Source organism: Limnobacter humi, from assembly GCF_024518835.1.
In the GTDB taxonomy this organism is placed as follows: domain Bacteria; phylum Pseudomonadota; class Gammaproteobacteria; order Burkholderiales; family Burkholderiaceae_B; genus Limnobacter; species Limnobacter humi.
The window spans coordinates 915,297-972,967 of record NZ_JANIGO010000001.1; the positions used below are offsets into that span (position 1 = coordinate 915,297).

A 57,671-nucleotide genomic window follows, 5' to 3' on the forward strand; every position below is an offset into this window, starting at 1 on the left:
TTCTACCGCATGTTTCCACAGGGTGTCGAAACCTTGCGACAGGCGGGGCCCCCACTGGCCTTTGTCACCAAACTTGGGTGCACCGGCAGCACCGGCACCGTGACAGGCTGCGCAAGCGCCTGTGTACACTTCCTGGCCAGTCTTCAGCACCTTGGGTGCGTTGGCATCCAGAAACTCCACGGAGCCTACCGGCTTCAAGCGTTCGGCAATGGCCTCGTCAGTCATGGCGTTGCTGCCAGCGGCGGGCTTGTTGCCAGTGCTGACATAGTTGGCCAGCAGGATAATGATGAAAACCGGCACCACAAAGGAAGCCACAATGGCCACAATCAGCTGCTTGGGTGTTTTAAACGGCAGTTCGTGTTCGTTGGAGTCGCTCATACCACATCCTGTTTAATTGTTAGCGCGAGGGGTAAACCGGTGTGCACTGCCAGCATCCATGCCCTTGGGGACTCATCCACCAGCCCGGTAAACTGTACGCAGCGCCAAAACAACTGTAAATTGTATCTTGAAAAAACCCAAAGCCCCAAACAGAATTTGCGGGAAAAATGTTGTCAATCAAGCACAAGGACTTCACGGACATGCCGTCGACCCCCACTCCATCCCGCTATAACCCGCTCATGATGCTGCTGCACTGGGCCATGGCCTTGGGTTTGGCTGTTGCTTTTGGCATGGGTTTGTACATGGTGGACATTCCGGGCATCACGCCGTTTAAGCTGAAACTGTTCAATTGGCACAAGTGGCTGGGCGTTAGCCTGTTTGCCCTGTTGATGATTCGGATTTTGGTGCGAGCCGGGTCGACCTTGCCCAGTTACCCGGCCAGTTGGGCGGGGCGACTCATGGTTTTGGTCAAATCGGGCCACTGGGCACTGTATGCCATGATGTTGATCACGCCCGTGTTGGGTTATCTGTATAGCCTGGCAGCCGGTTACCCGGTGGTGTGGTTTGGTGTCATCGAGTTGCCGGTGATCATTCACAAAGACCCGGCCCTCAAGGAAGTATTTGAAGAACTGCATGAACTTTCAGCCTGGGGGCTGGTCATTCTGGTGGCGGGGCACGTGCTCATGGCGGTCAAGCATGAGTGGATGGACAATACCCGAATTCTGGGCAAGATGATTCCTGGCCTGAGGGTCGACAAGCAGTGAGGCAAGCGATGCGGTTGAAGTTTGGAAATGGAATGGCTGCGGTGTTGACCGTGGCGGGTATGTTGGTGTCCGGTGTTGCACAGGCCGACCCGGTCGACCCGGCACAAAGCCTGGTTCGGGCCACCTTCAAACAGTTCAATGTGCCGGTGAGTGGTGATTTCAAGAAGTTTTCTGGCCAGGTGGATTTCAATGCGGCCAAACCGGAAGCCACCAAAGCCACCGTCACGGTTCAAACCGCCAGCTTTGACCTGGGCGACCCGCTGTACAACAAAGAGGTGGCCAAACCCGACTGGTTTGATTCGGCCAAATTTCCAGATGCCACTTTTTCGGTGACCAGCGTGAAGCCCGCTGGCAAGGGCTATCAAGCCACTGGCGACCTGACCATTCGCGGCATCAAGAAGCCGCTGACATTTCCGGTGAGTATTCAATCCCAGGGTGGCAAATCCGTGTTCTCTGGTCAAACGAAAATCAAGCGGCTGGATTTCAAAGTGGGCGCCTCGGGCGAATGGGCTGATACCAGCTTGGTGGCTGACGAGGTGGTGATTGGTTTCAAGCTGGTGACCACCGGAAAATAAAAAACCGGGCTCATGGTGTGAGCTCGGACAGATTCCATGCAGGAGCAGAGACAATGACAACACGAAAGCGGCCGCTGGCCGCCTTGATCGTCGGCGCGGTGTGTGTGGCCGCTGCCAGTGTGGCCCACGCGGCGGTGGACAAATACCTGGTGGACCCCGGCCACACCTACCCGGCCTTTGAGGCCGACCACTTGGGGGGGTTGTCGATTTGGCGCGGCAAAATCAACAAGACCAAAGGCACCGTGACGCTGGACCGGGTCAACAAAACCGGAACCGTGAACATCGAGATGGACGCCAGCACCATTGACTTTGGCCACAGCAAAATGAATGAAGAGGCCAAGGGCGTGGACATGTTCGACGTGGAGGCCTACCCGACCATCGAGTACGTTGGAAAGTCCATGCGTTTTGAGGGCGACAAACCCGTGGAGGTGCTGGGCGAACTCACGTTGAAAGGCGTGACCAAACCGGTCAACCTCACCATCAAGCAGTTCAAGTGCATCAACCACCCGTTCAAGAAAGTGGAAGTGTGCGGTGCCGACGCCGAAGCCAACTTCAAGCGCACCGACTTCAACCTCGGTTATGCCGTGGACCGTGGCTTTTTACCCGAGGTGAAGGTGCGCATTTCCATCGAAGCGGTCAAGCAGCCTTAAGCAGACGCCACTGCAGCTTCAATTTCGGCAAAGGTATTGGCCTTGACCGGGTCGAACACGGGGATGCCCATTTGGCGGGCAATTTGCGTGGCCGAGAACAAACCCACCACACGCAGGTTGCCTTGGCGGTTGTCCACCACCAGGGCGTGTTGCCGGTTGTGGGCTTTCAGTGTGGCAATGATGTGGCCCACCTCCGCGCGGGACACTGCACCAAATTCCAGAAATTCCAGATCGGGCAGTTTCACCATGACGTCGTTCACGGTGAGCTCGGGCACACTGCGGCCACTGTTGGCGGCTTGAACAATCGCGAGTTCACCGGCCAGGTCATTGGCGGTGATCAGGCCCAGCAGGTTGCCCTGTGCGTTGCGCACAAACAGCAGCTTCACGCCGCACACAATCATGGTGGTGCGGGCCTGCTCGAGGTTTTCGGCGGGGTCGATGCTCACTGGCTGAATGCGGCGCAAGTCGGTCATGGCGTCAAAGGCGGGTGAGTCGGCAGTCAGCTTGATTGGCCGACTGGGGTCGCTGACGGTGATCACGTCAGTGGCGCCTGCGGTGATGTGTTCAAGTGGCTGATAGTGTTGTCGAATCATTGCCCTAACCCCCTTCTATTATTTGAAAGTCCAGTCTACGCCGCTGGCTTGAAGTTACAAGTGCGGGCAAACACGGAATACAGGAACAAAGGCCCCTCAATTGTTTGAGGCCTTGTTTCTGTGAGGTTGCTGGGCGGGTAAGGTTCGCTGCTTTACAAAGCTTTACTTGAGCGGCGTGCCCAGTGCGTAGGGCAGCAGGTCCATCACTTCGGTGCTGATGCCCATGGACAGGTGGGGTGTCTGGATTTCAATGTGCTCTACATTGGGCGAGAAGCGGTCGATACAGGCTTGCCAGCTGACGATGCTGTCTTTCTTGCAATACAGGGCCACGATGGGGCACACAATGGGCTGCTCAAAGCGCTTCAAGGTGCTGTTCTCGATGGACTCCACGTCGGTGCCCTTCAGGTCGTACAGGCCGCGCACGGCCGTGTACTTGGGGCCACCGACCACTGGGCTGCCGATGGTCACAATGCGGCTCACGTTTTGCTGAACCTCGCGTGCGGCTTCGCGCGCCAGGTAGCCGCCCAAGCTCCAGCCCAACAATTTGATGGGGCTTTGGGCTTCCTCAGACAGGCGCTTGATGTCGTCTATCACTTGCGGCAGCAGCTTGCCCACCTCGCCGTGGTTAAAACCTGCGCTCCAGTGCACGGCGTTGTAACCCAGCGACTCCATGTACCGCTTGATCAAGCTCATGGCTGCAGGGCCCGAGCCAAAACCGGGCAACAGCAGAATGGTTTGCCCCTGGCCCACATTTTTGCGGGGCAGAAAGCGCCATTGAACAGCCAGTTTGGCCGCTTCCAGCGGCGCCCGGGCTTCGCCCAGCAGCAGGCTCAGTTTGGGCTTCCGGATGGTGTTTCCGTAACGTTTCTGGAATTCGGCTTTGTTCATGACATGGGTGGTTTTTTGTATACACCCGTGAACATACGGCATGCTGGGCGCTTGGACAAAGAGTAAACCTTCTAGCCCGGCTGTGTGAGCGCAAGGCCCTGATTGGACAGACGAACCCGCAAAGTGAGCTCCTTGGCCAGGTTTCGCAGCAGGGGTGTGGCCAATTCCGGGTCGAGTAGGTGGTAGGTCTGCAGCGGCAGGTGCAGCACGGTGCAGGCTGTGTCGGCCACCAGCGTGGCTGAGCGGGGGCGTTGGTCCAGCAGCGCCATTTCGCCAATCAGGCTGCCGGGGCAAAAGCGCATCAGGCGATCGGAGTGGTTGCCACTGTGGTGCCAGGCGCTCATTTGGCCTGAGGCCAGCACAAACAGGCCCGAAGCGGCGTCGCCTTCGCGGAACAGGGTTTCTCCGGCAGTCAGTTGCAGGGGCAACCAGGCTTCGGTCAATTGGGTTTGCAGGTGCGGGGGCAGGCCATCGCACACATGGCTGTCCAGCAAGGCTTGGTGCACGGGGTTGGCGGGGCTTTCCCCAGAGGCCCTGTCAGACAGGCCGAGCAGGTGGTTTTCCAGCCAGTAAAAAGCATCGTCCAGGTGGCTGGTGCAGTGCAGGCCGCAGCCCTGGCACAGTTGCTCAAGAGCGCGCAGTGTTTCCGCAGGCACATGTTGGGCGGCCGGCAGCACGGCCACACTGTGGCCTTTCAGGTGGGGCAGGTTGCTGCCCAAAGCGCGCACCAAGGCTTGCACGGCGGTGTCGTCCACATAGCGCACCCGGGAAAAGTCGGCCACCCAATGGGCGCACGGTTTGAGCTCGTCGTGCAGGCGAATGGCCAGCGAGGCGGCGTTGCCGAAAAACAGACTGCCGTCCAAGGTCACCCGGCACACGCGGCGGAAGGCAAGGTCCAGCGCCTGCCGGTCACCGCGGGGACGCAAGGTGCGGGACCGGCCAACCGGTTGGTGCTCGAGGGCCAGTAGCCCGCCCACGGACTGCTGCCGCAAAAAGTAGGCGGCCACAAACAACACCCCAACCAAGGTGCCAACCAGCAGGTTGCTCAGTGCGGTGGCCCCCACCATGCCGAGCAGCACCCACACCGTGAACCGAGCGTTGCTGTCCATGCGGCCGTGTTTGCGTGGGCTGAAAAAATCCCGCACCCAGTGCAGGGTTTTGCCTTGAATCAGAAAGAGCGAGCTGATGGCCACCACAGTGGCCAGAATATGGATGGGCAGCCGGTCGAGCACCGGCCACAGCAGGGCGCTCAAGGCCAGCAACACGGCACAGTAGGCGGCTTCGCTTCGCCGGGTTTTGCCACCCACGGCCAGGCCGTTGTTGCTGCGGGACACATAGTTGGAACTGGGCAGCGCCAGCAGCAGGCCATTGACCACCGTGGCCAGCGCCAGGGTGTTCAGTTCGCGCGCGGTGTCGTGCCGGGTGTTCAGGGTTTGGTCCACCGTCAACAGGGACTGCATGCTTTCCAGCACCACCAGCAAGGCAATGACCCCTGCACCAATGCCCACCTGCAGCACAAGGCCCGGGTGTTGCCACAGGGCGGTGAGCCCCTGCTCGGCTGCAGAAGCCCAATTTACGGTGTGAGGCCAGTGGGCAGTGGTCAGGCCCAGCAGCGGGGTGGTGGCTGTCAGCCCATATTGGCAAGCCTGTTGCACGGTCAGCCCTGCCAGCAGTGCAATCACCATGCCCCAAGGGTTGGGCCGAACCACCCGGAAGTAAACCACCAGCAGGGTGGTGAGCCCCGAGATGGCGGCCACCAGCCAAGAGGCTTCGGGCAGGTGCGCGGCTGCATGGGGTACACCCACAAACACGGCAAAACCCACCATGGCGGGCAATAACTTGTAGGCGGAAAACAGGCCCAGCGTGGTGTTCATGCCGATGAGTACCGGTGCGGGCAGGCATTGCATGAGCCGACCAACCCCTTGCCGTTGGGCGATGAAAACCAGCAGCCCCGCCAGAAGGACTTCCATGGCGGAGAGGCCAACCAACGCTGTCAGGCTCAAGGTTTGAGCCTGCGACTGGAAACCGAAGATGGAGCCCGCCACGATAAGAGCGGTTGAGGAACGGGGCCCGCCGAACTGAACAGGGGCCCTGCCCAACAAGGCACCCAATGCGCTGCCCACCAGGGCACTCACCAGGCCGGCGTACAAACCGATGGCCAGCCCGTCTTGCCCCAGTGGGGCAAAGGCCAGCATGCCGTAGACCAGGGCTTGTGCAAAGCCCGCCAGTGCAACCAGGGCACCGGCCTTGATGTCAGCGTTCAAGCAATCCTCTCGCAGAGTCGATGTTGGGCGTACTTGTTGGACGTACTGCTGCTCAACACCGAGTCTACGCGAAAGGCTTACTTGGAGGTGGGCATGGCAAACTCAGCGCCTTTCTGGGTGCTGTCTGGCCAGCGTTGCATGATGGACTTCTGGCGGGTGTAAAAGCGCACGCCTTCTTCACCATAGGCATGCATGTCGCCAAACAGGCTGGACTTCCAACCCCCAAAGCCATGCCAGGCCATGGGCACAGGAATGGGCACATTGATGCCCACCATGCCCACTTGCACCTGGCGACCAAACTCGCGAGCGGTGTTGCCGTCGCGGGTGTAACAGGCCACGCCGTTGCCGTACTGGTGGCTGTTGATCAGCGCCAAGCCTTCTGCGAAATCTTTGACGCGAATACAGGCCAGCACCGGGCCAAAAATTTCTTCCTTGTAAATGCGCATGTGGGGTTTTACATGGTCAAACAAGGTACCGCCGGTGTAAAAGCCTTTCTCGAAACCGGCGGGCTTGTGCCCACGGCCATCCACCACCAGTGTTGCGCCTTCGTCCACACCAATCTGGATGTAATTCTCAATGCGTGCCAGTGCCTCCGCGGTCACGATGGGCCCCATTTCCGCCTTCAGGTCCATGCCGTCGGTGATGCGCAGGGTGCGCACGCGCTCGGCCAGCTTGGGCATGATGCGGTCGGCCACATCCCCCACCAGTACGGCCACGGAAATGGCCATGCAGCGTTCGCCTGCGCTGCCATAGGCTGCGCCCACCAGAGCGTCCACCACCTGGTCCAAGTCGGCATCGGGCATGGCCAGCAGGTGGTTTTTGGCGCCACCCAGTGCTTGAACCCGTTTGCCGTTGCGGGCACCGGTTTCGTAAATGTATTGGGCAATGGGTGTGGAGCCCACAAAGCTCAGGGCCGACACATCGGGGTGGTTCAGCAGGGTGTCCACCGCCGACTTGTCGCCGTGGACCACGTTGAACACGCCATCGGGCAGGCCAGCCTCTTTCAACAAACCCGCCATGTAATTGGCGGCAGAGGGGTCCCGCTCGCTGGGCTTGAGGATGAAGGTGTTGCCGCAGGCAATCGCCACCGGAAACATCCAGCACGGCACCATGCACGGGAAGTTGAACGGGGTGATGCCAGCCACCACACCCACCGGCTGGCGGGTGGTCCAGTTGTCGATGTTGGTGGACACCTGCTCGGTGTAATCGCCTTTCAATAGTTGCGGAATGCCGCAGGCAAATTCAACAATCTCGATGCCGCGCGTGACTTCGCCCTGCGCATCGGTAAACACCTTGCCGTGTTCGGCCGTGATGATGGCGGCCAGTTCATCCCGGTGCTGGTTCATCAGTGCCAGAAAGCGGTTCAGGATGCGCGCCCGCTGCAGTGGGGGTTTGTTGGCCCAGGCGGGCAGTGCCGCTTTTGCAGCGGCCACGGCCTCGTTCACGGTGGCGGGCTCGGCCAGCGCCACCTGTTTTTGAACAACGCCATGCGATGGGTTGAAAACCGGCGCGGTGCGGCTGCCGGCTGGCAACACCGATTGGCCGTTGATGACATGGGGAAGCGGGTTTTCACGTGCTGCGGCGTTCATGGCGGTGGGTTCTTATGGTGAAACAGGAAGCTGACATTTTTGCCTGCTGCCGAGTCAGCAGCCATCGGGACTAACACCATCGGGGCAAACCCGGGGGATTGTTGGCCGATTTCAGCTTGATGACAGCGCATCCACTTTCTGTTTTCCGGAGTAACAGTTCAGTACCGGCCCAAAGAATCCGCCGGGCAGCCGCAAGCGGCTGGCAACAACACTGAGGAGACAGTTGTGAACAAAGCGCGTCAAGGCCGTTACGGCCTGTTGACCGTCAGCGCCCTGGTACTGGGCTTGGCGGGTTGTTTGGGTGGCAACGGGGGCGGCGTGGCCGGCACCGACGGGCGGACCACGCCCAGTGAAGTGGACTACAAGTACAACGCCACCATCACCCGCACCACCTATGGTGTTCCCCACATTGACGCCAGAGACTACGGCAGCCTGGGTTATGGCGAAGGGTATGCCTTCGCGGAGGACAACCTCTGTGTATTCCTGGAAGACCTGCTGACCATTCGCGGTGAGCGGTCCAAGTACTTCGGCCCCACCGGCACCTACACGATTGAACCCAATGGGTCCAACGCCAACAATGTGGACAGCGACTTCTTCTGGAAAAGCCTGTTTGCCTACAAGGAAAAGGGTGCGGATGGCACCGAGCGCAATGCCTGGGAGCGCACCCGCGACAAAACCGTGCCCGACTTCCAAACGGTGGTGACCGGCTATGTGGCCGGTGTGAACCGTTACATTGCCGAACTGAAAGCCGGCAAGCACCAATACACCAAAGCCGACGGCAGCAAGGTGAGCGCCCATGCCAGTTGCGCCACGGCAGACTGGCTGCAGCCAATTGCCACCGATGACATGTACCGCCGCTTTGTGCGCCTGGCCGTGCTGGCCAGCAGTTCGGTGTTTGTGACCGAGATTGGCAGTGCCCAGCCACCCAGTGGCGGCGCGCCCGGTGTGCCCGTGGCCAAGGCAGGAAAGCAGTCGACGAACCAACAGGTCGCCTTGCTGAAAAAATCGCCCAACCCCCTGGTGGCGATGCAGGACCGCGACAAGTTCGGCAGCAATATGTATGCATTCGGCAAGGACGGCACCCAAAACGGCCAGTCCATTGTGTACGGCAACCCGCACTTCCCGTGGCGCGGCACCGAGCGTTTGTACCCCAGCCACAATACGCTGACCATCAATGGCCAGAAGAAAATGGACATCATGGGCGTGGGACTGTATGGCGTGCCAGCGGTGCTGATTGGCTTTAACGAGAAGCTGGCCTGGAGCCACACGGTGTCCACGGCGTATCGCTTCACCTTCTACCAATTGCAGGTCAATCCGCAAAAGCCCACGCAGTATATGTACGATGGCGAGTACCGCGACATGATTGCCCTGCCCACCGAAATTGAAGTCAAGCAAACCGATGGCACGCTGACCAAAATGCAACGCACCATGTACCGCTCGCATTTCGGCCCCATGCTGGTGTTGAAAGCCAGTGGGGTGCCGGTGCTGGGCTGGAACCAGTTCATGGCCTTCACCCTGCGGGACGCCAACCTGGAAAACGACCGCCTGATCAACCAGTTTGCCAAGTGGAACATGGCCAACTCGCTGGATGAGTTTATTGACCTGCACAAGAGCGAACTGGGCGTGCCCTGGGTGAACACAGTGGCCAGTGGCCCTGGCCAACCAGCCTACTATGGCGACGTGACCGTGGTGCCCAACGTGAGCGACGCCAAAACATCGGCGTGCAAGAGCGAACCGTTCCATACCGTGGTCAACCAGTTGTCGCCCGGCCTGCCGGTGCTGGATGGATCGAAGTCCGGCTGTGAATGGGACACCGATTCCGATGCGCCAGCCCCTGGCATTTTCGGCCCGGGCAACCTGCCCACCCTGAAGCGCGATGACTATGTGACCAACTGCAACGACAGCTACTGGCTGACCAACCCGGCTGAGCCTGTGACCGGGTTCAACCGCATCATTGGTGACGAAAACACCGAGCGCACCCTGCGCACCCGCTTGTGTATTCTCCAGGCGGAACGCCGGTTGGCGGGAGCTGACGGCCGCCCGGGCAACAAGATGACGCAAGACCTGTTGAAGGACATTGCCCTGTCGAGTGAAATTTACTCGGCCACACTGGCCAAGCAGGCTGTGACCGACCAACTGTGCCAGTTGCCCGGCTTGCCCACCTCCAGCGGACCCCCCGTGCAAACAGCCGCAGCTTGTGCTGCACTGAAGGCTTGGGATGGCAAGTCCAACCTGGACAGCAAGGGTGCCCACCTGTGGCGTGAATTCTGGACCCGCGCCATTGCCAACCCAGGTGGTTTGCCCGTCGGGTTGCCAGGCTTGTATCCACCCCCCTTGTTCCCCAACCCGCTGCCAGCCTCGCTGCCCACCAACTTGTGGGCCACCGGCTTCAATCCGGCCGACCCCGTGCGCACGCCCAACACATTGAACCTGCTCAACCCGTTTACCGCGGCTGCGCTGGGTGATGCCATTGCGGCTGTTCAAGCCTCGGGTTTTGCATTTGATGCGCCCATGGGCATGGTGCAACAGTCGGGCGTACACAAAAATACCCGAATCCCGATTTTTGGCGGCACCAGCCCGGAAGGGGCTTTCACCGTGGTGAGTGTGGACAGCCGGTTGAGCAAAGCGGGTTACAACGTGGTGTATGGCAACAGCTACATCCAGGCCGTGACCTGGCGGGATGATGGCACGCCCAAGGCCGATGCCATGTTGACCTACTCGATTTCCACCGACCCGGCCAACCCGCACTACGACGATTACACCAAAGCCTATTCACAAAAACAGTGGCTGACTCTGCCGTTTACGCCTGCGGAAATTCAGGCCCAAAAAATCGCCGAACCGCTGGTGCTGCAAGAGCCCAAATAAGCCCATCGGCTTTGGTGTCAATTTAAAAAGCCCTCCGTTTGGAGGGCTTTTTTTACAGGGCCATGTCTACTTTGGCCGCCGCGTACCGCTCGTCGAGTTCCTTGCGCAGTTGTTTGCGAAGCAGGGCGGCTGCATGGCGTTTTTTTTCCTCGGCAGTCCCGGGCACGAACTGTGGCACGGGTGCAGGTTTGCCGTCTTCACTCATGGCCACCATGGTAAAAAAGCAACTGTTGGTGTGCGTGGCAATGCCTTGGTGAAAGTCTTCGGCCACCACCTTGATGCCCACTTCCAGCGAGGTGTTGCCCGTGTAATTCACACTGGCCAAAAACGTGACCAGCTCGCCCACGCGTATGGGCTGCAGAAACTGAACCCGGTCCACCGAGAGTGTGACCACATACATGCCGGCATAGCGGCTGGCACAGGCGTAAGCCACCTGGTCCAGCAGTTTCAAAATATGCCCGCCATGCACCTTGCCGCTGAAGTTGGCCATGTCGGGGGTCATGAGCACGGTCATGCTCAACTGGTGGTTGGGAAAGGGCATGGAAAAGGGCAAGGTTGGTTGTTGAAGTTCCAGAGTGTACCCAAGGCTCACCCGAGCGCAAGCCCACTACAATGCAGGGGTTTGATCTGACGAGGACGCGGCATGCTGGCCGAACTGACGAAATATGCCATTTGGGGCGCAAGCCCACTCGGCCTGTGGGTGATCCTGACCCTGGTTGCCTTCACGTTGTGTGTTCGCCGCCCCAACACACGCATGGTGTTGTGTGTGTGGGCCCAACTCCAACTGCTGGCGTTTTCAACACCCCGGGTGGCCGACCACCTGTTTTCTCAATTGGAACAGGAAGCGGCGCAACTGCAGGCAGGCAAACCCCTGCACGGGCCTGTGAAAGCCATTGTGGTATTGGGTGGCGGCGTGGACGGCGCTTATGCCGGTTTGCGCGAGCAGGGCGACCTGAACAACAGTGGCGACCGTGTGCTGGAAGGCGCCAGGCTGTATCGGAATGGTGTGTCAGCCCGGGTGGTGGTGAGCGGTGGCAAGTTTGGCGGCGACCCCAACAAAGGCACGGAAGCCGCTGCCATGCAGTCGATTTTGCAGGACCTGGGTGTGCCACCACACAATGTGTTGATGGACGAACAATCCCGCACCACGCTGGAGAATGCCCGCTACACTCGGGATTTGTTGGGCCCTGGCCAACACAGCATTGCCTTGGTGACCTCTGCCTACCACTTGCCTCGCGCAGTCCGCCTGTTTGAACAGGCCGGTTTTGATGTGTACCCTGTGCGGTGCGACATCCGGGTGGTGCCTGAACAAACACAGTTCTGGGAAGAACTGCCCCGGTATGAGTCGCTGGAGCGCAGCACGCTGGCGATCAAAGAATGGCTGGGGCGTTTGCAATTGCATGTGTCAAGCTGGTACTAGAAACCGAATGGATTACCCATGAGCATCGTGAAACGCGCAACCTGGTTATGGATGATCGGCCTGGTGGTGTTGGTGCCCGCACTCGTCAACCCCGCTTGCGCTGGCGACACCCTGACCGCCGTGAAAGCGCGGGGTGTGGTTCGCTGTGGCGTGAGCAGTGGGGTGGCGGGCTTTTCAGCGATCGGTTCGGACGGGCAGTGGGTGGGCCTGGATGTGAGTGTGTGCCGAGCCATCGCCGCCGCGGTGTTGGGCGACGCCCGCAAGGTGGAGTTCACGCCGCTCAGTTCACAGCAGCGCTTTGCCGCACTGCAGGCCGGGCAAATTGATGTGTTGTCACGCAACACCACGTGGACGCTCAGCCGCGATGCGGGGCTGGGTGTGCAGTTCACCGGCATCAGTTATTTCGACGGGCAGGGCATTTTGGTTCACAAGCGCTTCAAGGTGAAGCATGCACGCGAATTGAACGGCGCCGAAATTTGCGTGCAGTCGGGCACCACCAATGAAAAGAACCTGGCCACTTACCTGGCCACCCAAGGTATTCGCGCCAAAATCATTGTCTATGACCAGTTTGAGCCTGCTTACAAAGCCTTCTTCTCGGGCCGCTGCCAGGCGTTTTCAACCGATGTGTCGGCATTGGTCAGTTTGAAGAGCAGCAAAAGCGCGCGCCCTGATGACTTTGAAGTGCTGCCCGAGGTGTTTTCCAAAGAGCCTTTGGGCCCGGCGGTGCGCAGTGGTGACAGCGACTGGTTTGCCATTGTGAAATGGGTGCTGTACGCCCTGCTGGAGGCCGAGGAACTGGGCGTTGGGCAAGCCAACCTGGCGCAGGCTGCCCGCAGTGGCAACCCCGCTGTGCTGCGGCTGTTGGGCCAAGCCGAAGACATTGGCAAACCCTTGGGCCTGCCGCGTGATTGGGTGGCCACCGTGCTGGCCCAGGTGGGCAATTATGGTGAGGTGTACGAGCGCACTTTGGGGCAACAATCCCCACTACAACTGCCCCGCGGCTTGAATGCATTGTGGACAAAAGGCGGGTTGATGTATGCGCCCCCACTGCGCTGAAGGGCTCACGCCGTGAGCCTGAACTTTTTGCTCGACCCGGCCGGCTTTTCACTCAGTGAAGGCTGGTTGGCGCTGGGCTACACCGCACCCTATTGGCAAGTGTTTCTCAATGGCCTGTTGAACACCCTGAAAGTGGCTTTGCCAGCGCTGGCTTTGGCGGTGGTGCTGGGTTTTTCCCTCGGTTTTGGTTTGCTGTCGCAAAACCCGGTGTGGCGGCGCACCGCCCGGGTGTATGTGGATGGTGTGCGCAATGTGCCGCTGTTGTTGCAGGTGTTGGCCCTGTACTTTGGGGCCAGCCAATGGCTGCCAGTGGCCAGCGAAGCCTGGGCCTTGCCCGGCGGTGTGCTGTTGAGTAAAAGCGGGCTGGCCTTGCCGACCTTGGTGAGCACTGCGCAGGGTTGGGGTGTGCAGTGGCCCCACATTGGCCGCTTTGCGGTGGAAGGGGGGTGGGTGCTCAGCCCCGAGTACCTGGCCCTGCTGTTGGCTTTGGGCCTGTACACCGCCGCTTTTGTGGCCGAGCTGGTGAAGGCCGGTGTGTTGTCGGTGCGGCCCGGCATGGCCCAGGCGGCCTTGGCCTTGGGCTTAACCCCGGCGCAGGCGCGGCGGTGGGTGGTTCGCCCCTTGGCCTTGCGGGCCATGCTGCCACCACTGGCCAACCAGGTGCTCAACCTCTTGAAAAACGCGTCCTTGGGTGTGGCCATTGGTTATCCGGAATTGGTGTCGGTGGCCAACACATCCATGAACCAAAGCGGCAAAGCCACCGAATGCATGGTGCTGGTGTTGGTGATGTATGCCTTGCTGAGTGCAGTGGCGGCCGGGTGCATGGCCGTGCTGAACCAGCGGGCCATGCGGGGCAGTGCTTGATGGTCCGCGCCTTGAACAAAACCCTTGCCCTGTTGTGGTTGGCCTTGCTGGCCTGGGTGGCGTATGGCCTGTTGCGCTGGGGGCTGTGGCATGCGGTGTGGGCACCCAATTTGGCCGAGTGCACCGCATGGCAAGGGCAGGGCGCTTGTTGGGGTGTTGTGGCCGAAAAAGGCCGCGTGATGTTGTTGGGTCGGTATCCGCCTGCTGAGCAATGGCGCGCCATCGCGGTTGTTGTGCTCTGGACCGGCTGGGTGTTTGCCGCATTGCTGGGTTGGCTTCATGGCCGGTGGTTGTGGTGCAGTGGTGCCGCGTTGCCCGCTGTGCTGCTGTGGTTCATGCATGGGGGCGCTGGTTTGCCTGTGGTGAGCAGTACCCTGTGGGGTGGTTTGCCGCTTACTTTGCTGATTAGTGGTGTGGGGTTCGCTGGTGCGTTTCCACTGGCCGTGGGGTTGGCGCTGGGGCGCCGGTCCCGGTTTCGGGCCATTCGCTGGGCCTGCACAGTGTACATTGAGGTGCTGCGGGCCTTGCCTTTGGTCAGCGTGCTGTTTTTGGCAGCATTTGTATTGCCAAAGCTTGTGTCGGGCTCATCCGTTGAGCCCGACTTGTTTGCCCGGGTTACCTTCACCATTGCGCTCTTCAGCGCTGCTTACCTGGCCGAGGTGGTGCGGGGTGGTTTGCAGGCGGTGCCCCGTCACCAGGCCGAGTCTGCCCAGGCCTTGGGCCTGAGCGCCTGGCAGGTGCAATGGCTGGTGGTGTTGCCACAGGCCCTGCGCGTGGCCATGCCTGGCGTGGTCAACAGCTTTGTCACCCTGTTCAAGGAATGCTCGCTGGTGTCCATTGTGGCCTTGTTCGAGCTGACCGGTGCGCTGGGGCTGGCGCTGTCCGGCGACCTTCACTGGCGGGCCTTTTATCTGGAAGGTTATGTCTTTATTGCATTCATCTACTGGGCCTATTGCTTTGGTTTGTCCAAAGCGGTTGAATACAGACAGCAGCAAGGGCGCTGAGGCGGCGCCTGACTGAAGGGCCGTTAGAACAGAATTTCTAGACCCTGATGCGCTGTTTGTGTACAGTTGTACACCAATAGAACAACACCACCGCTCAGGGAGTGAGCCCAGCATGAACACCGACAAGCCTGAACAAGCCGCAGACCAGGGTGCCACCGAACGTGGCCGTGGCGACCCCACCGCCGCCGAAACGCTGGAAGGCACATTGATGCTGGTGGGCGACACCATTGCACAAGCCGCCAGCCGCGTGCATGAGTTTCACCGGGCCATTGCCGACATTCCCTTCAAGGCGGTGGGCACCGCCACCATATCGGCCAGCAAGCCAGTGGAAATGGTGCACAACGAAATCACCGACCTGGTGTACGGCGCCGTGCGCGAAACGGGCAAAGGCCTGTTTTCCGGTGCCGCCTGGGTGGTTCGCCAAGCCAATCAAAGCTTGTCTTCGCCCCAAATTATTGATGAAGCCCTGGGCGGTGAGTTGATGGAGCAGGTGGCTCGCGTGCCGGTGCCCGGCATTCCAGGCGACACCACCGGCAAGCGGGTGGCTGCCATTTCTAGTGCCATCAACGGTGTGTTTGGCGACCACCTGGCCGCCACGCGCAACCCCATGGAAGTGAAAATGGGCCTGTATGCCCATGGCCAGTTGGTGGGCACCACGCAAGAAGAATTGATGCAGCAGTTTCCGCAGGCCACACGCCACTTGGTGGTATTTGTGCACGGCCTGTGTTGCAACGAAGACAGCTGGAACCTGTACATGGACCCGGCACGGCCGGAAACCCGCCCCTATGCTGTGCGGCTGGAAGAAGACTTTGCCTTGACGGCACTCCACCTGCGTTACAACACTGGCCGAACCATTGAAGCCAATGCCCGCCAGTTCAAGCGCCTGCTGAACAAGTTGGTACGCAACTGGCCGGTGGCGGTGGACGGTGTAACCTTGGTGGGCCACAGCATGGGCGGGCTGGTGAGCCGTGCCTTGGTCGAAATGATTGACCATGACGACCTGATTTTGCGCCGGGCCATACGCGATGTGGTGTGCCTGGGCTCCCCACACGATGGCGCGCCACTGGCCCGTTTGGCTGCGGCTGGCGAGCAGTTGTTCAACCGCTTTGAATTGTCCAAACCCTTGGGCCGGGTGCTGGGTGTGCGTTCACGCGGCATTCGGGATTTGAAAGACGGCCTGGGCCCCCTGAAAACCCACGACGGTCATGATGTGATGTTCCACCTGATTGGCTCATCCATTGGCGACAGCACTGGCAGTTGGTTGCCCAACACGGTGGGCGATGGTTTGGTGACGGTGAAGTCGGCCCTGGCCGACGACACGGGCCGTGCGCAGCGCCTGGCATTTTCGCACAAGCACCACATGAACCTGCTGAACGACCCCGAGGTGTACCTGGAACTGCAAATGGTGATGCGCCAGCACTTGCGCCAGCGCGTGGAATAAGCCGGTTAAATCAGCCGGCCAGCCTGTTACCAGAACATGGGTGACAGGCGGTGCTCCAACAAAAAGACCGCTTGGGTGGTTTGCAGGTAATTGGCGAGCAGTTCGGCATAGTGGCGCTTGGCGGCCTGGCTTTCCATGCGGCTTTCAATCAGGTTCATGCCGTAGTATTTCAGTGCCATGTTGACGCGCATGCATTCGGGTGTCCAACTGGGCAGGTGCTGCAAAATCTGGCCCACTGCATCTTGAAATGCGGTTGAAAAATTCAGGAAGTCTGACTCGGTCATGCCATCCAGCATTTGCAGGGCGTTGTGCACCACTTGGTGACGGCATTCCGCATTCAGGCGCAAATTGCGGGCCTGGAAGGTGCGCAAAAAATCCAGTAGCAAGGTGTCGGTCAATTGATGGGCGGGAATGCCGTACAGCAGGTTGACGCGAGACAAATCAATGTGCAGTTGGATGGCAAACTGGCCAGACACGTTGCGGGCACTTAAGGCCCAGCAGGCACCCAACGTTTCAAAAAACACTTCGCGCTCGTAGCTTTGAACCTTGGCCACGGGGCGGTACAGGGTTTGGTGGGGTGCGCGAATGCTCATTGGGAAACCAGCCTTGTGCAAGATCGGATGGCCTATTCTTGCAAAAGCCGGCGTGCCCAACCATCACGTAAGTGTGGGTCCACCGCTTGCGGGACGCTCCAAAAGAGGGGGCGGGCTAACCCGCCCCTGCAGCGCTGGTGGCGTGGTGCTTCAGCCTTTTTTGGCCGTTCCAATGTCCAGGTTCAGTGGCACGGTTTTCGGGTCTTCCGGTTCCACCTGTTTGGGGGTGCCGGCTTTCACCCGCTCGGCGGTAAGCCCTGCTGCTGTCAGGCCTTCCAGGGCTTTGTCCTGGCGGGTTTTGGCCAACGCAGCCAATTGCGCATCGGTCACCACCTCGCTGTCTTGCAGCTTTTGGGCAATCACGGCATAAAAGTCTTTGCCCTTTAGCGCGGCCACTTCTTGCGGGCTTAGCTTGCGCGTGTCTTTGAACAGATTGGTGACTGCACTCAGTGCCTGGCCTGCCACACCTTGTTCCAGTTTGCCCGGGTTGGCCTCGCGGTAACCGGCTTTCAGCGAGGCCAGTTCGCCACCGCCCAGCCGTTTGGTAAACAGGGCTTCCAGTGCCTTTTGCACGGTGGGTGATTGCAATGCGATGGGGCCTGGATCTTCATCGGCTTGCAGTTTGTCACCGGCTTGCAAGGCCACTGCGCGGCGCAGTTGCTGGGCTTGCAGGGCAGTTTTGTCGCTGTTGGCCCAAGTGCCATTCACGGTCAAGGTGAGGTTGGGCCGCTTTTGCAGGGCGGTGCCCAGCTTTTTCAGGCTTTCGCGTTGTGGGGGCGACAGGCTGGCCACACCGGGGTCAAAGGCCACATTGCCCAAGGCTTCCTCACCGCCACCAAACAGCGAGCCCAGGGCCCGGAAAGGCGCAGTCACAATTTTGGTGAGCACATTGGTGAAGGCTTTCCAGACCACTGCGCCGTAGCTGAATTGTGGGTCGTTCAGGCTGCCCTTTACCGGGATGCCCAGGTCGATGCGGCCGTCGCTGTCTTCCAGAATGGCAATCGCCAGGTCCAGCGGCAGGTCAACCGCCTGCGGGCTTTGCACCCGTTCGCCCAGTTTCAGTTTGTCGATCAGCACCTGGTTGGTGCTGTTCAATTGTTGCTTGTCGATGCTGTATTCCAGGTTCAATGAGAGCTTGCCCGACTCAATTTTGCGGTTGGCAAAGGTGGCCGAATAGGGCGTGAGCGTGGTCATTTCCACGTTCTGGAAGTTCACCTTCAGGTCGAGGTAATTGGTGGGGTCAAACAGGTCCAGTTGCCCGTTGGCCTGGGCCAGGCCGTAGTCGTCCACATCGCCTTTCAGGGCCACTTCACCGCGGGTGCCTGGCAGGTTGCTCAAGCCCGTCAGGCTGCCATTCAAGCCGTGAATGCGTGTGCCAAAGGGAATGAACAGCGACTCATCGGCAAAGTCCAACTCACTGTCGACAATGTTGAAGCGGTCAATGCTCACACCATAGGCGGGTGGGCCAGCAGGTTTGTCGGTTGTCGGTTTTTCGTTCTTCGGTTTTGCAGGCTCATTGGGTGAGCCTGGCTGAGTCACCAAAATCCGGTTGATGTTGGTGGACTTGTCTTTGGCAATCAACACCGCCGTGTCCAGCCCTTTCAGGTTTAAGCGGCCAATGCGCGCTGCTTTGGTACTGGCCGTGAAGGCTGGGGTGGACAGGCTTTTCCAGGCCAGAAACGACTTCTTGGTGCCCGCCTCATTCAGGCGCAAATCGTTGATGGCCAGGTTACCGGCGTATTCGGTGGTTTTGCTGTTGAAGGTGAACTTGCCTGCGGTGGACAGTGTGCCACTGGCCATGTCCAGCTTGGCCTGCTGTGCAATAAAGGGTTGTGCCACCTTCAGGGCCACATTGTTCACCGCCAGTTGCAGGCTTGCGCTGGGGGCGGTGGCCACCACGGTACCCTTGGCCTCCATTTGGCCGCCAGAATCCAGATTCAGGCTGGCTTGCAAGGGCAGGGGTTTGTCGAGGTTTTGGCTCAAGCCCTGGGTGGCCACGGCAATGTTGGATGCCCCCACGGCAAAACCCGCCGGCAGGCTGTCGTCGGTGAACTTCACGGCCGATTGGTCCAGCTTCACGCCAGCCACGGCCCAGGTCCAGGGCTTGGCGGGGGTGGTGTTTTTGGTTGGGTTTTCGGCTGGTTTATCAGGCGTTTTGGGCACCCAGGCATTCACCCAGTCCATCAGGTTGAGCTGGCCCGCCTTGTCGCGGTTCAAGGCCAGGTTCAAGCCGCTCAAGGCCACGTCGCCCACCTCGGCATGCTGCTCGCCCAGCTTCACATCCACTTCGCCCACGGTGATGCTGTCCAAGGCCAGGGCTGGTTTGCCATTGGCGTAGCTGCCTTGCAGGCCACCCAACTCAACACGGCCCACCTTGGCGGTGTTGTCGGGCAGGTGGAATTCAACGCCTTTCACGGCCAGCTTGGCCAGGGCAAGATTTTCCGAGGCTTTGCCCGCCTTGGCCGCCACGGCCAGGTTTTCGGTCGTTAGCTCGGTGTTGGTGATGTGCACCACCGGCTTGCCATCGGCCAGTTGCACGTCAAACTGGGCGCTGGTGCTCACCGTGCCGGTGGGTGGGGCTGTGGGCAGCAGGGGCTTTAGCAGCGCGTCCAGCTTGGCCAGGTTGATGTTCTTCACCGCCAGGGTGCCTGTGAAGGCGGGCACCGCGAGTTTCATTTGCGACTTCAACTGCACCTGCGCGTCAAACGAGGTGTTGGCGTCCAGCTCAAAGTCGCCCGACTGGCTGTTGGCCAGGGTTGAAAGGTTGTGCAGCTCCAAGGCCAGCGGTTCCAGCCGGGTTTTAAAGCCGTTGGGCGTGCGGCGGTCTTCCACCGTGATGGCGGCCTTGTCGATGTTCAGGTGGCCCAGCTTGAACTTGGGCGGTGGCTGGTCGGGCTCGGGCTCTTTCGATTTGAAGGCGTTGATGAGGTCGGTCCAGTTCAGCTCGCCGTTGGGCAGCAGGGCCGCATTCAGGTGCAGGCCTTGCAGGTCCACGGTGTCCAGCGCAATGGTGCCGGTCAGCAGGTCGGTGCCCGACACATCCACAAACAGGCTGTCGAACGACACCAGTTCCTCACCATCGGGCTTGGACAGCTTGAGCGCAGGCACGCGAACGGACAGTTTGAGCGGGTTGATTTCAGGCTTGCCCATCACCAGGGCGTGGCCCGACTTGTTCTGGATGAACTTGGGCGCTTGCCACTGAATAAGGCTGGGCAGTGCCAGCCAGGCAAAGGCCAGCAGCAGAACAAATACGCCGAGGGCAATCAGCAGGGCTTTGACCCATTTGGGCCGGGTGGGGGGAAGTACCTTGGTTTCGGTGGCTGGGCTGGACATGATAGGACGGTCGATTTGTTGGGGTAATTTATGGCAAGACCCGTTACCCGCAAGTATCCCCGATCCCACGGCTGGTGTACACTACGGGCTGCTTGCGCGGCCGTAGCTCAGTGGATAGAGTACTGGCCTCCGAAGCCAGGGGTCGTGGGTTCGATCCCCGCCGGCCGCGCCAACTATTAAATGCTTGAAAGCCCCGCTGGTCGGGGCTTTTTTGTTTTTACTGCTTCCATCTCTCTTAATTTCTGAACCTTCCGCTTGTGCCCTTGTGCCCATCTTGTGCCCATCTTTTTGGGCACAGTGGGCACCAGAGTATTGGCCCGCATATGGAAATTCTTGTGCCCATAGCAAGCGAGGTATTGGCTTAAACTCGATTTTCAGTTGAATCGCGGTAGAGAGTTTGATGCCCCTAGCTTAATCTGAAATAGGGTCAATCGGCGCTACCGCAAGCAACTCGAGTCGTCGGCTTTTCGGCCGGAGCGGACTTTGGGGCTGACAGATGGAAACGTCTGGGTTGTTTGCAACAGCAGACTTCGAAACTTTGGGAGTAGTCGATCATGGCGCTGACCTTTGGCATCGAGTTCCATGTTCATCATTTGGAGACAGCTAGCCAAGTCAATAAAAAAGGCAGTTAATATGAAACTCTAGAACTTGGTGCCTGCCTACCGAATTGCATAAACAACATGTACATTGACCAACTATTTCCGGAAGTCGTTGGAGACAAGGCGCCGCTAAAACTGTTGCTGCTGGACGCAGCCGCTTCATTTGGAATGGCAGCGCAGGAGGCCCAAACACTAATCCAGTTACTGCCTAGCCCGTTGATCGACTCACCCGGCTTCCTGGACACTTCCACGGGCCTTTGGCGATACGAGTTTGGCGAGCCGTTCATTCTCGACGACCAACTGACTTTTGGTACCCACATGTTTCTGCCGGTCAATGAACTCCTTTTGGCAACAGGAGCGTTAGCGCGATGGGTGCCGGTAAAGAAACGCGCTGCCTACCTAGCGGCCTTGAATCATCCTAGCAAGCACCCCACCGCGTTGTCAGAGATGATGCCTGTGTGCCGCCTGCCGTTCACTTTGACTGTCGACTACGAAGTGTCCGGATATGGGCCAGGCAACAAAACGGTCGATTGGGCCCTACAAGCGGGAGGCCGACTTATCCTGCTAGACGTAAAGAGTCGCACGACAGATTTCATCCAGCAAGCGCGTAACGCTGCCCAAAACGGTGAGCTACCGGCACCCCAGCATAATCACAATTTGATGTTCAAAGGTCTTGAGGACAAGTTCAAAGCAGCCGATCCAGCTGTTCAACTACAAGGCGCATGGATCACAACGCACATTACGCAGAATATTGTCGAAATCAAAAAAGCTTTCGCGGCCCTAGATTCGGATAAGGTTCACTTCGCCATATTTGGGGATTGGCAATCAGATGTCAGCCTTTTGGTTCGAAGGGAGTTGGATCGGCAGGTCCTCTTGGGCCTTTTCAACGTTACTCAGTCGCAACGGTTTTTCTTCCAGCCATGATAGAGGGTTATGCCTTCGAGCATATGCGCCAATTTGTGCCCACCTGAATATATCCCACGAGAGCACAGGGCTGCCAGTAGTGGCTCCGACCCAGGCGGCGATGTAGTCGTTGTTATATTTGCGTTTCCTGACCCTTGCTCTAAACCGCCAGTGTGTTCGCACTTCTGCTCAAACGCATTGTTAGTTGTCAATACGGTCAAGATCTAGAGCCAAGAACATGGCACAAACGTTATTCGGTTGATACACCAGCGCACCAAAACCCGATAGAACATGAGCTAGCCCGGCGTTTACAAATGTTTGAAGTGAAGTTGGATCGAATTTAAGCTGTTCCTTCTCGGAAGCATCGTTAAATTTTCTAACGTTTTGAACCTCAAATAAGGGAATTGTCTCGATAGCATGGTTCAGGCGGTGAAGCATGTCTCCGTCGATCCGCGATGCTGAGTAGGCTTTGAAAACAAAAGCTGCCATTCTGGGCTTGAGGTGCGATTCGAGTCGATCCAGAAGCTCGATGATGTGCTCGCCGACCTTTCTTCCATATGATGAATCGGATTCTAACCTATACACCATCTCTGTTCGCTCCTCAGAACTCACAGTCTGAAAGTCGCTCAGGAATTTCAGCAGCTTCTTGACTAGGAGTCGGTCACTAAAACTTACCCCCATATTACCGAGCGCTAAAAGGGTGCCAACAACTGGAATGTCCTTTAGCAACCCGTCTGAAAGCACTGAATCCAGACCGATCTCGGCATACTCCTTAGCAATTTCTATGGCAGATTCTGTTTTTAAGCTTTCAACAACTGCTGAGCTGAGTTTGTTTGACTTGCTCATGGTGTAACTCCTCAAATCAGTTTGATTTATCAAAAAATATCGAAGAGAACAGAAATGCGCAGCTGATCCGTGAACTGCAGGTCACTGACCCCTTGCCGCCCAAAATCAGAGAGCCAGCTAACGACCGCTCCGCCCGAAAAGCAGCACCTCGATTATTTAAGCCTACTCAGCAGCTTGCGGCTTAATCAATTCCTCCTGATCCAGTCGGCTTTTCCCAACTGCACTCACTCCAAACCCTACTGCGTGAAAACCCACGTCATTGCTGCTCATAATCAATCGCCTCAATACTTTTACGTCTTGATTTCTTGGGTCTAACCAGTCCGCCCACTCGGCCTGTGGAATCATCACCGGCATGCGGTCGTGGACCTCTTTCAATTTCTGGCACGGGTCGGTGGTAACTATCGCGGTGCTCATCACAAGTTCCCCGGTCACTTTATCTAGCCAGTGATCGCAAACCCCAGCCATGGCAAAGTAGGGCGTATGCGCGGGGTGAATGTAAAAAGGTTGTCTGCGGCGGTCACTGCCTTCGGGGGGTGTTTGCCATTCGTAGTAACCGCTGGCCGGGATCAGGCATCTAAACTTTTTGAAAGCGGTGCGAAACGACGGCTTTTCATGCACAGATTCGCCGCGTGCATTGTTTAGTTTTGCGCTGCCTGTTTTGTCTTTGGCCCAATGCGGTATGAGGCCCCACACGTGATTCAGAATCACGCGCTCGCCTTTGCGATTGATTCGCACCACGGGCACTTGGGTGGTAGGCGCGATGTTGTAGTTGTTTTTGAATAGGTTTTCATCTTCGGTGTAGCGCGCATCGAAATATTCTGTCAAACGAGAAATTGGCCCTTCGAGAACATATCGGCCGCACATAGCCTCTAGCCCTGTTCATCTACTAGTTCAAACAGGTCACCGACCTTGCAATTGAACAGCTTGCACAGAGCCTCAATCGCGGCCAAATCAATCCGGGTCGCAGTCTCGTTGTAGAGCAAGGTAATCATATTTCTGTGCAGTCCAGTGGCTCTAGCCACGTCAATGACCTTCAGTTTTTGCTCGCCCATGAGCCTTGATAGGTGGCATTTAATCATTCTAGACGTCCAAATGTCATTCAGGATGACAAAAATGCTTGACAAATGAAATTTTGGATGGCATTATGTCATCCAGGATGAATAAAAATCATCTGAAGTGAAAAAAGTTTAACCTAATGGAGGCTGTATGTCACAAACTTTTTTAACCACAGAAGAGCTATCAGTGCGGATCAAATATGACGTCCGAACTATTCGCGATCGTCTCAAAGATTCAGTTTTGTTGGAGGGGCGCCATTATTTTCGTCCTTTTGGCGGTCGGAAAATTTTGTACATCTGGGAAGTAATTGAAGCCGATATGCAAAAAGCGGCGTCCACCAAATTGATGGCCTCGGGCTACTAGGGAGTCACTATGGGAAGCGTACGAGCAAGAAAAGACAATGGTCAGCTATTCCTTGATTTTAGGTATTTGGGAGAGCGCTGCAGAGAGCGATCTGTCTTGGCAGATACCAAACAGAATCGACTCAAGCTGGAGCTGTTGATGAATCTAATTGAGTCAGAAATCAAGGCTGGGCAATTTTGTTATCGAAACTATTTTCCAAACAGTAGCCTTTTGGAAAAAATCGAGGCCCTTGAAAACCATCAACGCATGCCGATACCTGGCACGGTTTCAATCCCGATGGCTCAGCAACCGGTGATGCAACCAGTAGGGCCCCCCAGCTCAATTGGACATCCCACCTTTGGTGAGTTTGCAGAGAAGTTCATCGCAGAAAACGAGTCAATCTGGAAGCGATCGAACCTTCGAACCAAACAAGAAACCTTGGAGAAGTGGTTAAGGCCGCACTTCGGTACCAAGGTGATCAGCAGTATCACCAAACAAGACATTCTGGAATTTCGCTCAGTTCTCGCCAAAGCCCCGGGCAAAAAACCAGGAACAACAATGTCAGCTTCTCGGATTAATCATGTGATGACATCTGTAAGCCAGATCTTGAGTGAAGCCGCTGATCGATTCAACTTTAACACTCCCTTCCAAAACATCAAAAGGCTGCGCATCAAAAAAACCGATGTGCATCCCTTTACGCTGGAGGAGGTGGAGCTGATCCTGAAGTACTGTCGGCCGGACTTCCGCAACTACTTTGCCACCAAGTTTTTCACAGGCATGCGTCCGGGTGAAATTCACGGCCTGAAATGGAAGTACGTCGACCTTGAGAAGCGGATCATCACGATTCGTGAAACGGTGGTTGAGGGTTATGAAGAGACCCCCAAAACTGCGGGCTCCAATCGCGACATCCGAATCTCGCCCCAGGTGTATGAGGCCCTCAACGCCCAATGGGAAATGACGGGAAACCGATCTGTCTACGTGTTTGCCAATGCCAATGGTGGGCCGCTCACAAACCGCAATATGAGCAATCGGGTGTGGTATCCCCTGTTGCGCTCATTGGGGCTAAAACCGCGCACTCCGTATCAAACTCGGCACACCTTCGCCACGTTGATGTTGGCTGCTGGTGAGTCGCCAGAATGGATTGCATTTCAGATGGGGCATTCCTCCACAGAAATGCTGTTCAAAGTGTACTCGCGTTATGTGCCCAACCTGACGCGGCGTGATGGCTCGGCGTTTGAACGCATGCTGGCTGCAAATTTTGGGTCTCCTGGCGCACCTCCAGCTGATCACTCATCCCAAGTCGAGTTGCCGCCCGGCGCTGTTTCCAATCGTCAGCGCAAGGCGCAAAAGAGCGAGCCGCCAATCGCACAACAAAAGGCAAGTCGATCCAAGGCGCAAGGCTCCGGAATGGATTCATCCAATGGGTCATCCCCGTATGAGGCAGCGCAAACATCGGACTCAGCTGTCGCCTTGCGTACTCAGCCAATGGAGGTGCAGTCTGAATCCGAAGGAGAGGTGAATCCGATCCACCACGGCGCCAACATCGATCTCAAAAACCCCTGGCTTGCCATGTTCCAAAACTATAACAACAAGGACGAATAATCATGAATTCTCAAAACCTCAACACATCGAAGAACAACACACTGGGTACTGCCTGTTTGCACGTGAACCGCTACTGTCATGTCGATACCCAGATAAAGTCCGCCTACCGTGCGCATAACCCTGAGCATCACTTTCAGCCAGTAAACGCACACCTGCTTGGAGGCGGCTCCGTGCTGAGCAAAGCCTCAGCGCCGCATCTGTATGAACTCAAGGGACTGCAAGATGTATTGCCTGAAACGGGTGTGACGGTGGGTGCGTTCGGCAGTATTTTCTGGATCAGTACTCGGATCATCCATTCTCCGGATAAGGCCGCAGCCTACAAGCGCCAGCATGCGCTTATCCGTGTGCCACTGTATTGCGCAGTCACGGGTGCGTTTATCGCCAGTATCTTCATCCAACGGTTCTGGAAGGTGACCGAGAAAATCTGGCAAAGCGGTGAAATAGTTCACATTGCTGGCGAGGACGAGGCACAAGCGCTAAAGCAATTTCCAGCCATCACTTCACAAGAGGCCCCACCGCAGTGCTCGGTGCCCAATGATCTCAATCCCTATGACTATGCGGGTCTGCTCATGCCCAAGAGCACTGCGATTGCTGGCCAAGTGGCACTCGTTCACCAAGGTCTGAACCTGCACGAGATTTGTATGTTTTTAAGCGCGGTGTTCAATCACCTCAACCCAGAGGACAAGGCGCTGTACATGGCGGTGTTAGGCCAAGGAACCAGGTGGGACAAGTTTCTGACTTACCCCGCTTCCTTAAAAAACCACCACAGCTACGAGCGTGGCCTGTTGGTGCATACCGCAGAGACCGTAGCCCATGTGCTACTGGCTGTGCAGCGCTGTAATGAGGTGGTGGATGTAAGCCTAACCCTGTTGGCAGCGCTAATGCACGACCTTGGAAAGGTGCACGACTACATTTGCCTTGCGCACGGGACTTACATTGGCAATCAAAACTGTCAGCTCATTGGTCACGAGCAGACGATGCTCAAGTGGATCGCCACGGCTTGCGCCACCCAAGTCACCTACCCCGAGGCACGGCAAATTGAGCTAGAGCACGCCATTTGTGCCGTCAAACGCCAGCATGATCAGTCGGGTGTGCGCAAGCGCAAAACCGTTGAGAGCTTTGTCATGCATGAGGCCGATTGTAAAAGTGCCAGAACCGACTGCTTGAAGCAACCCAGCATTCTGGTTGAGGCTGGTTTTGTATCAGCCACCACCGGCAAGGGGGTATAACCATGAGTACAGGAAATTCGGCATCTCGCGAGCGTTTTCACAGTACGCGTGAATATCGCTGCGACACAGAAATCCCTGAGGGTTATCGTGAACACGAGCGCACTGGCCTTTTGATCCCAGTTCAAGATGAGTCCGCCTTAAAAGAGTTTGTTAAGGGGTGGAGAACCAAGGTTATGGCCGAGATGGTGCGGTCGGAGGACTATAACCAGGTCATGGCGCGGTACATCACAGGCAATTATTTTCCGAAGCATTTTGCTGAGCTCAATGAATCGGAGCGGGCCGCTGTGTTCAATGTTTTGAGTAACCATGTGAAACATTCAAGGCACTCTTCCGCCGCCAATGAGCATGGTTTCCGAGACGCGGAGGCGAGCCCAACCGTTGAAGTACTTGGTAACCCCAGGGACTTTTTTGTTGGCGTGCAAGGACGAGGCGATCTTGAGTTTTTGATTGATTCCTGCATGAGTGATGATCCCCGGTTTCAGCGCAAAGATCCCAATCAATATCGTGTTTTCACAGCGCAAGCCGCGCGCCGCCTAGTCGATAGCTACGATGCGGAAAGAGAGCGCAAAGACATGATTGAAGGCTTGGTGCGACACATCGCGGAAAACAATGGTTATCGACAAACCATCACCGCTACTGCGGCTAGACTGCGGCGCCTTGAAGCCTTGGTGGATACGTATCCCAACTTTCAGGCTGTGACCCAGCGGTTGATCGATCAGATGAGCGCCTGGCGATTTAAGCATCACCACCGGCGGTGCCTTCAACCGATCTTGCTCAATGGTCCCAAGGGCTGCGGTAAAACCGCATATGCCCAGGCCCTGGCCAAAGCATTGGATACAGAGTACGACTTCGTCAACTTGGCAGCCACTAGCATGGCGGGAGTTTTAACCGGTACTAGTGAGAAGTGGGGCAACGGCCAACCGGGGCTTTTGTTCAAGACGCTGAGCAGCGGCAAATCCGCCAGCCCATTGTTGTTGCTGGACGAAATCGACAAGATGAGCGATTTCGACGGCCGCTTTCCGGTGGGTGGTGCATTACTGGCATTGCTGGAGCCTGAAACCGCCAGGCATGTGCGAGATGAATACAGTCACCTTCCATTTGATGCCTCGCAAGTTTTCTACGTGGCCACCTGCAATGATGCAAGCTTGATCTCGCCGCCACTGCTGTCGCGATTTACAACCTTCAACGTGGGCTACCCGAGCCAAGAGCAACGCCGGGCCATCATCGCCAACTTTCTCAAGGCGAATTACCGACATGTTGAGATGTCGGAAGATGCATTGGCTTTATTGAGCAAAGAGACATGCGACCTGCGCCACATGAAACAGCTCATCGACCGAATGGTGAGCTGCCATGTTCAGGCAAAGCTCAAGCTGACGGGAATGGGTGTGACACAGAGCTTGAGAGGTAAACAAATCATCAATGCGCATACTGCTTGGCTGGTGTTGAACTTGTTGCCCCAATCATAGCCACGCGACCGATCGCCAAGTCACAGAAATGTCAGCTTCCCTGGAGATGTAAGTGGAGGCTGATTTTCTAGCTGCCAGCCAACCTTTCAATTACCCATAATTGTTGTCGTCAGCTGTGCGGGAATGATGAGGTCAGTCAAGCGTGACAATCCACGTCAAATAACAGCGTAGCTGGTTGGTGGGCCTTTGCGTGCAAAATATAAGACTAATTTCCTGAAAGCAAGTGGCTCAAGAAAATCGAGGCCTACGAGGACCATCGACGTATGCCGATAACCATGAGTTCTCAAAACATCCCCGAATCGACAGCCCCAATCCATGGAGGAAGCGGTTGCCACGGCTCGGCGCTTGGAAAAGGAGGGCTTCAACTTCTCCTTGGGCCTGAGCCAAGTCAACCGACACAACCTAGCGAAGTATGGTGAAAGCTATGCATCCATTTTTGAGCCCTGCCGGAACCTTCGAACAGGCGCAGCGATTCTGGTCGACTGCTATGCTAAAGCCACCACCAAAGACATGGGCGAACAAGTCGCCCTGAGAGCAGCGTTGAGTTGTTATTACTCGGGAAATTTCATCCGAGGCTTCAAACCCGATTCACCAGGCCAGCCCAGCTATGTCCAAAAGGTAGTGGATACAGCACTGAACAACAACCGACCCGTGGTCCTCAAGATCCAGCCCATCAGCTCTAGCTCCGATGAGATCGAAGTCCGGAAAACCACTCAGCCTGGATCGACTCAGCGCAACGATTCAGACTCAAAACCGTGGGTGATTTTCAAGCAGAGCCCACCCTCAACACCGCAAACTCAGAGCCCAAAAGACACTACTGTCAGAGTGAAACCAGTTGTTACTAAGACCCACAGCCGTTCGAATTTCGTTCAAATTCTGGAGTAACCACAATGAAGCGATTTAAGTTTCTGCTGGTTGCCAGCATGGCGTTCAACACGGGTTGGTCAGAGGAAAACACTCCTCAAGTGCTAGAGGGAGACGTTCGACTAGCCTGTGAAGCCAAGCTCTGTCTGACATCCCCAAATTCGCCCAGTGAGTGCGAACAGTCGTTGAACCGCTATTTTTCGATTCGGTTCAAAAAAGCCGGAGACACCATCAATGCAAGAAATCGATTTCTGAATTTACGTCCAACCAGCCAGCCGAATAGCGGGACACAATTCTCATCCGTTCCGTCGAGTCAACAATAATTGGCGGCATTGGTTGATGCCGGACGGTCTCTACTTTTTGACGTGTTTCGGATCGAATATTTCTAATTCAAAGCGATCACTATGGGCAGTTCCTCAGATAGTGGCGACCATGAAAAATCTTCGAACCCATCAAGTGCACTTGTCGGACTGTTCAGAGATCCTTCCTTTGGCTTCTATCGCTTTGCTAGACCCATCAGGCTGAACAAGGCAAGGGCTAAAACTGCACCCAGACATTCCGCCAGAACAAATGGCATTGAGCTTTCAGGGGCTATCCCGGCGAAGGTGTCGGAAAACATGCGACCGAATACGGCTGCTGGGTTCGCAAAGGATGTGGACGAGGTGAACCAATAGGCCGCGCCAATGTACGCGGCCACTAGCGATGAAATCCGTTGCGAATTGCTCAGCAGAATCACCGTAAGCAAGCCAAACGTGGCAGTTATTTCACCCACCCAGATTCCCAGGCCCTCTCGGATTTTCGTCGATGTCTGAATCGGCTCCAATCCGAACATCACGTTGGCAAGCCATGCCCCCAGAGCAGCACCAGCGAGCTGGGCCAGCAGGTACAGCAGAAACTCGGTTTTTGGCAGACGTTTGAGCAGTACCATGGTTGCGGTGACCACCGGGTTGAAGTGTGCTCCGCCAATCGGCCCGAAAAGCTCAATGAGCACGTACAGCCCAAACACCGTGGCCATGGTGTTGGCCAGCAAAGCGATGGCGTCATTGCCCTGCGATAGATTAACGCCCATGATGCCTGAACCAATCACGATGCACAGCAGCAGCGCTGTGCCTACCAATTCGCTCAGCAGGCGAAGACGAAGGTTAGTGTTCATAAGGGTTATGACTTGGAGATGTCATTCAGGGCAACTTGCAGTTCACTGCTGCTCAGTTGTTCCAACGGCAGTGCCAGAAGTTGCAGGAGCTTATAGCCGATGGCCTGACGGGTGATTTCAAATGCCGTAGTCTTACCGGCCTCACCACCTTCTGCATTTGATGGGTCTGGAAAGCCCCAGTGTGCTTTGACTGGAGCGCCCGGCCAGTAGGGGCAGGTTTCTGCTGCTGCGCTGTCGCACACCGTGATGACGATGTCCATCTTGGGGGCTTCTTCTGCTGCAAACTCATCCCAGCTTTTGCTGCGGACGTAGCTGGTATCAAGTCCTGCTGAATCCAACACCTTCAACGCGAACGGATTGACCTGGCCCCTGGGCGAGCTGCCAGCGCTGTAGGCTTTAACGTCTTTACCCAGCTTGACTGCCAAGTGATTAAGCATTGTTTCACCCAGCACACTACGGGCTGAGTTGTGGGTGCAGAGAATGAGTACGCGGGTTGTCATGGTGCAGTTTGTCCGATGTTTTTAACAGCCTGGTCCAAAGCCAGTCGTTCGAGTTTTGAAATGGGTAAACAAAGAAAGAGGTCAATGCGGTGACGAAGTAGTCCAGCCACCTTGGCGAACTGCGACATGATTTCCTCGTCAGTTCCCGTTGCCTTGGCCGGGTCAGGAGCACCCCAATGAGCAAGTATCGGTTGACCAGGCCATACTGGGCAAACTTCACCAGCCGCTTGGTCGCAGACCGTGATTACAAAATCCAGCACTGGCGCATCGGGCTTGGCGAACTCATCCCAGCTTTTGCTGCGTGCAGCGCTTGCGTCAATGCCAAACTTCTCAAGCGTCTTGAGCGCATAGGGGTTCACCGCGCCTGCGGGGTGGCTTCCAGCAGAATAGGCCTTGAAAGGTCCACGCGCCATGTGGTTCAAAAGGGCCTCTGCCAGGATAGACCGGGCCGAGTTACCTGTGCAGATGAACAGAATGTTGAAAATACGGTCTGACATGGTGCGTTCCTCTAGGGTTTAGCAGCAACTGCCTTTGATGGGGATGGTCTTCTTGGGCAACTCCACCTTGACGGGTTCCGCCAGTTTTGGGGCGCAGCATGCGCTGGCGCTTGTGGCTTGCTTTTCGGAGAAGACGGGAATATTGCCCAGGGTATGGAATTGTTCCCACGCAATGCCCTGGGGGTCAGTGAGCCAATACTTGTCGCTGGCTGCATAGCAGCAGGTGGTCTCGCCTTCGTTGACGAGCGCCATGTCGGCAGCTTTGGCGCGGTCTTTCATTTCGTCCAATTCAGATTCTGCATCCACTTGGAAGCCCAGATGGTCCAGCCCCACTTTGCCAGCGCGGGTTGAGATTGCGAAGTTGACCCGTGGATCTTCCAGCATCCACTTGGCATAGTCTGTCTCTGTTCGCGTTGGTTCGATGCCGAACAGCTTTGAGTAAAAGGCGATGCTCTTGCTCAGGTCTTCTACGCTGATGTGTACGTGAAATCGCTTCATGGGGTTCTCCTTGGATTCAGCAGTCGCATTGATTGGCGACTTCGGTTGCACAGGGTTGGCCTGCGCAGCAGTTCTCTGTGAGGAAAGAAAGCAGGTGATTCATCTGCTCGAAATTCGCGCTGTAAAACAGGTTACGGCTTTCCCGTCGCTGCCCGATGAGACCAGCATTGGTCAATTCTTTGAGATGGAACGACAACGTTGCCGCTGCCAAGCCCAACTGCTCTGCGATAAGCCCAGGGGTCATCCCTTCAGGCCCCGCAACAACGAGGGCTCGAAAAATCTGAAGCCTGGTCTCTTGGGCCAATGCAGACAGGCACTTGACGATATCCAGTGTGTTCATGACTTTAACTATTCCATAATTATGAAATCATAGTATATTGGAATCGTGACTGTTTGACCACAGCCTCTGTTCCACTGCCATGGGGAAAAATGACCCCTGAGCATCGGAAAAGGGCATCTCCAAGGGGAATACGGGTTACATTCTGATGAATTGGAATTTGGTAGGAAGCCGGAAAGGCGAAATCTTCACCAATAGGACGTCTGCGGCCTATTGGTGATCATCTGCTACATAATAACGGGACAATAGTGACGTTTGTCCACAGCGAATACGACGCCTGATGCCAATTACACCAAAGCGAAGGTGGTCGAAATCAGTTTCATGAGTTTTCCTTTCAAAGGTACAGGTTGAGAATCAGATCAAAAGACTCGTTTATGAATTCTGCGAAGTGGCCACAGCCTGTGGATGTAACGGTTCGGCAGTGACGTCCTCCATTTCCTCGTCTGGACGATGAGCCAGCCGATACAGAATCGGAAGCACGAGCAGCGTCAGCAATGTGGAAGACAGGATGCCGCCAATCACCACAGTGGCCAAAGGACGCTGTACCTCGGCGCCGGTTCCCGTGGCGATGGCCATTGGAATGAAGCCCAATGACGCCACCAAGGCTGTCATCAATACAGGACGCAAACGAGTCAACGCACCCTCGCGGATGGCTGCGTCCAGGGTTGTTCCATCCTCTCGCAGACTGCGGATGTAGGAGATCATCACGAGGCCATTGAGCACAGCAACACCTGACAGGGCGATAAAACCCACTGCGGCAGAAATCGACATCGGGATGTCACGCAGCCACAGCGCCAGAATGCCACCGGTCAACGCAAATGGAATGCCGGTAAATACCAGCATTCCATCCTTGACGTTGCCGAACATTGCAAACAGCAATACGAAGACCAGGAGTAACGACACAGGGACGACTATTTGCAAACGCTGTGTCGCCGACTGCAGGTTCTCAAAAGTACCGCCCCAGCTCGTCCAGTAGCCCGCTGGGATCTTGACCTGTGCTAAAGCAGCTTCCGCATCGGCCACAAAGGAACCGACATCACGGCCACGCACGTTTGCACTCACCACAATGCGACGCTTGCCGTTTTCGCGGCTAACCTGATTGGGCCCCGGCGCCAGCTCGAAGCTAGCCACTTCGGCCAGTTGAATGAAATTGGTTCGTCCTTCGACAACGCCCGCACCGCGCGGCAAAGGAATCGGCAAGCGTTTCATGCTTTCAAGGTCGTTGCGCAATGATTCTGGCAAGCGCACCAAGATGTCGAATCGACGGTCGCCTTCAAACAGCGTACCGGCCTCACGTCCCCCGATGGCCGTGGCCACAGCATCCTGGATGTCAGCCACGTTTAATCCGTAGCGTGAAGACTTCTGACGATCAATGTTGACCGTGAGCATCGGCAATCCTGTGGTTTGCTCCACCTTCACTTCTGACGCGCCAGGGATTTTCTGCAACCTGGACGAGACTTCTTCGGCTGTCTTGTTCAAGACATCCATGTCGTCACCGAAGATCTTCACCGCCACATCGCTGCGCACCCCTGAGATGAGTTCATTAAATCGAAGTTGGATCGGCTGGGAAAACTCGTAGTTGTTACCCGGTATCTTGCCCACTACCTCTTGCACGGCGGCCAGCAACTCGTCGCGTGACTTGCGCGGCTCAGGCCATTCTGACATCGGCTTGAGCATGATGTAGCCGTCCGAAATATTTGGCGGCATGGGATCGGAGGCTATTTCCGCCGTTCCAGTGCGCGCAAAGACACGGTCGATCTCGGGAAACCTGGCTTTCAGCGTTGCTTCCAGTTGTTTTTGCATCTCCACCGACTGCGACAAACTGGTACCAGGAATGCGCAGGGCTTGAATGGCGAAGTCTCCTTCGTTCAAGCTGGGCACGAACTCGCTGCCCATACGCGTTGCGATCAAACCGCACAACACCACTGCCACGGCTGCGGTAGCCAACACTACAGCCTTGGCTGCCATTACGCGATCTAGCAAGGGACCGTACCAACGCTTGGCTTTCACCATCAAGAAGTTTTCTTTCTCACTGACACGGTTGCCAATGAATAGCGCGACCGCAGCCGGAATGAAGGTTACCGACAAAATCATGGCTCCCACGAGCGCCGCCACCACCGTGAACGCCATCGGATGAAACATCTTCCCTTCGACGCCGGTCAGAGCAAAGATGGGCAAGTACACCACCATGATGATCAACTGACCAAACAATAGCGGGCGTCGTGACTCCTTGGATGCAAGGAACACCTCGTGAAAGCGTTCTGAGCGCGTCAATGGCCTGCCGTAGTGAGCTTGCGCATGGGCAAGACGGCGAACACAGTTCTCGACGATCACCACCGCGCCATCAATGATGATGCCGAAGTCCAGCGCCCCTAGACTCATCAAATTGGCGCTGACCTTGTAATTCACCATCCCTGTGAAGGTGAATAGCATCGATAAGGGAATCACGGTGGCTGTGATGACGGCGGCGCGGATGTTACCGAGGAATATGAACAGGATCACGATCACTAGAATCGCGCCCTCTATCAAGTTCTTTTTCACCGTGCTGATGGCTTTGTCCACTAAAACAGTACGGTCATAGACGGTCACCGCGTGTACGCCCTCGGGCAGGCTGCGGTTGATCTCAATCATCTTCTTGTCGACAGCTTGCGAAACCGTTCGACTATTTTGGCCAATCAGCATGAAGACGGTACCCAGCACCACTTCACGGCCATTGTCCGTAGCAGTACCGGTGCGAAGCTCACGTCCGATGCCGACCTCGGCCACATCACGCACACGAATCGGCACACCACCCGCGCTGCTGAGGATGACATTGCCGATGTCCTCAACTGTCTTGACCTGCCCGGGGGCTCGAATCAGGTACTGCTCACCGCGCTTTTCGATGTAACCCGCTCCCACGTTGCCGTTGTTGCGATCCAGAGCCGTCACGATGTCCTGCAGGGTGACACCCAGGGATGCCAGTCGCTCGGGTATCGGCGAGATTTGGTATTCCTTAGCAAAACCACCTATCGAGTTGATTTCCGTCACGCCGGGCACATTGCGCAACTGCGGCTTGATGATCCAATCCTGAATCTCACGCAGATCGGTGGCCGTGTAGGGCTGGCCATCAGGTTTTTTCGCACCATCCTTGGCCTCGACTGTCCAGAGGTAAATCTCACCCAATCCTGTCGATATGGGCCCCATCGCAGGAGTAATACCAGAAGGCAGTTTGTCGCGGGCCTCCTGAATGCGTTCGTTGACCAACTGGCGCGCGAAGTAGATGTCGGTGCCATCCTTAAAAATTACAGTCACTTGCGACAGCCCGTAGCGCGACAAGGAACGGGTCTGCTCCAGATTGGGAAGACCCGCCATCACGGTTTCAATCGGGTAAGTCACCCGCTGCTCGGTTTCCAGAGGGGAATATCCCGGCGCTTGGGTGTTAATCTGCACTTGGACATTGGTGATGTCCGGGACGGCATCGATAGGTAGCTTTTGGTAGTTGAATACGCCAATGGCAGCCATACCAAAGACCGCCAGCAACACCAACCATCGGTGCTCAATGGCTGCGCGAATGAGTTTTTCAAACATGTGTGTCGCTCCGATATCAATGGGTGTGTTCGGCAGAGGCTTTGCCAAGCTCTGACTTCACTACAAAGCTTCCCGCCGACGCATACGGCGCCCCGGCTCTGAGCCCTTGCACCACCTCGACGCGCTTGCCATCGCTGCGGCCCAACTGCACGGGCTGGGCAATGAAACCCCCATTTACCTTCAGGAACACGACCGGCTTGTCGCCCACGGTCTGAATGGCATCGCTGGCCACTGTCACAGGTACGTCGGCCTCTGAGGATGTCACTTCCACGTTGACGAACAGTCCAGGACGCCAAGCACCTTTGGGATTGGACAAGACCACGCGGGCCTTGGCCATGCGGGTCTGTTCGCCAATCAGCGACCCAACAAAGGTGATGACTCCGGTCGCGCTGGCATCGAATGCAGTGGCCTTGATGGCAACCTTCTCGCCGACCCTGACGAGCGGCAAGTCTTTGGCAGGTACGTTGATTTCAGCCCAAACCTGCCCCAGATCGGACACGGTAAACACGGCAGCGTCCTCCTTGACGGCTTCACCGAGGCTAAGATGTTTTTCAATCACCAAGCCATCGAAGGGCGCACGCAATTCAAAGCGGTTAAGACCCCCAGGAGAACCCGTGGCTAGGCCCAAAGCGGAGAGCTTCTGTTGAGCGTTGGCCACAGCAACTTCCGCCTCATGCAGCGCTTGCCCTGCTTGCAGATAGTCTTGCTCTGCTGAAATTTTCTGCTCCCAGAGTCGCTTTTCACGCTCGAACGTGGTCTTGGCCAAGGCCAGACGCTTTTGTGCGGTTTGCAGTTCACTGCGTTGCTCAGACGCAGCCGGGCTCGCAATGACAGCGAGAACCTGTCCTCGTCTGACTGCTTGCCCCAAGCTGGCCTGCACGCTCTCGACCACCCCCGCAATGCGTGGCACAACGTGTGACGTCCGGTCTTCGTTCAAGCGAATTTCCCCTGGCAATTGCAGGGCGGACTTGATTCGTGCCGCACCAGCCGTATCGATACCGATGGATGCCGCTTTGATTTGCGCATCACTGAGTTCGACCTTGCCCTCTTCTTGGTTGAGCACGAACATGAAGGGTTCGTTGGCTGTCTGGGCAACGATGCTTATCTCAAACGCGTGCGGCTCCGGCACGACCTCGCGGCTCAACAGGCTGTCCTTGTCAGGTGCGAAATTTAGAGTCTGCTTCTCTCCGGTCAAGCGCGTGATGGTGGCGCTGACCTTGGCTGCACCGCTGGGTAGAGGCTTGTCCTTATCGAACAGCCAGATGCGCAAACGGGGTTCGCCGCCGTCCTCGGCCAGCAACGCTTCCAGCCCGAAATCCCCCTCCTTGAACAACTTGCCTCCATGCGGCCCCTTGCTCGGAGCCTCGTGGTGCTCGCCGTCCGCATGATCCTTGTCGTGATCGTGTTTTTCTCCACTGGCCTTGCCGTGATGCTCACCATCACTATGTGCCTTGGCTTCAACGTGGCTGCCGTGACCGTGGCCGTCATCTTCGGCTGTTTTGGTTGCAGTGACGCCGAGAATGGCGCTGCCCAGTACAACGCCCGCCGCAACGATGACGGCGATGGCGATCAGATGCTTCTTGCTGACATTCAGTTTGTTGGTGTCGATTTTCATGGTTATTCCTTATTCGCTGGCTGGGTAGCATTTGCGCCAGGTTCGCCGAGCACGCGGTCAATGTCCGCAGCCGTGCGATGCGCCTCAACCAATGCTTTGAGGTATTGGGACTTGGCGGCAAAGTAGGTGCGCTGTGCGTCCAGCACTTCCAAGAAGTTGAACTTGCCGTTTTCAAATCCGACGGTGGCCGCGTCGTAGGCACTTTTGGCCCCAGGTAAAACATCCCGTTGCACGACGTCGACTTCCCCACGAATGGATTCCAGCCGCTCGCGGGCTTGCAATACGTCCGTGCTGACTCGCATGTTCAAAGCTTGGAGTTCGTCCCGCGCCTTGTCTTCGCGCTTCAACGCTTCCAACAAGTTCCCCTGATTGCGATCAAACAGCGGCAAGGGGACGGAAACACCGAACAGCAGTTGATCGCGCTGCAGTTCGTTGGGGCGTTTCACCCCCAGGCTGAATGTGACGTCGGGTATCCGTTTGCTGCGCTCTACATCGACCAACGACCTGCGGCGCTCAACCTCCAGCTGCATACGGCGCAGCGTTGGCGAAGCGGACAGGCGCTGCTGGACGTTGTCGAACGAAGGGACAGCCGGAAGCTCCTCCACGTCGCCCGACACGAGAGTAAATCGAGGTGGGTTGGCCCCTAGCAAACTGGCCAAGCGTGCCCGAGCATTGCGTTGCTCGCTCTGGGCCTGTGCCAATTCGACTCGCACACCTGCTTCGGCCACACGTGCCTTGGTTTCTTCGACCGGCGAAACCTTGCCCGCTGCCACGCGTTTGGCAACAGCATCGGTAGCGCGTTTTGCCAGATCGACACTGGCTTGAGCCAATGCTGCGCGTTCCTGTGCCGCCAAAGTCTCGAAGAAGGCAGCAACCACGGCGGCACGAATTTCGACGCGGCGCAAGTTCAGTTCTTCGACCGCAATGTCGCGTCCTCGTTCTGCCGCCGTGATACGGGCCGCGCGCTTGCCACCCATTTCGACGGGCAGATTGATCTGCACACTTTGTGTGCGGGTCGCTGCCCTCTGGTCTTCCAGCGAGTACGCCAGTTCGGGATTGGGGCGAGCTTGCCCCTGGATCACCTGACCTTGCGTTGCCTCGATTTCCCGCCTTGCGACAGCCAAGTCTAGATTGCCATCCAAGGCCAGCGCGACTGCCTTTTGCAGCGTCAGGATCGTTGCCGCTTCGCTCGGCAAGCCGCTTCCGACGACTGGGTCATTGTCTTGTGCTGCTGGCAGCGCCTGAGCAAAAGCTGCCCTTGCAGTGAACGCAACGATCAGGCTAGTCGCAGCCGCAACTTTTGAGGCGCGAAGGACGGAGACTGACTTCCGTCGTTTGTGATTGTGATAACTCTTCAAAATCCGATTCTCCAGTGATATTCAAATACACGAGGGAATCGGCGGAGAGCGATCCAAATGATCGCCTGCTCGTCGTCACGTCAGCCGAGCGAGGTCGGCTTGATACGGTCACGCGCTAGGCGTATCCGTGCATTGGTGATAACGAAGGGGAAGGAACGCGCTCCCCGCCGATCAGGCGAGGACACGCCACTGAGGGCGTTCAAGGCGTTCAAAAGGGGGCGACGTGAGACGAGCCCAGTAATCTGCTGTATCCAGAGACGAGTCGGCAAGCGATGCAATCGTGACTGCCCCAGGCAAGGCCGACAAACATCCCGCGTGACAGGATGCGCAATCGGGATCGCCACCGATGGTCTTGGCTGGATCGGAAGATGCGTCTTTGCCATCCGCAGTCTTGTGGTGATGGACATGGTGGCCAAAGTGCTTGGCTGCGGCACCGGTTTCGTGTTGGCAATAGCTGGCTGCAGCCGCCCAGCCAAGCTGTAGCGGCATAAACACCAACAAAAGGATTGCCAACCATTTACGCATATCAACAGTGTAGCAGCTATAGACTTCCCTGTGCATCTTTTCTACTTGCTCTGTTGCCTTCCAAGCAACCTTAGCCCATTGAAGACCACCAGCAAGCTTGCCCCCATATCCGCAAAAACCGCCATCCACATGGAGGCATTGTCGAAGATGGCCAGAAGTAAGAAGACCAGCTTGATGCCTAGCGCAAGACTGATGTTCTGCCAAAGCACAGCATGGGTGCGCTTCGAGAGCCGTATCGTTTCCGGCAGACGCCGCAGGTCGTCGTTCATGACCACAACATCGGCGGCCTCCATCGCCGTATGGGTTCCAGCAGCACCCATGGCGAAGCCGATGTCGGCCTTGGCAAGTGCTGGCGCATCATTGATGCCATCGCCTGTCATTGCCGTGATGCCCAAGCGCTGTTGAAGTTCGCAGATGGCCTGCAACTTGTCTTCGGGTAGCAGGTTGCCCCGCACCTCGGCAATGCCCGCCTGAAATCCGACGGTGCGCGCGGTCGCGATGTTATCACCTGTCAGCATGACCGGTGTCACGCCGAGCGACTTCAGGTCGGCCACCGCTTGGGCGGAGGATGGCTTGATGGTGTCCGCCACAGCGCAGATCGCCATCACACGTTCGCTGTTAGCGAGGAGTGTGACCGTGCGACCTGCCTCTTCATGAACTGCGAGGCGGGCTTCGAGTTCAGCCGAACATTGCCCACGCTCCTCGATCCAGCGGTGGTTGGCCAGCGCGTAGGAATGATTGCCGATGACACCTTGCACTCCACGCCCTGCGACGGCTTGAAACTCTCCCACCTCTAGATCGGCGGTTGACAACCCCTCTGCGATGGCTTTGGAAACCGGGTGATCCGACCGGCCCGCGAGACTCTTTGCAAGCCCTTCCAGCACCCGTTGATCAAGGCCTGTGTCCACGGGCTCGAAGGCCACCAGTTTGGGCTTACCTTCCGTGATCGTGCCGGTCTTGTCCAGGGCCACAGCTTTGATCTTTCGCGCATCCTCCAAGTAAACGCCGCCTTTGATCAATATCCCCCGCCTTGCCCCGGCTGCCAAGCCGCTGACGACCGTGACTGGTGTGGAAATAACCAAGGCACAAGGGCAAGCGATGACCAACAACACCAAGGCTTTATAGACAGCCTGCATCCAGGTTAAGTCCGCAAGCCACGGCGCTAACAACGCGACGGCGACAGCCAGGATGAAAACGGCAGGGGTGTAGATCGCGGCAAACCGATCTACAAAGCGCTGTGTTGGCGCACGGGACGATTGTGCTTGCTCGACTGCGTGGATGATGCGCGCCAGGGTACTGTCCGAAGCGGGCGCGGTGACTCGAAATTCCAAGGCTGCAGACTGGTTGATGGTGCCTGCGTAGACTTCGTCGCCAGGAGCCTTGTCTATGGGCAGGCTTTCCCCAGTCACAGGGGACTGGTCGATGGCACTCTGCCCGAGCGTCACGACGCCATCGAGCGGAACGCGCTCTCCTGGACGGATGCGCACTATCGCGTTGACAACGACCGCTTTAACGCCGACGCGCGTCCAACTGCCGTCACTTTGACGAACCTCGGCCTGCTCCGGTGCCAGCGCCAGCAAGCTCTTGATGGCGTTACGCGCCCGGTCCACCGCTCGAGCCTCGATGGCCTCGGCTATGGCATACAAGGCCATCACCATGGCAGCTTCTGGCCACTGGCCTATCAAGAAGGCACCTGTCACGGCCACAGTCATCAAGGCGTTGATGTTCAAGCGGCCTTGCCGCAGTGCGGAAAGCCCTTTACCGTAGACAGAGAAACCCGCCAGGGCGATGGCCACCGCGGCCAGCGCCATTCCAAGGGCTTTTGCTGGCCAACTATCTGAAAAAGCGAATGCCAAGCCTTCAGCCGCCACGGCCAGCCCCAATGCAGCAATCAATTTGCCCCATGAGGCCCAGAAACCAATTGGCGCAGCGGCAGTAGCTCCATCCGATGTGTCTTCTACGTTGCGCGGCTCTGGTTTGAAGCCCGCCTTGCGAATCGCATCCAGAGCCAACTGCAGAGCATGATCATCCGCAGCGATGGCCAACTCGCGGTCGCCCAAGTTGAACTGCAAGCCACGAATGCCTGCCACGCCGTCAAGTGCTCTACGGATTTCTGACTCTTCTGAAGCACAGTCCATGTTCGCGATCCGGAACCGCTGTGGCGCAACAGTCGTTGCATTAGACGCCGTTGGCCCGTCCACAGCAAGCGATTTAGCACCGCCACTCCCACAATCGCAGGTCGTGTCAACTTGTTGGCATTGGTGAGTAGGGTTCATGATCTTCTCCTTGTTGGTTGGATTTAAAACCCTGTAGCCACTACAATGTCAAGCCTTTACAATGAAGTAATACAATTTTCCTGGCATCGTTCAAGGTGAAGATATGAAAATCGGGGAACTGGCCAAGGCCACTCACACCCAAGTTGAGACGATTCGGTATTACGAACGCGTAGGATTGTTACCTGAAACTCCTCGCACAGAAGGTAACTACCGGGTGTACAGCAGCAAACACGTTGATCGCCTGTTCTTAATTAGGCGCTGCCGAGGGTTGGACATGACGTTGGACTAAATCCGAGTGCTGCTGCGCTTCAAGGACTCGCCTCAGGAGAATTGCGCACAAGTGAACGACCTGCTCGACGAGCACATAGACCATGTGGCAACACGTATAAACGAGTTAAAGGTGCTGGAACGACAGCTCAGGTCATTGAGAGCAAACTGTTGCGAGTCTCAACAGGTCAGCCAATGCAGAATTTTGACCGAATTGTCTACAGCGTTCAGCCAAGATTACGACTCAGCAACAAACAGAGTGCATGTCAACGGGGCACATAACCTCAAAGGAAAGCCTTAAACAAACGATGTGAAAAGCAGTTGTTGCACATGCAGAAGAATTCCAGCCATATGAGGTGGCAAATAAAGGAAGCCACAATCCGAACAACCAACTAAAAATAATCCTTGGCCTTTCCTCACAGCTTCTTTGGTGGACTTCTCGATGGTTTAACCCACGGGTCGGTCCAAATCACTGACCTTCTCAAACAGTCGGTCGACATCAATCAACAGCTCGGCCATCAAGGCTTCTCGGGTGGTGGTCAGTGGTTTCTCCGTCATGGCCATGGCCCATTTGAACAGTGCTTTGAAAATCTGATCGAGGTTCTCGTGGGCGCTCCTGGCCAGGTGTTGAGCCGACACCATGGAGACCGCATCGTGCTTCTCATCGTCGGTCTTGGCTTCACGGAGCAGGGCGCGATAATTAGTGGTGTCATTGACCACCTCAGCCACGGTTTTTTCAATGCGCGGAGACGATCAAAAATTTCGTTGCTGAACAGCACCACTTCGCGCTTGAGAGTGAAGCGCTTTTCCGATTGATGGAAGTCCACCACGGCAGAGAATTAACTGTCAATGCTCTGACTGTATTCAGGATCCGCCCGGTTGAAGATCACTCGAATTTTCCTAGCGGGAATGTCCAATCGATCCAGTGTCTTGATGGTGTCGGCTTGCTGTTTTTTCTGTGGAACAACCTGTAATGACCCAGTGAAATTCTGCTCAGGTGATAATGAAGGAGAAATCACCGATGAGCATAGAAATGAACGACGACACCAAGCGCTGGACAGCCAAGCGCAAAGCAGCCCTGGTGATGGACATTATTCAGGGTAAGACCACAGTCTCAGAGGCCAGCCGAACATTTGATTTATCACCCTCTGACATCGATAACTGGGTCGATGAAGCCAAACGGGGCATAGAGAATGCTCTGAAGGCCAAACCCTTTGAAGTCAAAGAACTCTATGAGAAGCAAATCAAGGACCTTCAGGAAGCATACGGGGAGGCCACGCTGGAGTTGCGTGCCAGAAAAAAGCTTCAGTCCCTTCTGGGCGAGGAGGACGACAAATGATTCTCCAAATTCAGCAGGGACTCCTTGAAGGCGGTTTGAAGGTGTGAGTATCGAAAAGTTGTGCCGATGGTTTGAAGTACCACGCAGAAAGGTCTATTAAAGGCCCACCAAAGCAGCACCCAAGGTCAACGAGGCTTATGTCAAACCCATCAAGGCCATGGTTGAAGAGAACCCAGCCTTTGGCTATCGCACCGTGGCGTATTTGCTGGGTATGACGGCATTATGTAGCAGGTGAACAAATCAAGGGCCCCACTTCGGGGCCTTTTCAATCCCTCTTTTTCCCTACACTTAGAGCAAAGCCCAGTGCGGCTTTTACTCTGATTGAAGAAAGAAAAATGGCGGATAACCTCACAGTTTACGGACTCAAACATAAAATAGCTCGGCTGCTTGGCCAACGGGTTCGGATAGTTCAACAGATGAAACCTCTTCTTGCGAAGATATCGGAATTGCAGACTCAACTTTCCGCATTTGAGTCCGAGTGCCGAGTAATTGAGGAACAGGTAGCGGTCCTGACAAACACTCTGGAGGCTCTTGGCTCCTCTCAAACTGTTGAGGCGGTAAAAGACTGTGCCAAATGGGCTAACGGGCAGCGACGTGGTGCATTCAAGACGGAGCTTCTTAAAGCTTTACATCAAACAGATGTGCCACAGACCACGCGTGAAATAGCCATAACGATTGGCACGGCCCTTGGGCTTGATACTGACGACCCTTTCGTGTGGAACAAGCTTCGCCATCAGACGAAGAACTATCTAATCTTGCTAAAGGAGAAAGGCGACGCTGTTCTACTTGAAAGTAGCCGAACTATACGGGGGTCGCTGTGGCAAAGACCCTAGGCGTGCGAGAGGTCCGCCCGGCGCACTGCAACGCCCTTCTGAATAGGTACGCCACAGCACTGAGTGAATTGCACTATTGGTCGCAAGACCCTGAACCTCCCCACAGGCAGAGGATGCGAGGAAGCGGGTCGAATTGTTGGCCAGCAGCTTGATTATTTTCGGGCTGTCGCCTGAAGGAGCAAAAGCCAAAAGGTACACGCCACCAAATACCCGACTAATCAGCGCGGCCTTAGACCGTGTTTTGCTCAAGCCGCTTAAGCGGGGCCAGACACTCACCCTAAGTGAAATGGTTGCCGTGTGCCTAGCCCACAATGGATTGGCCAACGCCAAGACTGAGCGACAACTACGACAAGTCGAACTGGATATTGCACAACGTCTTACACGCCACGTTGCCCAGGGGCTGGTCATACAAATGGGTGAACATTACCAGTTCTTAAAGCAGCGGCAGTCACGATAGCAGGGTTGCGCTTTTTGTTGCCCTGCCAATACTTGGCAAAGCTTCGAGACGGCTCATTTCTCATCAGCTTTTGGCCAACCAGCCGAAATTGGAATCCATTGCTTGTTCGCCGCCAGTCTTCGCGAAAGACGATTTCATTGGCATAGAGGTCGATGTGCTTCTGAGCCAGCTTGTGAATTTGACCGTCCACCAGACGACGCATTCGTGAGAAGAATGACTCAGCCTGGTTTTGGTTGATACCGTCGTCACTCTGGTACTCCTCCTCGTGGTTAACCACCTCATGGATGTAATCCGGGTGCTTGGAAAGCGCCGAATAGGCATTGTGACCGTCTGTAAAGACATGGGAGCCTGGTCGCACATAGCGCTCTACGGCTGCCTGTACATCCTCAGGGTTCTCAGACTTCAGGATGACCGTGATGCTGCGGTCAGCGCCTCGGGCAAAATCCTTGGAACGCTGACGCATTGCCAGCACCACGCATTTCAGTGGGTTTTGGTTGGGTTCAAGCCGCAGGTCTTTGCGGTCGGTCTTCTTGTTTGCTTTGCGTACAGCCGTTTTGAGATAACCCCCGTCAATCTCAACGACTCCTTCGAGAGGGTTTAAGATTCGCTCCTTGAACAAGGTGTCCCGCACCTTTTGAAGCAATACATAGGCGGTCTTGTAGGACACACCAATCTCGCGACACATCTGGAGGGCGGACAGTCCTTTGACGCTGTTGACGAAGAGCACGATGGCCGCCAGCAGGGTCCGCAGCGGCAGTTTGTGGGAGTTGAACACCGTGCCAGAAGTGAGAGAGAAGAAACCATGGCAGTGCTTACAGCGCCAGAGGCCTGGAACCGACTTACCATCCATACCAACCTTGGTCCCTTTGAAGAATTGGTGCGTGTCGAAAACGGCGCAGCGCGGGCACGCCTGTTTGGTTTTGCTGCCCCATCTGAATTCACAAAAAGTGCGAAACACCTTGTTCTCAGACCAGCTGAACACGTCACTCAGACTGATAGTGCGTGCCTCTGGCGACAGCAGGAAATGCTGCCCTTTCAATTTCGCCCCATGACGCGTTATCCTTGAAGTTGCTCTCAAGGGGTTTAGGCACTAAAAACTGACCAAACTCAGAAGTGAATCTATTGATTCGTAAATGAAGAATAAACCTCATATATGAGGAATAAAGAACAAAAAAATTTGACAGACTAAAGGTCTTCCTAATGTATTGGGCCTGAGTGCTTCGTTCGAGGCAGGATGAAGGCCGACCCCAAATGACGAAACATGAAAGACAAGCCCGAGTGGTGCTTCGTAGCATCATGGCCAGGCAGGATGTCACATACAAAGAGCTTGCGAGAAAGCTAGAGATGTACGGCTCAGAGCTTGACCACAAGGCCCTGAGCACAAAAATCAACCGAGGCAAATTCCAGTTTGCCTTCTTTATCCAGTGCCTTGATGCCTTGGACCAGATTGATAAGCTCGACAGACTCATGACCAATTAATATACTGATTAAATAAACAGTATAGTAGCCCTGTCTGATATCCGAAGCAACTGCGAATCAAATGTGTGGTGTTACTGTGACGAGCGTATTTTCCCCGTCTGTCACACTAAAAGACTTTTCTGGTTGAGGCGCGGCTAGAGGCTTGGCCTGTTCAGAAATTGAATGCCAACGCGCTTGCATTAAGGATTATTCAGGACTTCAACGAGAGGTTTGCGTCAGCGAAGTAGGTTTCTCAGCTTTGGCCAAGTGTTGGCTTTAATATAGTTACAACTGACTATTTGACCTTAAAAATTCAAAGAATTGAGGGCTAGCTCTTGTTTTCCCCACAACACTGGAGAGGACCTTGTCCCCATCAAAGAGTTTGTTCAAACGCTTAGAGTGACTTCAACGGTCTTGAACAAACTATTGTGAGAAGACTCAGGCAGACTCCCGTTCCCGTATCAGCATATAGAGGCACCCCCCCTCCAAGAATCGAGGCGGGTTCCACTTGGTTCAAGCCGTAGTCTGCGCTGTAGAGAGATTTTCAGCCCACAAGGACTCTAGCTGCAATCGTCAAGTCGATAGTTTTACACTTACGAAATTAGTCCCCAATCGATAAGTTAAGTTGCTATACTAGAAATATTATTAGGTTGAGCAATGAGACGAACTTTCTTCCAAATCTTTTGCATGTGCTTAGTTGCCTGCTCTCTGTTGTTACAGGGTGTAGCTAGTGCTGCTATGGCTGGTTGTCATGAGTCGTCTTCTGATTCTTCCGCCCCCATGCACCAGATGCATGAACACGACGATGCGACTGGCGAGCATGCGAATGACCCGCATCTAAAACACTCACATGCGGGTGCCAAAGCGGACAAAGCTCAAAAAGACAAAGCAGGCGACTGCTGCGACTGCCACGCTGCCTGCAAAGCATCTTTTATGTTGCCTTTTTTGGATAGCCCCTCCGTAAAAATTTCCTCGGTAGTAACAACTACACCGATTCTCGCGCATCAAAGTTCAGACCTCATTCCCCCTTACCGTCCCCCCATTTCTGCCTGAAATCAACTGATTTGCCATTTGATTTTTGAACACCAGAAATGGAGGTGCGTCCATGCGCGCTCAAATTTGCAATGCACTGATAGGCTTTTTGGGTCTACTCAGTGTGAACGGGGCTTTTGCCGAACCCCAGACAGACCTGACATACCAATCGGCCTTCGAACAATTTGATTCCTATCAGCCCACTCAAAGACGTGATTGGCGGACCGCCAACGACCATGTTGGAAAGCTGGGGGGATGGAAATACTACGCCAAAGAGGCGGCCTCTCAGGGGGGGGAAGGCTCTCGCGAGGAGCCTTCAGTGGCCCCTGAAACTTCGCAGGGAGTCAAAAACTCGCGCCCCTCAATGAAACACGACATGTCTCAGATGAAGGGCATGTCCATGGAACATGGGATGGGCGCAGGTGAATCTCCCCAGGGGAGGCAGCAATGAGCTACCTCCGTAAATCGATACTGGCCCTGGCTGTTGCCTCTTTGGCCGGTTGTGCCACAGTGGACATCAACCAATCCATCGACCAAACCAACCTGCGCACCCAGTCCCTAACAGCCGGAAAAGTCTCATTGGCTTTGAATGCCACGCAAAAACAGGTACTTGGCGAGACGACGGATAAGTTACTGGCGCAGCCGCTCACCATGGCAGGCAGTGTTCAACTGATGCTAGCCAATAGCCCGGATTTTCAGGCACTGCTTGCGCAGAACTGGGCCAACCAAGCATTGGCGGCTCAATCCGGACGAATTGCCAATCCTTTACTCACTTTCGAGCGAATCACCACCGGAGACCAATTAGAGATTGGCCGGCTTATCACATTTGGATTGCTGGACATCCTCTCTCTGCCATGGCGACAACAATCTGCTTCCCTGCGGATTGAGCAAGCGCAATTGCAAATGAGTTCCGATGTTATCGGGCAGTCGGTTGCGGTTCAACAAGCGTGGGTGGATGCGGTCGTCGCCAAGCAGAAAGAAACCTATGCCAAGAAAGTGTTGAGTTCTGCCCAAGCGGGTGCCCAATTGGCCAAAAGGCTTGCGGAAGTTGGAAACTTTACAACCACCCAAAGAATTCGGCAGCAGATGTTTTACTCGGATGCGGTAGTGACCTATGCCCAAGCCAAGCAAACATCTATTGCAACGCGCGAAAAATTGGGTCGAATTCTGGGGCTGACAACAGAACAGATGGCGAAGCTGAAAATCCCCGACCACTTACCAGCCCTTCCAGACGCTCCGATGGACAGTGCCAAAGTTGCACAAATGGCAACTAACCGCCTGGACATTGAAATGGCCAGACTTGCTTACAATTCAGCGCTAAAAAGAGCTGGATTTGCAACTGTGGGCTCTTTTATTGATGTGGACCTTGGTATCCGTAGGAATTCAGTCTATGACCGAGCTTCTGGAAATTTGTCCAATCCCAGGGGTTATGAACTGGACATTCGACTTCCACTCTTTGACTGGGGAGAACTGAAAAGGGATGCTTTTGGTGCAGACCTGCTCAGTAAGGCAAATCTGCTGGAGGGGACCATCCGCAATGCAGAATCGTCTCTTCGGGAAAGCTATTCGGCCTACAGAACAGCCTACGACATCGCCAAACACTACAGGGATGATGTCATTCCGATGCAGGAAGCCTTGGCCGACGAGGGGGTCTCCCAATACAACGGTATGTTAATCAGCACGTTTGAGCTACTTGCGGAGAGTCGCAATCAAGTCCGCGCAGGTCAAGCTGCCATTGAATCCGTTGGAAATTTTATTAGGGCGCAATTGGCGCTTGAATCCACCCTGATGGGGAAACCACTGAATGCCAATCTGATGATGAGCAGCACCGGTGGCCAGGCCTCAGCCGGTGGGCATTAAGAGATTGGAGAACCATCATGAACTCAAGACGAGACTTTATTAAACTGGCTGGCATCGCCGGAGGTGCTGTTGCTGCCACTTCCGTGAGCAAAGTGGCCATGGCCGCTTTGCCAGAGCCAATTATTCAAACATCGCCAGACACCATGGCTCCTCTGTTTCCCAAAACGGGTCGACCATACAACCCAGTGGTGACCTTAAATGGTTGGACCCTTCCCTGGCGCATGAATCAAGGAGTTAAAGAATTTCACCTCGTTGCTGAGCCAGTTGTTCGAGAAATGGCTCCAGGCATGAAGGCGCACCTGTGGGGCTATAACGGGCAAAGTCCAGGTCCCACGATTGAAGTGGTCGAGGGCGACCAAGTACGGATTTTCGTGACCAACAAATTGCCTGAGCAGACCAGTGTTCATTGGCACGGACAACGCCTGCCCAATGGCATGGACGGGGTGGCTGGGCTAAATCAACCTGCAATTCCATCCGGTAAAACTTTTGTTTATGAGTTTGAAGCCAAGCGGCCCGGTACGTTTATGTATCACCCGCATGCAGACGAAATGACACAAATGGCCATGGGCATGATGGGTTTTTGGGTGACACACCCCAAGAATAAACACCCTTTGATTGAAGAAGCGGACCGAGATTACTGCTTCTTGCTCAACGCCTACGACATTGACCCTGGGGCATACACACCAAAAATTATGACCATGCTCAATTTCAACCTATGGACATGGAACAGCCGGGTCTTTCCGGGAATTTCACCACTGGTGGCCCGCAAAGGTGACCGGGTACGGATTCGGGTGGGTAACCTGACCATGACCAATCACCCCATCCATATCCATGGACATGAGTTTGAGGTGACAGGCACTGACGGTGGCCCTACCCCCAAGGGTGGTCGCTGGCCAGAAGTTACGGTGGATGTGGCTGTGGGTCAGATGCGGCAAATGGAGTTCATTGCCGACGCAGTGGGTGATTGGGCTTTTCATTGCCACAAAAGCCATCACACGATGAACGCAATGGGCCATGACTTGCCAACATTGATTGGGGTGGACCACACCGGGATTTCTAAAAAAGTGCACAGCCTGATTCCAGATTACATGGCCATGGGGGAACGGGGTATGGCTGATATGACCGAGATGGACATGCCATTGCCAGACAATACCTTGCCCATGATGACCGGGGACGGCCCCTTTGGCTCTGTCGAAATGGGCGGGATGTTCAGCGTCCTGAAAGTTCGAGACAACCAAAAGCCTGGAGACTATACGGACCCGGGCTGGTACCAGCACCCCAAGGGGACTCAGGCGTATGAATACACAGGTGAAGGGTTGCCTCCTGCGCCCTCCAGTGCTCGCTCGGGACCTGCAGCCATGAAGGCTCAAAACATGCCTGCAACCAATATTGAAGTTCAGGTCAAAAAACCCGTTGGACATTCAAATCACTGAGGAAACCACGATGAAAATCCATCAATTCTTACTCAACCTAGGGGCTGTCCTGATGGCTGTAACCACATTCAATGGGGCACTAGCACATGGCAGTAACCCGCATGAGAAGGCGCCCGTCTTTTCGGAGAAGGATTTTGAACAAATGCCCTGGGGAATTGGCGCAATGCCTACCAAGGCCCAGCGTACAGTTCAGGTCACCATGTCGGACAACATGCGTTTTGACCCATCCAGTCTCAACGTTCGACCTGGCGAAACCATCCGCTTTGTGGTCACAAACAAAGGCGTATTGCTGCACGAGTTCGTCATTGGAACCATTGAAGCAAACAAAGAGCATGCAGAGCTGATGAAACGCTTTCCTGACATGCAGCACGAAGCACCTTACATGGCGCATGTACCGCCTGGACAAACAGAGGAAATCGTCTGGACATTCAATCGACTGGGTGACTTTCAGTTTGCATGCCTCATTGCCGGACACTATGAAGCTGGCATGGTCGGCAGTATCCGTGTCGCAGATGCGAAAGGGGCTAAAAAATGAGGTCGCTTCTTCGCCACAGCCTGGTACTAGCCCTTGCTTATGGGGCCATGGGCGGGAATGCTTGGGGTACAGAGGCAACCGCACCAACAACTAACCCCAAAAGAATCATGTCCACGCCTGTTAAGGTCGTTGGCTTACAGGTGTACAAATCTCCCACCTGCGGCTGCTGCGAGGACTGGATAAAGCATTTAGAACAATCCAAGTTGTCTGTTCGGTACGACAACGTGTCTGATATGCCAGCGCTGAAAAACAAACTTGGAATTGACTCTAGGTACCGTTCCTGTCACACGGCAGTTAGTGCCGAGGGATATGTCTTCGAAGGACATGTACCCGCGAAGTACATACGCCAATTTCTAAAAGAGAAGCCCCTGGACGCTATCGGGCTAGTTGTCCCCGGTATGCCTGCAGGCTCGCCTGGGATGGAGATTGGTGCTGATTTTTCCCCCTATCAAGTGCTCTTGCTCACTCGGGATGGTCAAAGCCGCGTTTACGCCACCGTCCAAACCTACGAATCACAGTTTTAACTTTTGGAGAAACACCATGAAAAACCTCAATTACTTACTCATCACCATAATTTCAGCGCTCACCCTTGGTCAAGCTCAGGCTCAGGACCCGCACGCAGGCCACTCCCCCTCTACGGAATCGTCGGTGAAAGCCTCTGACGGTTCAGACCGCATTGGCAACCTGTCCGACGCTGACATGACTGAAGGTGTCGTCAAAAAAATTGACCTCAATCAGGGCAAGGTAACACTGAAGCATGGTGAAATCAAAAGCCATCAAATGCCCGGTATGACGATGGTTTTTAAGGTCGGTTCAATGGAGATGCTCAAGGGCCTACAGGCCGGAGACGAAGTCAAGTTCGCATTGGACCCCAGCATGACAGTCACCCGTATCGAGAAAAAGTAAGGGCATGGCCATCTTCCGGTCAAAAATTGGTTTGGCTGATTGAACTTTTCAAAGTCCTTATGTTCTACACTGAAGTGGGCAGATGGTCTGCCCACTTTTCAAAAGGAAAACTGTAATGAAAACTTTGATGTTGAAAGCAAGCGTTGTATTTACTGGTCTGCTGGCCACCACATATGCCTTCGCAGGCACATGCTGTGAAGCGGGAGCCGCCTGTTGTGCCCTGGGAATGTCCTGCTGCTAAGTCAAGCAACATTATCCCTTTTGGCGTAATCGCATGACCCGAGTCCATCGGTTTTTGGCAATGATGTTGCTGTTATGCCTGAGTTTTCAGGTTGCGGCCTCAACATTGGCGGAACTCTGTCGATTCGAATGCGAGCAGGCAAATCAGTCTGAGCTGATAAAAACCAGGTCGGTCAGCCAAGACATTGTTGTATCTAAGCCCGAACAGGGAATTGGAGCCGTCAGATGGACCGCGCAACGGGATGACCTAGCTCTGTCAGGTATGACTTGCGAAGGCTGCATATCTTGTCAAGAATGCATGCCAAGCATTGCACTGATACCCTCATGCCTCGCTCAGCCTTCATCGTTCAAGAATCATCTTGAAATGTTTGTGTTGAAGCGAGTTTCCTCGGGTGAACCCGAACGACCTTTCAAACCGCCGCGTATTTTCTCCCTGCATGCCTAAGCCGAATTAATTGCTTCACTGGTGCCCATCCTATTTCTCTAGCTGTGTTAACAATTTGTGTTGATTACCGGCTAAGGCCGAGAGGGTGCTTAGATGGTTTGTGGTCACACCAGACATGCACCGTGTGCACCAGTCCATTCGTCCGGAGGAAACCAATTCAAACTACGGGTTTAGTTTCCCATGGTGGGACCGACTATTTGGAACTTACATGGCAAAACCGAAAGAAGACGCTCAAACGATGCCAATTGGCATTGAGCTATTCAGGCAAGAGGGCGACTCCAACCTCCCCAAAATGCTGATTCAGCCATTCATTTCGGGGCACTGATACCTGTTTTTTCTAATTCTAGAATCCTTCAAGAACCGCATAAACAAAGCAGGTGAGACCTACTGGTGTTCACCTGCTACATAATGCCGGGGTATGAACAAAAATACCGTGCAACGCGTGTTTCAGTTGATGAGCTGGCAGGTGCGCAAGCGACCCGTTGGCTTTCGCCCGCGTGTACAGGCTTTACCTGCCGTTGCGCAACGGCCCGATGAACGTTGGGCCACAGACCTGTGTCGTATTTGGTGTGGCAAAGACGGCTGGGCTAGCTTGGCATTGGTGATTGATTGACACACGCGAGAATTGCTTGGTTGGCACTTGAGCAGAAGCGGTAAATCGGCCACGGCAGAGTCTGCGCTGGAGCAAGTCCTTATCAGCCGCTTTGGCGTGCTTGGAAAGGTCTCAAAACCCTTCCTGCTGCGTTCGGACAATGGCTTGGTGTTCTGCTCCAGAAGCTACACGGCACTGGTGCGCAACTACGGTTTGCAGCAGGAATTCATCACGCCCTACAGCCCCGAGCAAAACGGTATTGTGGAGCGCGTGATACGAACCCTTAAAGAGCAGTGCGTGCACCGCCATCGGTTTGAGACCATCCAGCATGCCAGCCGAGTGATTGCAGACTGGATTCGGTTTTTTATAACACCCAAAGACCCCACCAGGCGCTGGGCATGAGAACACCCGCTGAGCAGTACCAATTAGCGGCCTAAGTTGTGCAGAAATCGCTTGGTCTTTACGGCCTCGTATCTGTTCCAATTCATCACTCAGAGGAACCGGGGAGGAGTCGATCATATTCTTCGTCCAATCTCAGACACACATGTTTACGGCCATCTAAAACCTGATACCGAAACTCAATTTCCATATTGAATTTCTTTTCCCAAGGCATATATTTGCTTTGATGTTTAACACTCGAAAAATCATCGGTGTTGATGAAAAAACTCTCTTCATTCGGCTTCTGTGGGAATTTTGACTTGCCCGTAGAGCCATTGTTGTCCTCCCTCTCCTCTTCATAACCTTCAGTGTCGGTATCTGCAGCTGATGTGTGGCGCGCAGGTTGAAATTCTTCCCCATTTGGGTTTGCTTGCACATCCTTACTGATCACTTTGATAGTTTTCTGGATTCCGTCATAACTTGTTACTCGTCCCTTAAAAGTATGAATTCGGGTGGTATCCCAGGACGCACTGAGTTGTTCAGCGGGGTGTATGGTGAGCTCTGCGTTTTCTGCCAACCCTGAGAAGTCTCTGAGTTTGATGCAGTCGTGTTCGGATAGATAGCCAAGAATGAAATTATGCACGAGCTCAATGAGCTGCTTTTTGTCTGAAGCTTCAATTTCAGCGCCCGGGCTTCTTCCCCTGAGCAAAGCGATGTTAAGCCTCGGCTCGAATATAACGCCTTGTAGGCTAGAAACGATATCAAGGATGTGAGCATTGATCCATTCCAGGAGCTCAGATATCGCTGATTCATTCCCATTTGCTGAGGAGATGTCAAAGCCAAGAAGCCAATGCTGCTTATCGCTATCTGAGTCCCCAACCAGGTTGCCGATGCTATAAACACCATCAGTTTGTTTGATCAAAATTGCTGCGATGCTATGAAGAAGTCGAGCCTTCGCGGTTTTGAATAGCCTGAGACTTTCCGCCGCCATCGCCTCTGTCAGGGACTGAGGGTTTTTAACCTTGAGTTTGTGAACGACGTAAAAGGTCATTTAGTAGGCTCCAGCCAACAAGTGCACGATCAATCCGATCCAGAACAATTCAGTGTTTGAATAGGGGGCATCTTTTTTCTGGCGTATAACACCAACAACCCAGATGGTCTCCATTTCGATATTGAATTTGGCTGTTTGTCGCAAAGGCCCACCCGACGGGATCAATCGCCTATTGAGTTTGAGATCGCCTAACAAGTTACACACATCACACTCTTTGGCTGTTGAGTTTGACCAAAAAAATAGGTCTTTGGGATCAAGTTCTAGGAATCGTAGGAGCGCAACGATATGAACGAGATAAAGCAGATCCTTTTCCTTCATGGATTCACGAATGACAAAATTTGCGTCCTGCGTAAAATTTCCAAGTGGATCGAAGCTCGAATGAAGCCGCAGTGGAATTCTTTGGAGAGTCGCAATTCTTGCATTGCTTGACGCAGACCCTTGAATTTGGCGAATCAAATTCTCGACGTCAGCTTGGTCCGGTAGATGTTTGGCCAGACGCTCATAAAAAGATCGGCTCAAAAAAATATGTGCTGTTTTATCGTGGGCAAAGCACGCGGGTTGAAGGCTGGGCGGAAAGGATTTAAAGACAGTTCCAAGGCCCGACAGCCGGCGCGACAGACTCCGTTTTGAACTCGAATTGTAGTCAGACAAGTCATTGGGCCTCCCAAGATAATCAAGCGACTGGAGGATGTAGTCTTTGGCGATAAAGGACCGAGTTTTTAAGGACTCTGTCGGGTGTGGTTTTTGGGTTTCTAGCCTGTACCTTGAAGCCAAGGTGTGGGGGATCCAGGCATGTTGAGCCGCAGCGGGGCTATCTTTGCCATCAACCGTTCGATTTCGATAGAGCGAATCAATGGCGCCAAATCCACCATGCGAATAGGTCTCAAGCAGTGTGATGGTGCCGGCATGACCTAAAACGCGGCCTGCAACAAACAGTGTTTTCCTAGTTATACCTTGCGGGGTTGTACTCGCTAGAGCACCCCCATTCATCTGGCCCTCGCTGGGGTCGTTGATCGCGGTCTGGAATAAAGCATTCGTCAACGCATCTGCAAAGTTGTGCCGCAGTGTATGGATACTTCCCCTGGATGCAATGTTTTTAATGATGCAGTTGAGATCTAACGCCACTTGGCGTGTTGTGGATTGAAATAAATTGCCGAGGTAACTTGAACGCGATTTGATCGATCGAAATTTAGTCCTCTGCAAAATTTCCTTTTCGTCCCGCGTAATCTCATTTTGAGAGAACACGTAGCGATTAGAGGCCGGAAACTTTGGCCGGAAAATACTATCGCCAACCACCCTGACCAAGGGCGTCGTGTCTAGGAGGTGTAGGGAACTGGGTTTTGTGAAAAATGATTCATTTTTTCTTAGGCCAAAGCGGCGAAGTAGAATGAAAATTGCTTGAAGATCATCGGATTTATTGTTTCGGAGATAATCAAAAATAAGATCCATTTCTTGGTGGGAAAAAAGATCTGTCGAAGGGCTATAGATGGAGTCCAAGCTATCGAATTTGACGGCCATAGACGGTTTCAGTGTGGCTAGGTTTGAGAAAAAGTCTCTAATTTGCCTTAGGTCGTCTTGTGCAGATTGGAGTATCTGTTGCCGATCAATCAGGTAGCCATTGATGGTGTCAATGACCTCTTCTAGTTCTTCGGAGTCGATCTCGCGCTGCAGGTCAGTCTCTTTAAAAAGATTGGCGATCCTTCCGTAGTAATTTAATTTGGTGCTCTTGGCTAGACCGCCACGCCTCGAGGGTTTTCTAGTTTCGATATCGTTGGCGTAGGCCAATAGCGCTGATTTGCTCAGCGAGGCTTCAATTTTGATCTCAGCGCTTAGATCCGATATCGATCGGCCTGCATGTTCCATGATCGCTTGAACATGGTTGAAGACAGACTTAATTGGTGGTGTTTGAGTTGAGGATTCCAAGGAGTTTTTTGAGGTGCTTTTTTCCTTAATAGAATCCGTGACGGTGGTTTCGCTGTTGGTTTGATTGCTGGTCTGTTGAGCATCCTCTGATGCAGGAGCATCGTCTGCTGTAGGAGTCTCGTCTTCAGCTGCAGGCACATCGACTTTGGCCAGTTCTGTTGAGAATGGTACGGAAGAGACCGGCTGTGACTGATGTTCAGCAGCCGATATGTAACTGGAGTCAGGGTCAATGATTCGTTGAAAGCTTTTAAAATTTGGGCTGCGATGCTTTGTTTCGCCCGAGGCAATTGCTGCCAGGCAGCCAGGCGACTCATAGAGTTGAAAGGATCCCTCAATCTCAGCGAAATAATAAAGAAGGTCCTGTTTAGAATTTAGCAATGACTCGCTGATGCCAAGGCTACGGATCGTTGCTTGTAGATCACGTCCCAGCGTTTCGAGATTGTTGCTTTTTTGGCTTAACGATAATTGATTTGCCAGCCTTTCGTGGTAGTGAATGGATAACCAATGAAGTTGGTGTCGTCTCACCAAGTCAGCAGTGTCGGGTGCTGTGTCCGTGAAACGGATATCGATGAATACGCTATTGCCGACGCTTCCGATCAGGTAATTCCCTCTGAGAACTTCGTCTATTGCGATTTTGCAGGTAACCCCATTTAATTTGATTAAAGAAAGTGCGAATAAAAATTCAAGATTGATCTTTCTTTTTGCTTGCAAATTGGATTGTAATAGCCCCATGACACCTAGGTGAGATGCTCGGTATCTGGAATATTTTTGACAGAAATCAATGGGTATTCTTTCTGAAATCCTTCGGCCAGATCGGGAGAACAATCTCAGATCCAAATCTGGCGCCATCTTTCGAAGAAAGGACGTCAACTTCTCAAAATAAATATGGAAATATTTTGTGTTGCTGAGTTCTAATTGGGCATCCCGGGCCACTTTAGCGACTTGCGCTGGTGTGATTTCCTGCGAAGACAGGTGGTTGGATATCGATTGGGCATCCGAGTGCGCTCTTGCTCTGAGCGATTTCTCAAGTTCGTTGTACTCTGCCCTTCGCAACTTCAAGCCGAAGTGTTTAGGGACTGATTGCTTTAACACGTCATTGTCTTTGCTAACGAAGTCAATATGAATTGAATCGCTAAGATTCAAAAACTTCAGGATCTCCTCTGCAAACTGTCGAATTTGTTGATGGTCCTTCTTCATCACCCGAAGGCTTGATGGGCCATACACTGGGATCTTGTCGTTCTCGTGGCCCAGTAATCCCTCCACAATATCGCGATCGGTGATCTTGCTGTGATTGCTTACAAAGTGGCGCAAAAAATTGGCTTGCAACGATTCAAAACTCTTAAGCAGGGTGACATCCGGTGGGATCCCTTCGATTCCATTTGTGGTCAAAAAGAAGAAAAACGGAATTCGTT

At 54.9% G+C, this 57,671-nt stretch carries 52 protein-coding genes, 1 tRNA gene and 1 pseudogene (2 of these 54 cut by a window edge); 29 read left to right on the plus strand and 25 right to left on the minus strand.

The window, feature by feature from the left end; genetic code table 11:
• On the minus strand, nucleotides 1–378 hold the 5' portion of the coding sequence (locus NQT62_RS04340) for a c-type cytochrome (protein WP_256763369.1). Its footprint begins 183 nt before the window's first position; 378 of the gene's 561 nt are visible here — the first part of the coding sequence; its start codon is at nucleotides 376–378; its stop codon lies beyond the left edge, outside the window.
• Nucleotides 379–578: 200 nt separating this feature from the next.
• On the opposite strand from NQT62_RS04340, the gene NQT62_RS04345 reads away from it, so the two are divergent.
• Genes NQT62_RS04345 through NQT62_RS04355 form a run of 3 tightly spaced genes read left to right on the plus strand, consistent with a single transcriptional unit; the run spans nucleotide 579 to nucleotide 2,367 of the window.
• On the plus strand, nucleotides 579–1,142 hold the full coding sequence (locus NQT62_RS04345) for a cytochrome b (RefSeq protein WP_256763371.1): 564 nt from the start codon (nucleotides 579–581) through the stop codon (nucleotides 1,140–1,142).
• 32 nt (nucleotides 1,143–1,174) lie between these two features.
• The gene (locus tag NQT62_RS04350; protein ID WP_256763373.1) at nucleotides 1,175–1,717 is read left to right on the plus strand and encodes a YceI family protein; all 543 of its coding nucleotides are present in this window, start codon (nucleotides 1,175–1,177) and stop codon (nucleotides 1,715–1,717) included.
• A 53-nt stretch (nucleotides 1,718–1,770) separates the two neighbouring features.
• Nucleotides 1,771–2,367, plus strand: a complete 597-nt coding sequence (locus NQT62_RS04355) for a YceI family protein (RefSeq protein WP_256763374.1) — start codon at nucleotides 1,771–1,773, stop codon at nucleotides 2,365–2,367.
• Here the strand turns inward: NQT62_RS04355 and NQT62_RS04360 are convergent.
• From NQT62_RS04360 to NQT62_RS04375, 4 genes are all read right to left on the minus strand, one after another.
• Nucleotides 2,364–2,960, minus strand: a complete 597-nt coding sequence (locus tag NQT62_RS04360; RefSeq protein WP_256763375.1) for a CBS domain-containing protein — start codon at nucleotides 2,958–2,960, stop codon at nucleotides 2,364–2,366. The genes NQT62_RS04355 and NQT62_RS04360 overlap by 4 nt on opposite strands.
• Before the next feature lie 162 nt (nucleotides 2,961–3,122).
• Nucleotides 3,123–3,848, minus strand: coding sequence for an esterase/lipase family protein (locus NQT62_RS04365; protein WP_256763376.1), 726 nt, complete (start codon nucleotides 3,846–3,848; stop codon nucleotides 3,123–3,125).
• A gap of 71 nt (nucleotides 3,849–3,919) precedes the next feature.
• On the minus strand, nucleotides 3,920–6,112 hold the full coding sequence (locus NQT62_RS04370) for a cyclic nucleotide-binding domain-containing protein (RefSeq protein ID WP_256763377.1): 2,193 nt from the start codon (nucleotides 6,110–6,112) through the stop codon (nucleotides 3,920–3,922).
• A gap of 77 nt (nucleotides 6,113–6,189) precedes the next feature.
• Entirely contained in the window at nucleotides 6,190–7,701 is a 1,512-nt protein-coding gene (locus tag NQT62_RS04375) for a CoA-acylating methylmalonate-semialdehyde dehydrogenase (protein WP_256763378.1), read from the minus strand.
• Between the two features lie 225 nt (nucleotides 7,702–7,926).
• Between NQT62_RS04375 and NQT62_RS04380 the strand changes: the two genes are divergently transcribed.
• Entirely contained in the window at nucleotides 7,927–10,566 is a 2,640-nt protein-coding gene (locus NQT62_RS04380; RefSeq protein WP_256763379.1) for a penicillin acylase family protein, read from the plus strand.
• Nucleotides 10,567–10,618: 52 nt separating this feature from the next.
• Here the strand turns inward: NQT62_RS04380 and NQT62_RS04385 are convergent, their stop codons facing one another.
• Nucleotides 10,619–11,107 (minus strand): acyl-CoA thioesterase, encoded by a 489-nt coding sequence (locus NQT62_RS04385; RefSeq protein ID WP_256763380.1) that lies wholly within the window; start codon nucleotides 11,105–11,107, stop codon nucleotides 10,619–10,621.
• 102 nt (nucleotides 11,108–11,209) lie between these two features.
• Here NQT62_RS04385 and NQT62_RS04390 point away from each other — a divergent pair, with 102 nt between their 5' ends.
• The 5 genes from NQT62_RS04390 (at nucleotide 11,210) to NQT62_RS04410 (ending at nucleotide 16,351) form a co-directional block, all read left to right on the plus strand.
• Nucleotides 11,210–11,986: a YdcF family protein gene (locus NQT62_RS04390; protein ID WP_256763381.1), complete on the plus strand. Its 777-nt coding sequence runs from the start codon at nucleotides 11,210–11,212 to the stop codon at nucleotides 11,984–11,986.
• Between the two features lie 18 nt (nucleotides 11,987–12,004).
• Nucleotides 12,005–13,042: an amino acid ABC transporter substrate-binding protein gene (locus NQT62_RS04395; RefSeq protein WP_256763382.1), complete on the plus strand. Its 1,038-nt coding sequence runs from the start codon at nucleotides 12,005–12,007 to the stop codon at nucleotides 13,040–13,042.
• 12 nt (nucleotides 13,043–13,054) lie between these two features.
• Nucleotides 13,055–13,906 carry an ABC transporter permease subunit gene (locus NQT62_RS04400; RefSeq protein ID WP_256763383.1) on the plus strand — a complete coding sequence of 284 codons (852 nt, stop codon included), beginning with the start codon at nucleotides 13,055–13,057 and terminating at the stop codon, nucleotides 13,904–13,906.
• An 11-nt stretch (nucleotides 13,907–13,917) separates the two neighbouring features.
• Entirely contained in the window at nucleotides 13,918–14,910 is a 993-nt protein-coding gene (locus tag NQT62_RS04405) for an amino acid ABC transporter permease (protein ID WP_256763384.1), read from the plus strand.
• A 112-nt stretch (nucleotides 14,911–15,022) separates the two neighbouring features.
• Complete coding sequence (locus tag NQT62_RS04410; protein WP_256763385.1) at nucleotides 15,023–16,351, plus strand: esterase/lipase family protein; 1,329 nt, start codon at nucleotides 15,023–15,025, stop codon at nucleotides 16,349–16,351.
• 26 nt (nucleotides 16,352–16,377) lie between these two features.
• Here NQT62_RS04410 and NQT62_RS04415 read toward each other — a convergent pair whose 3' ends face one another.
• Both NQT62_RS04415 and NQT62_RS04420 read right to left on the minus strand, forming a co-directional pair.
• A complete protein-coding gene (locus NQT62_RS04415; RefSeq protein ID WP_256763387.1) occupies nucleotides 16,378–16,944 on the minus strand; it encodes a hypothetical protein in 567 nt (188 codons plus the stop codon).
• Nucleotides 16,945–17,094: 150 nt separating this feature from the next.
• On the minus strand, nucleotides 17,095–20,277 hold the full coding sequence (locus NQT62_RS04420; RefSeq protein ID WP_256763388.1) for a DUF748 domain-containing protein: 3,183 nt from the start codon (nucleotides 20,275–20,277) through the stop codon (nucleotides 17,095–17,097).
• 96 nt (nucleotides 20,278–20,373) lie between these two features.
• On the opposite strand from NQT62_RS04420, the gene NQT62_RS04425 reads away from it, so the two are divergent.
• Together NQT62_RS04425 and NQT62_RS04430 are read left to right on the plus strand one after the other, a co-directional pair.
• A tRNA-Arg gene (locus tag NQT62_RS04425) sits at nucleotides 20,374–20,449 on the plus strand.
• A gap of 508 nt (nucleotides 20,450–20,957) precedes the next feature.
• Complete coding sequence (locus NQT62_RS04430) at nucleotides 20,958–21,800, plus strand: hypothetical protein (RefSeq protein ID WP_256763389.1); 843 nt, start codon at nucleotides 20,958–20,960, stop codon at nucleotides 21,798–21,800.
• A gap of 180 nt (nucleotides 21,801–21,980) precedes the next feature.
• On the opposite strand, the gene NQT62_RS04435 is transcribed toward NQT62_RS04430, so the two are convergent.
• The 3 genes from NQT62_RS04435 to NQT62_RS04445 form a co-directional block, all read right to left on the minus strand.
• Nucleotides 21,981–22,625: a hypothetical protein gene (locus NQT62_RS04435; protein ID WP_256763390.1), complete on the minus strand. Its 645-nt coding sequence runs from the start codon at nucleotides 22,623–22,625 to the stop codon at nucleotides 21,981–21,983.
• 162 nt (nucleotides 22,626–22,787) lie between these two features.
• On the minus strand, nucleotides 22,788–23,489 hold the full coding sequence (locus NQT62_RS04440; protein ID WP_256763391.1) for an SOS response-associated peptidase: 702 nt from the start codon (nucleotides 23,487–23,489) through the stop codon (nucleotides 22,788–22,790).
• A 5-nt stretch (nucleotides 23,490–23,494) separates the two neighbouring features.
• Nucleotides 23,495–23,704 (minus strand): helix-turn-helix domain-containing protein, encoded by a 210-nt coding sequence (locus NQT62_RS04445; RefSeq protein WP_256763392.1) that lies wholly within the window; start codon nucleotides 23,702–23,704, stop codon nucleotides 23,495–23,497.
• A 127-nt stretch (nucleotides 23,705–23,831) separates the two neighbouring features.
• On the opposite strand from NQT62_RS04445, the gene NQT62_RS04450 reads away from it, so the two are divergent.
• From NQT62_RS04450 to NQT62_RS15490, 6 genes are all read left to right on the plus strand, one after another.
• Nucleotides 23,832–24,044 carry a hypothetical protein gene (locus NQT62_RS04450; RefSeq protein WP_256763393.1) on the plus strand — a complete coding sequence of 71 codons (213 nt, stop codon included), beginning with the start codon at nucleotides 23,832–23,834 and terminating at the stop codon, nucleotides 24,042–24,044.
• A gap of 9 nt (nucleotides 24,045–24,053) precedes the next feature.
• A complete protein-coding gene (locus tag NQT62_RS04455) occupies nucleotides 24,054–25,625 on the plus strand; it encodes an Arm DNA-binding domain-containing protein (RefSeq protein WP_256763395.1) in 1,572 nt (523 codons plus the stop codon).
• A 2-nt stretch (nucleotides 25,626–25,627) separates the two neighbouring features.
• The gene (locus NQT62_RS04460; protein WP_256763397.1) at nucleotides 25,628–26,854 is read left to right on the plus strand and encodes a hypothetical protein; all 1,227 of its coding nucleotides are present in this window, start codon (nucleotides 25,628–25,630) and stop codon (nucleotides 26,852–26,854) included.
• Nucleotides 26,855–26,856: 2 nt separating this feature from the next.
• Nucleotides 26,857–28,320 carry an AAA family ATPase gene (locus tag NQT62_RS04465; protein WP_256763398.1) on the plus strand — a complete coding sequence of 488 codons (1,464 nt, stop codon included), beginning with the start codon at nucleotides 26,857–26,859 and terminating at the stop codon, nucleotides 28,318–28,320.
• A gap of 315 nt (nucleotides 28,321–28,635) precedes the next feature.
• Nucleotides 28,636–29,205 (plus strand): lytic transglycosylase domain-containing protein, encoded by a 570-nt coding sequence (locus NQT62_RS04470; protein ID WP_256763399.1) that lies wholly within the window; start codon nucleotides 28,636–28,638, stop codon nucleotides 29,203–29,205.
• 38 nt (nucleotides 29,206–29,243) lie between these two features.
• Nucleotides 29,244–29,507 (plus strand): TrbM/KikA/MpfK family conjugal transfer protein, encoded by a 264-nt coding sequence (locus NQT62_RS15490; protein WP_370569139.1) that lies wholly within the window; start codon nucleotides 29,244–29,246, stop codon nucleotides 29,505–29,507.
• Between the two features lie 173 nt (nucleotides 29,508–29,680).
• On the opposite strand, the gene NQT62_RS04475 is transcribed toward NQT62_RS15490, so the two are convergent.
• The 10 genes from NQT62_RS04475 to NQT62_RS04520 form a co-directional block, all read right to left on the minus strand.
• The gene (locus NQT62_RS04475; RefSeq protein ID WP_256763400.1) at nucleotides 29,681–30,337 is read right to left on the minus strand and encodes an aquaporin; all 657 of its coding nucleotides are present in this window, start codon (nucleotides 30,335–30,337) and stop codon (nucleotides 29,681–29,683) included.
• A 5-nt stretch (nucleotides 30,338–30,342) separates the two neighbouring features.
• On the minus strand, nucleotides 30,343–30,837 hold the full coding sequence (locus NQT62_RS04480; RefSeq protein WP_256763401.1) for an arsenate reductase ArsC: 495 nt from the start codon (nucleotides 30,835–30,837) through the stop codon (nucleotides 30,343–30,345).
• A complete protein-coding gene (locus tag NQT62_RS04485; protein WP_256763402.1) occupies nucleotides 30,834–31,334 on the minus strand; it encodes an arsenate reductase ArsC in 501 nt (166 codons plus the stop codon). Before NQT62_RS04485 ends, NQT62_RS04480 begins: the two co-directional genes overlap by 4 nt.
• Nucleotides 31,335–31,352: 18 nt before the next feature.
• Nucleotides 31,353–31,832: an ArsI/CadI family heavy metal resistance metalloenzyme gene (locus NQT62_RS04490; RefSeq protein WP_256763403.1), complete on the minus strand. Its 480-nt coding sequence runs from the start codon at nucleotides 31,830–31,832 to the stop codon at nucleotides 31,353–31,355.
• A 16-nt stretch (nucleotides 31,833–31,848) separates the two neighbouring features.
• Entirely contained in the window at nucleotides 31,849–32,172 is a 324-nt protein-coding gene (locus tag NQT62_RS04495) for an ArsR/SmtB family transcription factor (protein ID WP_256763405.1), read from the minus strand.
• 369 nt (nucleotides 32,173–32,541) lie between these two features.
• Complete coding sequence (locus NQT62_RS04500; protein ID WP_256763406.1) at nucleotides 32,542–35,736, minus strand: CusA/CzcA family heavy metal efflux RND transporter; 3,195 nt, start codon at nucleotides 35,734–35,736, stop codon at nucleotides 32,542–32,544.
• A gap of 16 nt (nucleotides 35,737–35,752) precedes the next feature.
• Nucleotides 35,753–37,351, minus strand: a complete 1,599-nt coding sequence (locus NQT62_RS04505) for an efflux RND transporter periplasmic adaptor subunit (RefSeq protein WP_256763407.1) — start codon at nucleotides 37,349–37,351, stop codon at nucleotides 35,753–35,755.
• Between the two features lie 2 nt (nucleotides 37,352–37,353).
• Nucleotides 37,354–38,712, minus strand: coding sequence for a TolC family protein (locus NQT62_RS04510; protein WP_370569140.1), 1,359 nt, complete (start codon nucleotides 38,710–38,712; stop codon nucleotides 37,354–37,356).
• 168 nt (nucleotides 38,713–38,880) lie between these two features.
• Nucleotides 38,881–39,198, minus strand: coding sequence for a hypothetical protein (locus NQT62_RS04515; RefSeq protein WP_256763410.1), 318 nt, complete (start codon nucleotides 39,196–39,198; stop codon nucleotides 38,881–38,883).
• Between the two features lie 77 nt (nucleotides 39,199–39,275).
• The gene (locus tag NQT62_RS04520) at nucleotides 39,276–41,510 is read right to left on the minus strand and encodes a heavy metal translocating P-type ATPase (protein ID WP_370569124.1); all 2,235 of its coding nucleotides are present in this window, start codon (nucleotides 41,508–41,510) and stop codon (nucleotides 39,276–39,278) included.
• Nucleotides 41,511–41,613: 103 nt separating this feature from the next.
• Between NQT62_RS04520 and cadR the strand changes: the two are divergent.
• Nucleotides 41,614–42,078, plus strand: a pseudogene (gene cadR / locus NQT62_RS04525) (Cd(II)/Pb(II)-responsive transcriptional regulator).
• 146 nt (nucleotides 42,079–42,224) lie between these two features.
• On the opposite strand, the gene NQT62_RS04530 reads toward cadR, so the two are convergent.
• On the minus strand, nucleotides 42,225–42,506 hold the full coding sequence (locus tag NQT62_RS04530) for a hypothetical protein (RefSeq protein ID WP_256763411.1): 282 nt from the start codon (nucleotides 42,504–42,506) through the stop codon (nucleotides 42,225–42,227).
• Nucleotides 42,507–42,798: 292 nt separating this feature from the next.
• On the opposite strand from NQT62_RS04530, the gene NQT62_RS04535 reads away from it, so the two are divergent.
• Nucleotides 42,799–43,116 carry a DUF1153 domain-containing protein gene (locus NQT62_RS04535; protein WP_256763412.1) on the plus strand — a complete coding sequence of 106 codons (318 nt, stop codon included), beginning with the start codon at nucleotides 42,799–42,801 and terminating at the stop codon, nucleotides 43,114–43,116.
• Between the two features lie 1,237 nt (nucleotides 43,117–44,353).
• On the opposite strand, the gene NQT62_RS04540 is transcribed toward NQT62_RS04535, so the two are convergent.
• Nucleotides 44,354–45,445 (minus strand): IS1595 family transposase, encoded by a 1,092-nt coding sequence (locus tag NQT62_RS04540; protein ID WP_256763413.1) that lies wholly within the window; start codon nucleotides 45,443–45,445, stop codon nucleotides 44,354–44,356.
• 212 nt (nucleotides 45,446–45,657) lie between these two features.
• Between NQT62_RS04540 and NQT62_RS15495 the strand changes: the two genes are divergently transcribed.
• The 10 genes from NQT62_RS15495 to NQT62_RS04580 all read left to right on the plus strand — a co-directional run bounded on the left by NQT62_RS15495 (nucleotide 45,658) and on the right by NQT62_RS04580 (nucleotide 53,309).
• Nucleotides 45,658–45,885 (plus strand): DUF6471 domain-containing protein, encoded by a 228-nt coding sequence (locus tag NQT62_RS15495; RefSeq protein ID WP_370569125.1) that lies wholly within the window; start codon nucleotides 45,658–45,660, stop codon nucleotides 45,883–45,885.
• A gap of 1,084 nt (nucleotides 45,886–46,969) precedes the next feature.
• Entirely contained in the window at nucleotides 46,970–47,347 is a 378-nt protein-coding gene (locus NQT62_RS04545) for a hypothetical protein (protein ID WP_256763415.1), read from the plus strand.
• Nucleotides 47,344–48,756: a TolC family protein gene (locus tag NQT62_RS04550; RefSeq protein WP_256763416.1), complete on the plus strand. Its 1,413-nt coding sequence runs from the start codon at nucleotides 47,344–47,346 to the stop codon at nucleotides 48,754–48,756. Before NQT62_RS04545 ends, NQT62_RS04550 begins: the two co-directional genes overlap by 4 nt.
• A 17-nt stretch (nucleotides 48,757–48,773) precedes the next feature.
• Nucleotides 48,774–50,189 carry a multicopper oxidase family protein gene (locus NQT62_RS04555; RefSeq protein ID WP_256763418.1) on the plus strand — a complete coding sequence of 472 codons (1,416 nt, stop codon included), beginning with the start codon at nucleotides 48,774–48,776 and terminating at the stop codon, nucleotides 50,187–50,189.
• A gap of 10 nt (nucleotides 50,190–50,199) precedes the next feature.
• On the plus strand, nucleotides 50,200–50,724 hold the full coding sequence (locus NQT62_RS04560; protein WP_256763419.1) for a cupredoxin domain-containing protein: 525 nt from the start codon (nucleotides 50,200–50,202) through the stop codon (nucleotides 50,722–50,724).
• 233 nt (nucleotides 50,725–50,957) lie between these two features.
• Entirely contained in the window at nucleotides 50,958–51,248 is a 291-nt protein-coding gene (locus tag NQT62_RS04565) for a DUF411 domain-containing protein (RefSeq protein WP_370569141.1), read from the plus strand.
• Nucleotides 51,249–51,264: 16 nt separating this feature from the next.
• The gene (locus tag NQT62_RS04570; RefSeq protein WP_256763421.1) at nucleotides 51,265–51,630 is read left to right on the plus strand and encodes a copper-binding protein; all 366 of its coding nucleotides are present in this window, start codon (nucleotides 51,265–51,267) and stop codon (nucleotides 51,628–51,630) included.
• A gap of 770 nt (nucleotides 51,631–52,400) precedes the next feature.
• Nucleotides 52,401–52,640, plus strand: coding sequence for a sterol desaturase family protein (locus tag NQT62_RS15500; protein WP_349256618.1), 240 nt, complete (start codon nucleotides 52,401–52,403; stop codon nucleotides 52,638–52,640).
• A gap of 93 nt (nucleotides 52,641–52,733) precedes the next feature.
• Nucleotides 52,734–52,928: a hypothetical protein gene (locus tag NQT62_RS04575; protein ID WP_256763422.1), complete on the plus strand. Its 195-nt coding sequence runs from the start codon at nucleotides 52,734–52,736 to the stop codon at nucleotides 52,926–52,928.
• Nucleotides 52,929–52,955: 27 nt separating this feature from the next.
• Complete coding sequence (locus tag NQT62_RS04580) at nucleotides 52,956–53,309, plus strand: integrase core domain-containing protein (protein ID WP_256763423.1); 354 nt, start codon at nucleotides 52,956–52,958, stop codon at nucleotides 53,307–53,309.
• An 85-nt stretch (nucleotides 53,310–53,394) separates the two neighbouring features.
• Here NQT62_RS04580 and NQT62_RS04585 read toward each other — a convergent pair whose 3' ends face one another.
• Together NQT62_RS04585 and NQT62_RS04590 are read right to left on the minus strand one after the other, a co-directional pair.
• A complete protein-coding gene (locus tag NQT62_RS04585) occupies nucleotides 53,395–54,336 on the minus strand; it encodes a hypothetical protein (RefSeq protein ID WP_256763424.1) in 942 nt (313 codons plus the stop codon).
• Nucleotides 54,337–57,671, minus strand: partial view of a hypothetical protein gene (locus NQT62_RS04590; protein ID WP_256763425.1) — the 3' portion only. It continues 1,765 nt past the right edge of the window; 3,335 of the gene's 5,100 nt are visible here — the last part of the coding sequence; the start codon falls outside the window, past its right edge; its stop codon occupies nucleotides 54,337–54,339.

Coding starts and splice junctions, on each gene's coding strand:
- NQT62_RS04550 (WP_256763416.1), top strand. CDS start 47,344: ATGAGCTACCTCCGTAAATCGATACTGGCCCTGGCTGTTGCCTCTTTG.
- NQT62_RS04345 (WP_256763371.1), top strand. CDS start 579: ATGCCGTCGACCCCCACTCCATCCCGCTATAACCCGCTCATGATGCTG.
- NQT62_RS04455 (WP_256763395.1), top strand. CDS start 24,054: ATGGGAAGCGTACGAGCAAGAAAAGACAATGGTCAGCTATTCCTTGAT.
- NQT62_RS04420 (WP_256763388.1), bottom strand. CDS start 20,277: ATGTCCAGCCCAGCCACCGAAACCAAGGTACTTCCCCCCACCCGGCCC.
- NQT62_RS04480 (WP_256763401.1), bottom strand. CDS start 30,837: ATGACAACCCGCGTACTCATTCTCTGCACCCACAACTCAGCCCGTAGT.
- NQT62_RS04450 (WP_256763393.1), top strand. CDS start 23,832: ATGTCACAAACTTTTTTAACCACAGAAGAGCTATCAGTGCGGATCAAA.
- NQT62_RS04410 (WP_256763385.1), top strand. CDS start 15,023: ATGAACACCGACAAGCCTGAACAAGCCGCAGACCAGGGTGCCACCGAA.
- NQT62_RS04520 (WP_370569124.1), bottom strand. CDS start 41,510: ATGAACCCTACTCACCAATGCCAACAAGTTGACACGACCTGCGATTGT.
- NQT62_RS04350 (WP_256763373.1), top strand. CDS start 1,175: ATGGCTGCGGTGTTGACCGTGGCGGGTATGTTGGTGTCCGGTGTTGCA.
- NQT62_RS04460 (WP_256763397.1), top strand. CDS start 25,628: ATGAATTCTCAAAACCTCAACACATCGAAGAACAACACACTGGGTACT.
- NQT62_RS04440 (WP_256763391.1), bottom strand. CDS start 23,489: ATGTGCGGCCGATATGTTCTCGAAGGGCCAATTTCTCGTTTGACAGAA.
- NQT62_RS04505 (WP_256763407.1), bottom strand. CDS start 37,351: ATGAAAATCGACACCAACAAACTGAATGTCAGCAAGAAGCATCTGATC.
- NQT62_RS04385 (WP_256763380.1), bottom strand. CDS start 11,107: ATGCCCTTTCCCAACCACCAGTTGAGCATGACCGTGCTCATGACCCCC.
- NQT62_RS15490 (WP_370569139.1), top strand. CDS start 29,244: ATGGCGTTCAACACGGGTTGGTCAGAGGAAAACACTCCTCAAGTGCTA.
- NQT62_RS04375 (WP_256763378.1), bottom strand. CDS start 7,701: ATGAACGCCGCAGCACGTGAAAACCCGCTTCCCCATGTCATCAACGGC.
- NQT62_RS04415 (WP_256763387.1), bottom strand. CDS start 16,944: ATGAGCATTCGCGCACCCCACCAAACCCTGTACCGCCCCGTGGCCAAG.
- NQT62_RS04445 (WP_256763392.1), bottom strand. CDS start 23,704: ATGATTAAATGCCACCTATCAAGGCTCATGGGCGAGCAAAAACTGAAG.
- NQT62_RS04360 (WP_256763375.1), bottom strand. CDS start 2,960: ATGATTCGACAACACTATCAGCCACTTGAACACATCACCGCAGGCGCC.
- NQT62_RS04555 (WP_256763418.1), top strand. CDS start 48,774: ATGAACTCAAGACGAGACTTTATTAAACTGGCTGGCATCGCCGGAGGT.
- NQT62_RS04565 (WP_370569141.1), top strand. CDS start 50,958: ATGCCAGCGCTGAAAAACAAACTTGGAATTGACTCTAGGTACCGTTCC.
- NQT62_RS04355 (WP_256763374.1), top strand. CDS start 1,771: ATGACAACACGAAAGCGGCCGCTGGCCGCCTTGATCGTCGGCGCGGTG.
- NQT62_RS04575 (WP_256763422.1), top strand. CDS start 52,734: ATGAACAAAAATACCGTGCAACGCGTGTTTCAGTTGATGAGCTGGCAG.
- NQT62_RS04495 (WP_256763405.1), bottom strand. CDS start 32,172: ATGAACACACTGGATATCGTCAAGTGCCTGTCTGCATTGGCCCAAGAG.
- NQT62_RS04585 (WP_256763424.1), bottom strand. CDS start 54,336: ATGACCTTTTACGTCGTTCACAAACTCAAGGTTAAAAACCCTCAGTCC.
- NQT62_RS04365 (WP_256763376.1), bottom strand. CDS start 3,848: ATGAACAAAGCCGAATTCCAGAAACGTTACGGAAACACCATCCGGAAG.
- NQT62_RS04535 (WP_256763412.1), top strand. CDS start 42,799: ATGAGCATAGAAATGAACGACGACACCAAGCGCTGGACAGCCAAGCGC.
- NQT62_RS04435 (WP_256763390.1), bottom strand. CDS start 22,625: ATGAGCAAGTCAAACAAACTCAGCTCAGCAGTTGTTGAAAGCTTAAAA.
- NQT62_RS04570 (WP_256763421.1), top strand. CDS start 51,265: ATGAAAAACCTCAATTACTTACTCATCACCATAATTTCAGCGCTCACC.
- NQT62_RS04470 (WP_256763399.1), top strand. CDS start 28,636: ATGGAGGAAGCGGTTGCCACGGCTCGGCGCTTGGAAAAGGAGGGCTTC.
- NQT62_RS04560 (WP_256763419.1), top strand. CDS start 50,200: ATGAAAATCCATCAATTCTTACTCAACCTAGGGGCTGTCCTGATGGCT.
- NQT62_RS04515 (WP_256763410.1), bottom strand. CDS start 39,198: ATGCCGCTACAGCTTGGCTGGGCGGCTGCAGCCAGCTATTGCCAACAC.
- NQT62_RS04390 (WP_256763381.1), top strand. CDS start 11,210: ATGCTGGCCGAACTGACGAAATATGCCATTTGGGGCGCAAGCCCACTC.
- NQT62_RS04490 (WP_256763403.1), bottom strand. CDS start 31,832: ATGAAGCGATTTCACGTACACATCAGCGTAGAAGACCTGAGCAAGAGC.
- NQT62_RS04465 (WP_256763398.1), top strand. CDS start 26,857: ATGAGTACAGGAAATTCGGCATCTCGCGAGCGTTTTCACAGTACGCGT.
- NQT62_RS04475 (WP_256763400.1), bottom strand. CDS start 30,337: ATGAACACTAACCTTCGTCTTCGCCTGCTGAGCGAATTGGTAGGCACA.
- NQT62_RS04545 (WP_256763415.1), top strand. CDS start 46,970: ATGCGCGCTCAAATTTGCAATGCACTGATAGGCTTTTTGGGTCTACTC.
- NQT62_RS04500 (WP_256763406.1), bottom strand. CDS start 35,736: ATGTTTGAAAAACTCATTCGCGCAGCCATTGAGCACCGATGGTTGGTG.
- NQT62_RS04430 (WP_256763389.1), top strand. CDS start 20,958: ATGTACATTGACCAACTATTTCCGGAAGTCGTTGGAGACAAGGCGCCG.
- NQT62_RS15495 (WP_370569125.1), top strand. CDS start 45,658: ATGACGAAACATGAAAGACAAGCCCGAGTGGTGCTTCGTAGCATCATG.
- NQT62_RS04395 (WP_256763382.1), top strand. CDS start 12,005: ATGAGCATCGTGAAACGCGCAACCTGGTTATGGATGATCGGCCTGGTG.
- NQT62_RS04485 (WP_256763402.1), bottom strand. CDS start 31,334: ATGTCAGACCGTATTTTCAACATTCTGTTCATCTGCACAGGTAACTCG.